The following is a 57,323-nucleotide window of genomic DNA, read 5'->3' as shown; positions in this document are numbered from 1 at the left end:
AAAGCCGCAGCGATGTCGAACAGGCGGACGTTAACGTGCATTACGCCAAAGTGACCGGCGAAGCGCCGGACAGCGCATTGATCGACAGCGTGATCGCCGCCGGTTATCAGGCCGAAGTCGCGCCGCGCGCCGATACCGAACTGCAGCTGAGCGGCCTGAGCTGCATGCACTGCGTCGGCAGCACCCGCAAGGCGCTGGAAGCGGTGCCGGGCGTGTTCGCCGCCGAGGTCGAGATCGACAGCGCGAAAGTGTACGGCGATGCCGATCCGCAGGCGCTGATCGCCGCAGTAGAACACGCCGGTTATCACGCCAGCGTGGCGGGCGCCGCCGCCCCAAAAACTGAGCCGTTGACTGACGCAACACCTTCGTTGCCGGACGTTCAGCCAGCGGCGCAACCTTCCCTTCCGGCAACCGACAGCGCGGACGACAGCGTACAGCTGCTGCTCAGCGGCATGACCTGCGCCAGCTGCGTCAATAAAGTGCAGCAGGCGCTGCAAAGCGTACCCGGCGTAGAGCACGCGCGCGTCAACCTGGCGGAACGCAGCGCGCTGGTGACCGGCGCCGCCGATGCGCAAGCGCTGGTGGCGGCGGTGGAAAAAGCCGGCTACGGCGCCGAGATGATTCAGGACGAGACCGAACGTCGCGAACGCCAGCAGCAGACCGCACGCGCCAACATGAAGCGCTTTAGCTGGCAGGCGGCGCTGGGGCTGGCGTTGGGTATCCCGCTGATGGCCTGGGGGCTGTTCGGCGGCAGCATGACGCTGACGCCGGAAACCCAGCGCCCCTGGCTGCTGGTCGGCGTCATCACCCTGGCGGTGATGGTGTTCGCCGGCGGACACTTCTACCGCAACGCCTGGCGCGCGCTGATGAACGGCAGCGCCACCATGGATACTCTGGTGGCGCTCGGCACCGGCGCCGCCTGGCTTTACTCGATCGCCGTCAACGTTTGGCCCGATTTCTTCCCGATGGCGGCGCGCCACCTCTATTACGAGGCCAGCGCGATGATCATCGGTTTGATCAACCTCGGCCATGCGCTGGAGCAGCGCGCTCGCCAGCGTTCTTCACAGGCGCTGGAGCGGCTGCTGGATCTGACGCCGCCCACCGCCCGGCTGGTGACCGACGACGGTGAGCGCGATATCCCGCTGGCGGAGGTGCAGCTCGGCATGACGCTGCGGCTGACTACCGGCGATCGCGTGCCGGTCGACGGTGAAATCGTACAGGGCGAAGTCTGGCTCGATGAAGCGATGCTGACCGGCGAAGCGGTGCCGCAGCAGAAAGGCGCCGGCGATACGGTACATGCCGGGACGGTGGTCGACGACGGCAGCGTGCTGTTCCGCGCCGCCGCCATCGGCAGCCAAACCACGCTGGCGCGCATCATCAAACTGGTGCGTCAGGCGCAGAGCAGCAAACCGGCGATTGGCCAACTGGCTGACCGCGTCTCGGCGGTGTTCGTGCCAGCGGTAGTGGCTATCGCCCTGTTCAGCGCGGCGATATGGTACTTCTTTGGCCCGCAGCCGCAGCTGGTCTATACGCTGGTGATCGCCACCACGGTGCTGATCATCGCCTGCCCGTGCGCATTGGGTCTGGCGACGCCGATGTCGATCATCTCCGGCGTCGGCCGCGCGGCGGAGTTCGGCGTGCTGGTGCGCGACGCCGACGCCCTGCAGCAGGCCAGCCAACTGGACACCCTGGTGTTCGACAAAACCGGCACCCTGACCGAAGGGAAACCGCAGGTGGTGGAGATCCTGACCTTCAATCAGGTCAGCGAACAGCAGGCGATCGGCTGGGCCGCCGCGCTGGAACAAGGCTCCAACCACCCGCTGGCGCGCGCCATCATGGAACGCGCCGCCGGGCAAACGCTGCCGCAGGTCGCGCAGTTCCGCACCCTGCGCGGCGCCGGCGTCAGCGGGGAGATCGACGGCGTGCAGGTGCTGCTGGGCAACGCCGCGCTGCTGGAACAGCATCAGGTCGCGACCGCCGAACTGGATGCGCCGATGCGCGCCCAGGCCGAACGCGGCGTAACGCCGGTGCTGCTGGCCGTGGACGGTAAACCGGCCGCGCTGTTCGCCATTCGCGATCCGCTGCGCGAGGACAGCGTCGCGGCGCTGCAGCGCCTGCACCAGCAGGGGTATCAGCTGGTGATGCTGACCGGCGACAACCCGGTAACCGCCAACGCCATCGCCAAAGAGGCCGGTATCGATCGGGTGATTGCCGGCGTGCTGCCGGACGGCAAAGCGGCGGCGATCAAACAGTTGCAGGCGCAGGGCCAGCGCGTGGCGATGGTCGGCGACGGCATCAACGACGCCCCGGCGCTGGCGCAGGCCGACGTGGGCATCGCGATGGGCGGCGGCAGCGACATCGCCATCGAGACCGCCGCCATCACCCTGATGCGCCACAGCCTGCACGGCGTAGCGGATGCGGTGGAGCTGTCGAAGGCCACGCTGCGCAACATGAAGCAGAACCTGTTCGGCGCCTTTATCTACAATACGCTGGGCATTCCGATCGCCGCCGGCGTGCTCTACCCGCTGACCGGCACGCTGCTCAGCCCGGTGGTGGCGGGCGCGGCGATGGCGCTGTCGTCCATTACCGTGGTCAGCAACGCCAACCGGTTGCTGCGTTTTAAACCGCAGAAGTGATCGCCGGGGCGCCGTCATGGCGCCCCGCTGTTTTCCGGGCTTTCCTGCGCGGCGGATAGCGTTTAGCATGAATAACGATTTCCCCTCGCCTTTCATGCTGAAACGCGCACCCGTTATTCAGGAGCCACGCCGTATGGGTCAACTGTTACGCCGCCTCGCCGCCTTTCTCGGCCTGATCTCGCCCAAGCGTTACGCTTATCCGGCGTTGGACATCACCCTGCCTGGCGATCGTCGGCTGCATCTGGTGGGCAGCATCCATATGGGCACCGTCGATATGTCGCCGTTGCCGCCCCGGCTGGCCGCCCGGCTGCAGCAGGCCGACGCGCTGATCGTCGAAGCCGATATCACCGACTCCGCCTCCCCTTTCGACCACGCCGAGCTGCAGCCGGAGCTGGAACAGCGCCTGTCCGCCGAAGAATATCAACGGTTGCTGGCGCTGTGCCATGAGCTGGGCGCCGACCCGCACGCCTTCGCTACCCTGCCCGGCTGGCAGGTGGCGCTGATGATGCAGGCGCGCCAGGCTCAGCGTTTGGGGCTGCGCGCGGAATATGGCGTGGACTATCAGCTGCTGCAGGCCGCCCGGGCGCAGGACAAACCGGTGATCGAGCTGGAAGGCGCGCAGCAGCAGCTGGCGATGCTGGAACAATTGCCGGAGGGCGGCATTGCGCTGCTGCGCGATACGCTGGAGCACTGGCATACCAACGCGCGGCTGCTGCAAACCATGGTGAGCTGGTGGCTGGACGCCAAACCGCGCGGTACGCTGGACACGCTGCCCGCCACCTTCAGCGCCGGGCTGTATGACGTGCTGATGCATCAGCGCAATCGCGACTGGCGGCATCAGCTGGAGGCGCTGCCTGCCGGTGACTATGTGGTGGCGGTTGGCGCATTGCACCTGTACGGCGAGGATAACCTGCCGGCGATGCTGCAGCCGCAGGGGTAAAAAAGAGGCCAATATCGCTATTGGCCAGTCAAAGAGGAATTTCTTGTATTCTAGTTATACGCATAGCAACCGTGTTAACGGTTACAGTAAACAGGGTAGCAACCCGGTGAATATCTTGGCAACCCGCTTTATGTAACAGCCGCTCAGGTTGCCGGGCAGGTTGGATTTTTGTATTTTTAAGGCTGGTTATCACCCTTTCCCCGCCGGGGACATTTTGGACAACACATCATGACGCCCGCAGTCGTTCTGCTTGAGAAACAAAAGGTCGCCTTCACCCTCCATCCTTATCACCACGACAGCGACGAAACCAACTTCGGCGACGAGGCGGTGAGAAAGCTGGGGCTGGATGCCGATCGGGTTTACAAAACCTTGCTGGTGGCGCTGAACGGCGACGCCAAACACCTGGCGGTGGCAGTCACCCCGGTCGCGACCCAGTTGGACCTGAAGAAGGTCGCCCGCGCGCTCGGCGCCAAAAAGGCCGAGATGGCCGATCCGCAGTTGGCGCAGCGCGTCACCGGTTATCTGGTGGGCGGCATCAGCCCGCTGGGGCAGAAAAAACGGCTGCCGACGGTGATCGACAGCCCGGCGCAAGCGTTCGCCACCATCTACGTTTCCGGCGGCAAACGCGGGCTGGACATCGAACTGGCCGCCGCCGATCTGTGCCGCCTGCTGGCCGGCAGCTTCGCCGACATCGCCAAACGCGACTGACGCCGCGCGCTCAGCGGCACACCACCGTGGCGTCACAGGCCGCCAGCGTCTCCACCAGGCGGTCCTCCAGCGCCTTCACCTGCGCGCCGGGCACCAGATAGTTATTGCTGATGATGGCGAATGCCAGCGGCCGCCCGGTCGCCGAATCGACATAGCCGCTGAGCGACGATACGCCGGTCATGGAACCGCTCTTGGCGTGGGCGCGCCCCGCCGCCGCGCTGTTCACCATGCGGCTTTGCAGCGTGCCGCCCACCAGCAACCCCGGCTCGCCCGCGACGGGCAAGGCGTGATACCAGTCGGCAAACCACGGCTGTTTTCTGGCCGCCAGCAGCAGCGTCGTCAGCTGTTGCGGCGTGATCTGGTTCATGCGCGACAGCCCGGAACCGTCCACCTGGCGATACGCGTCGGCCGCGACGCCCTGGCTTTGCACAAATCCGTTTATCGCCTGAAGGCCGGCGGCCCAATCCCCTTTACCCTGCGTCTTGCGGCCCATCGCCTTGGTCAATATCTCGCCGTAGCCGTTATTGGAGACTTTCAGGAAGGTGACGACCAGGCGGGAGAGCGGCGGCGAGGTTTTTTCCGCCAGCAGCTGTGCGCCGGCCGGCGTCACGCCCTCTTCAACCTTGCCGCGCAGGGTGATGCCGTGCGCGCGCAGAGCATGTTGCAATAAAGCGCCGACGACAAGGAACGGTTGATCGACGGTAATCAATCGCGAGCTGGCCTCCGCCTGCGCGGCGATGGTGCCGCTGACCACGATCCGGTTGCTGCCCGGCCGGCGCTCGTACGTCAGCGCGGTGTCACTGCCGGTGGTGGTGCGGTTGACCAGCGTCACCGCGTCATTGGCGGGATAGAAGCTCACCCGTCCCGGCGCGCCGGCGCGGGCGCCCGGCCGCACCGCCACCTGCACCACGTTGATATCGCCGCCGGGAGTAAAGGCGTAGTTCAGCGCCGAGATCGGCGCAGCGAAGGCGAAAGGTTCATCGTCCCAGCTCCAACCGGCGCCGAATGGCGTCTGATCGAAGGCGCCGGCATCCAGCAACAACCGCCCCTGTATATGACGGATGCCGCGCTTCGCCAGCGCTGCGGCGAAGGTGTCGAGATCGTCCGGATGCAGCGTCGGATCGCCGCTGCCCTGCAGATAGAGATCCCCTCGCAAGGTGTCGCCGCGCTGCTCGCCGGCGGTCAACAGCCGGGTTTCAAAGCGATAATCGGCCCCCAGCACGCCGAACGCCGCCAGAGAAGTGAACATCTTCATGTTGGAAGCCGGCGCCAAACGCTGATCCGCGTGCGCCTGATACAGTACCTTGCCACTCTCGGCATCGCGCACCATCACGCCGCTCGACGCCCCAACCAGCGCCTTGTCCTGGCCGATGGCCGCCAGCGCCTGGCTGAGGGTTTGTTCGTGACGTTGGCCGGATGACGAACACCCCGCCAGCGCCACGATGGCGGGCAGCAGCCAGCCTGCGGTTTTCAACATGTCATCTTCCTGTTTGCGTTATCAAAACCAAATTGTCGCTCAGGCTATCATTGGAAGGCGGCGGCGGCGACTTTTGCGTGCGTTTGGGGCGGGGTTTTCGGCGGGAAAACAGGCGGCCCGCCCATGGGGCAGGCCGCTGCGGTGGCGATTAGCGATAAACGATTTCGCCCTTCGGTTCGTAAGCCGCCGCATCCAGCGGCGAGTGTTTCTCGATGTATTGCTTCAGCACTTCGGCGTCGATAAAGCCGGTGTTGACGTAGCTCGGCAGCCCGTCCAGCTTCGGATAGCCGTCGCCGCCCAGCGCGTTGAAGTTCAGCGTCGCCATGCGGTAAATTTTATCCGCCTGCAGCGGCTGGCCATTGATCTTCACCTCGCTGACGCCCTTGCCGTCCGCCACCAGGCTGACGTTGGCGAACTGGGCGTAGGCGCCGGAATCCGGCTTCATGTTGGCCACCACCGCCAGATACTCCTCAACCTCGCTGCCTTTCATATCGACATGCACCAGGGTGTTGCCGAACGGCTGCACCTTGAGCACATTCTTGTAGGTGATATCGCCGCTTTCAATCGAATCGCGCACCCCGCCGCCGCTCATCACGGCGAAGTCGGCGTCGGCGCGCTCCCTCTGCGCGGCCAGCATCACCCGCGCCAGGTTGGTCTGCACGAAGCGCACCTTGCTGCGGTCGCCTTCAAGCTTGCCGTTGACGCTGCCGATCTTCACTTCCAGCTGCGCCTTGCCCTTATCCTGGAACGGCGTCAGCAGCTTCATCATGGCCGGATCTTCCGCAATCTGCCGGGTGTAGTACACCCGCTCGCTGGTGCCGTCCGCTTTCTCCACTTTCTTCTTCAGGTTCACCGGGATCAGCTGATAATGCACCAGCTTCAGCTCGCCGTTGCGGAATTCGAAATCGGCGCGCCCCACGTATTTGCCCCACTCGTGCGCCTGCACGATCCAGGTGCCGTTCTGGCGATCCGGCGAGCACGGCGTGCCCGGCACATAATCCGCCTGTTTGCGGTTGTCGCCGGCCATGCACACCGGATCCTGCGAGTGGCCGCCGACGATCATGTCGAGATATCCGGCCGGCAGGCTGCGCGCCATCTCTACGTCGCCCGGCGCGTTAGAGCCGTGTTCGCCGTTGTCATAGTGCCCCATGTGGGTGGCGGCGATAATCACGTCCGGCTTCTCGTCCTTACGCAGTTGCTCCACCACCTGCTTCGCCTCCTGCGCCGGCACGCGGAACTCCATGTCGGTGAAGTACTCCGGGTTGCCTATCTTGGCGGTATCGTCGGTCGTCAGGCCGATCACCGCGATCTTGATGCCCTGCTTGTCGAACAGGGCGTAAGGCTTGAACAGGCGCTGGCCGGTGCTTTTCTGGTAGATGTTGGCGGACAGCAGCGGGAAGGTCGCCCACTTCTCTTGCTGGCGCAGCACGCTCAGCGGGTTGTCGAATTCGTGGTTACCGATCGCCATCGCGTCGTAACCCACCAGGTTCATGCCGCGGAAGTCCGGCTCGGCGTCCTGCAGATCCGATTCCGGCACGCCGGTATTGATATCGCCGCCGGACAACAACAGCAGGCTGCCACCCTGCGCCGCCACTTCCTGACGAATGCCGTCCACCAGCGTTTTCTGCGCGCCCAGGCCATATTCGCCGTGATCGTTCTGCCAGAAGTGACCGTGATGATCGTTGGTGTGCAGAATGGTGATGGCGTAGGTCTTATCCTTTTCCCAGGCACTGGCGGCCCCCGACAGCAACGTCAGGGAAACGGCCAACGCGCATGCGGTGGTTTTCAGCGAAAAACGCATGGCGGATCTCCGTGTATTAAATGGCTTTTATGATGAGGCCGAAATTGTAGCGCGAATTAATGACAGCTGATTTCAATTTTTTGCGATGTGAGTCTGATTATTTCAGATATGGTAAAAATTGAACGTCCTGCCTAAGATGTCATCTCTGTGCTCAACAACTTACCAGGCTAATAATAATATGACCGACAGTAGCCAAAGCGCGATACCGCCCGCCAAAGGCAGTGCGGTGAAAGGCACCGCCTTCTCCATCCTTGGCGCCATCAGCGTGTCTCACCTGCTCAACGATATGATCCAGTCGCTGATCCTGGCGATTTACCCGATCCTGCAAGCCGATTTCCACCTCAGCTTCGTGCAGATCGGCATGATTACCCTGACCTATCAGCTAACGGCTTCGCTGCTGCAACCGCTGATCGGCTATTACACCGATAAACACCCGCAGCCTTACTCGCTGCCGATCGGCATGGGCTTTACCCTGTCCGGCCTGCTGCTGCTGTCGGTGGCGAGCACCTTCCCGCTGGTGCTGCTGGCGGCGGCGCTGGTGGGCACCGGCTCATCGGTCTTCCACCCGGAATCCTCGCGCGTGGCGCGCATGGCCTCCGGCGGGCGGCACGGCCTGGCGCAGTCGCTGTTCCAGGTCGGCGGCAACTTCGGCAGCTCGCTCGGCCCGCTGCTGGCGGCGCTGATCATCGCGCCTTACGGCAAGGGCAACGTCGCCTGGTTCTCACTGGCGGCACTGCTGGCGATCGTGGTGTTGCTGCAGGTCAGCAAGTGGTATCAACATCAGCATCGGGCAACTAAAGGGCAGCCGAAAAGCCCGTCGCTGCTGAAACCGCTGCCAAAACGTACCGTGGCCTACTCGCTGGGCATCCTGCTGGTGCTGATTTTCTCCAAATACTTCTATCTGGCCAGCATCAGCAGCTATTACACCTTTTATCTGATACATAAGTTCGGTGTTTCGGTGCAGAATGCCCAAATTCACCTGTTCGCCTTCCTGTTTGCGGTAGCAGCAGGCACCATTATCGGCGGGCCTCTTGGCGACAAGATAGGGCGTAAATACGTGATTTGGGGCTCTATTCTCGGCGCTGCACCATTTACCCTTGTTTTACCCTATGCATCCCTCTATTGGACCGGCATTTTGACGGTGATCATCGGGGTTATTCTCGCCTCGGCGTTCTCCGCCATTCTGGTCTACGCTCAGGAGCTGATCCCCGGTAAAGTGGGCATGGTTTCCGGCTTATTCTTCGGTTTTGCTTTCGGTATGGGCGGGTTAGGTGCGGCAGTTCTTGGTTATGTCGCCGATTTGACCAGTATCGAACTGGTCTACCAAATCTGTGCTTTCCTGCCACTGATCGGCATTATTACCGCGCTACTGCCCAATATGGAGCATAAAGCGCAATAACCCCGCTGTCTGCCCGGATGAAATTATTTATTCATCCGGGTTATCCTACGGATAAATCAATGTTATTTGGTTTATCTGCCACAAAACCCCCTCATTGCCATGCCTTAAGTGAAATCCTCTGCTTTTTTACAAAAAAGGCCAAATTAGCCAAGCAAGCCGCGAACAAATGCAATAAACTAAATGTATCTTTTCGTAACTTTGTTGCGTTTCTCCCGTGCCGCGATGCATAGCCAGAAGGAGTATGGATGCATAATTCAACACCGCTCATCACCACCATCGTCGGAGGGTTAGTACTCGCCTTCCTCCTCGGCATGCTGGCGAACCGCCTGCGCATCTCCCCTCTGGTGGGGTATCTGGCCGCAGGGGTGCTCGCCGGCCCGTTCACCCCCGGTTTCGTCGCCGACACCTCACTGGCGCCGGAACTGGCGGAAATCGGCGTTATCCTGTTGATGTTCGGTGTTGGCCTGCACTTCTCTTTGAAAGACCTCCTCGCAGTAAAATCTATCGCCATTCCCGGCGCCGTGGCGCAGATAGCCGTCGCTACCCTGCTCGGCATGGGGCTGTCCAAGCTGCTCGGCTGGGATCTGATCTCCGGTCTGGTGTTCGGCCTCTGCCTCTCCACCGCCAGCACCGTGGTGCTGCTGCGCGCCCTGGAGGAACGGCAACTGATCGACAGCCAGCGCGGGCAAATCGCCATCGGCTGGCTGATCGTCGAAGATTTGGCGATGGTGCTGACGCTGGTATTGTTGCCGGCCTTCGGCAATATGCTGGGCAATGACAACGCCAGCAGCAGCCAGCTGCTGATGGAGCTGGCGCTGACCATCGGTAAAGTCATCGCCTTCATCGCGCTGATGATCGTGGTCGGCCGCCGCCTGGTGCCGTGGATCCTGTCGAAAACCGCCAGCACCGGCTCGCGCGAGCTGTTCACCCTGGCGGTATTGGCGCTGGCGCTCGGCATCGCCTACGGCGCGGTGAAGCTGTTCGACGTCTCCTTTGCGCTGGGCGCCTTCTTCGCCGGCATGGTGCTGAACGAGTCCGAGCTGAGCCACCGCGCAGCGCACGACACCCTGCCGCTGCGCGACGCGTTCGCGGTGCTGTTCTTCGTCTCGGTCGGCATGCTGTTCGATCCGATGATCGTGATTAACGAACCGCTGGCGGTGCTGGCGACGCTGGCGATCATCGTGTTCGGCAAATCCGCCGCCGCGTTCCTGCTGGTGAAAATGTTCGGTCACTCCAAGCGCACCGCGCTGACCATTTCCGCCAGCCTGGCACAGATCGGCGAGTTCGCCTTTATTTTGGCGGGCCTCGGCATCGCGCTCGGCATGATGTCGGAGCACGGCCGCAATCTGGTGCTGGCCGGCGCCATTCTGTCCATCATGCTCAACCCGCTGTTGTTCACCCTGCTGGAACGCTATCTGGCCAAAACCGAAACCATCGAAGAGCAAATCCTCGAAGAGGCGGTGGAAGAAGAGAAACAGATCCCGGTGGATATGTGCAATCACGCGCTGGTGGTCGGTTACGGCCGCGTCGGCAGCCTGCTGGGCGGCAAACTGGCCGAGGCGGGCATTCCGCTGGTGGTGATCGAGAATTCCCGCCCGCGGGTGGAAGCGTTGCGCGAACAGGGTATCAAGACGGTGCTGGGCAACGCCGCCAATCCGGAAGTGATGGATCTGGCTAGGCTCGACTGCGCGCGCTGGCTGCTGCTGACCATCCCCAACGGCTACGAGGCCGGCGAGATCGTCGCCTCGGCGCGCGCCAAGCGGCCGAATATCGAGATCATCGCCCGCGCCCACTACGACGATGAAGTGGCCTACATCACCGATCGCGGCGCCAATCAGGTGGTCATGGGCGAACGCGAGATCGCCAACAGCATGCTGAACATCCTGCAGCTGGACACCCTGAGCGAAGAAGAAAAAATGGGCGGCTGCCCGATCTGAGGCACCGCGCATAAAAAAAGGTCCGGCATGCCGGACCTTTTCTTTTTCAGCGGGTTAACGCTCCCAGTAGGACTCTTCCAGGCTGTCTTCCCGCTCCGGCAGGCCGCGCGTGAGGCGTGGCGAATGCTGGTTCAACACCTGGTAGCTGACGCGGTTGGCGTATTTGCACACCTGCGCCAGGGAGGAGTAGGTCAGGTAACTGCGCACATGCTTGCTGGAGTTCGGCACGTTGTGGCGGTGATAGCCGTTGGCGGCGATATCGTGCAGCAACGCCGACAGCGCGCCGTCGCCGGCGCCGTTGGTGTTCATGATCTTCTCCGGCCCGCCCATATACGGCGCGATATGCGAATAAACGCGCAGCGGATTTTCACAGTGCTCGCGGCGCATGGCGCGGCTGAACTCGTAGCGGTTGAACTCGGCGATATGCCCCGGCAGCAGCGGGTGCTGGGTCTGGCGCTTATTGGCTTCTTCGGTGTAGCCCGCCATATACAGGCCATTCGGCCCGGCGGTGCACAGCACCAGATCCACCCACTCCAGCGCCATGTCCGAGGCGGTCAGCGGATCGCTCAGCCCGGTCAGCTCCAGCGCTTCGTCTTCGTTCATCGCCAGAATCGTCACATTTTCCTTCAGGAAGTCGCGCCACCACTGCGGGTTGTCGGCAATGACGTACTTGGTGCCCAGGGTCAGCACCACCGGCACATCGTGTTTTTTGGCGTACTCGATCGCCTGCAGGGTAGCGTCCTTTATCGGCTCCCCTTCCTTGCAGCGCACCAGGTAAGAACTCAGCACCAGCGCCGACGCGCCGGCGATCACCTCTTCAGGAATGCTTTCCGGGCGCAGCTGGTTCATCTGGCCGGGGTTGATGGCGAAGGTGCGCTCGCCGCTTTCGCCGATCAGCGTGAAACAGCGGCCGATGGCGCCATCAACGCCCTGCAAATAGTTAAGATCGGTGCGGCTGGAGGTATTGCACAGATAACGGTAGGCGTAGCTGCCGATTTTCACGTTGCTGCACATCACGCCGAGCAGCACCGAACGGTCGTCCGCCAGCACCGAATAGTTGTGCATGGTATTGCCGATGGTGCCGCCGGCGAACTGATGGGTGACCAGGTTGTTTTCATTCAGTTCCTGATACAGCGCCTCGGCGACGTCGTCTTCGATCACCAAAGAGTGGCCCAGGCTCAGGCCGTAACGCTGGACAAAAGCATCGTCCACTTTTGCCTCGATATCCACCAGCGTCTGGTCGATGCCGACAATATACGAGGTGCTGATTTCACTTTCGGGCTGGGCCTGCTGCAGAAGCGGATCGCGGGCGCTCACCGGAAAATAGTGTTTGGACTTGCGTTTACCAGGAAATTTCATGTGATTGGCGGTGGTGACGGTTTAACAAGCGGAGAATGTTAACACATCCCCGCCCGATCACGATGCACCTAATAGACAGATTATGGATGATTACAGACGCTGCGCCACCAGCTGCTGCATCATGTCGATATGCGCCGGCTCGTCGTTCAACGCCGAGATATATTCAAACTTCTCGCCGCCGGCCTTAAGGAAGATCTCGCGGTTCTGCTCTTTGATCTCTTCCAGCGTTTCCAGGCAGTCTGCCGAGAAGCCGGGGCAAATCAGTTGAATGTGCTTCACGCCCTGCGCCGGCAACCCCTTCAGGGTTTCATCGGTGTACGGCGTCAGCCACGGCTCGCGGCCGAAGCGCGATTGGTACGTCATCATCACCCGCTCCGGCGCCAGCGGCAGCGTGGCGCTCAGCGCGCGCAGCGTATCCTCGCAGCGCTGCGGGTAGTCGTCGCCGAGCCGCGCATAGCGCTTGGGGATGCCGTGGAACGACAACACCAGCCGGTCCGGCTGGCCGTGCTCGGCGAACGAGCGCTCCACGCTTTGCTGCAGCGCGGCGATATAGGCCGGGTGTTCGGCGTAGTCGCGAATGAAGGCCACCGACGGCAAGCGGCGATAACCTTTCAGCACCCGCGCCACGCCATCCCATACCGCCGCGCTGGTGGAACAGGAATATTGCGGATAGAGCGGTAGCACCACCAGGTTGGTCACGCCCTGCGCCAGCAGCTTGTCGATGGCTTCCGCCAGGCTTGGCGAACCGTAGCTCATGCCCAGCTCCACCGGCGTATTCGGCATGCGCGCCGCCAGCGCCCGCTGTTGGCGGCGGCTGTACACCAGCAGTGGCGAGCCCTCTTCCATCCACACCGACTGATAGAGTTTCGCCACGCGCGGTGAGCGGATCGGCAGGATCGCGCCGTTGAGGATCGGCCACCAAATCAGCGGCGCCGTGTCGACCACGCGATCGTCACTGAGGAATTCCTTCAGATAGCGTTTGACCGCCGACGAGGTCGGCGCATCTGGCGTGCCCAGGTTCACCAGCAATACGCCGTGTTTCTCTTGCTTCATCTCAGTTCCCCTCATTTCCTTTCCGGCCGGCATTCCGTTCTGGGTCGGGATGTCAGCAGCCATTAATGCCGGCTATTGTAACGGAAAAGTCCTGCATCGAAACCGATAACAGCAACAGGCTATGCCTGTGGGCTTCTTCCCTGCGCCAGCTGCCATACCGCCGCCACGTTGCGCGCCGTCACCTGCAGATTGCGATCGGCGTCCGTCAGCGCTTCTTCCAGCGTCACGATGCGATCGAGCACCGAAAACGCCGCATCGATGCCGTGCTGATGCACCACCGAATAATCCGGCGTCAGGCTGCCGGCGATGGCGATCACCGGCACGCCGTGGCGCTTGGCCACCCGCGCCACGCCGATCGGCGTTTTGCCGTGAATCGACTGGCTGTCCAGCCGCCCTTCGCCGGTGATCACCAGATCGGCATCGCGCACCGCCTCATCCAGACGCAGAGTTTCGGTGACGATCTCGATGCCCGGCCGCAAGCGCGCGCTGAGCATGCCGAGCAGTGCCGCCCCCATGCCGCCCGCCGCCCCCGCGCCCGGCTGGGTGAGCACGGCGCGGCCAGTTTCCCGTTCCAGCAGCTCGCCGTAGTGGTGCAGCGCCGCATCGAGCTGCGCCACCATCTCCGGCGTCGCCCCCTTCTGCGGCCCGAACACCGCCGAGGCGCCCTTTTCGCCGCACAGCGGGTTATCGACGTCGCAGGCGGCGGTCACGCTCACCCGTTGCCAGCGCGCGTCCAACCCGGCGAGATCGAGGTGCGCCAGCTGCGCCAGCGCCGCGCCGCCCACCGGCAGCGGGCGACGATCCTTATCCAGCAATTTAACGCCCAGCGCCTGCATCATCCCGGCGCCGCCGTCGTTGGTGGCGCTGCCGCCGATGCCGAGAATGATCGCCTTCACGCCGCGTTCCAGCGCCGCCAACATCAGTTCGCCGGTGCCGTAACTGGTGGTGATGCGCGGATCGCGCCGGCCGGGCGGCGCCAGATGCAGCCCGGAGGCGGCGGCCATTTCAATCACCGCGGTTTCGCCATCGCCCAGCAGGCCATAGAATCCCTGCACCGGCTCCCCCAGCGGCCCGGTGACCGTCACCTGGACGATCTCGCCGCCGGTGGCCGCCACCATCGACTCCACCGTGCCTTCACCGCCATCCGCCATCGGCAACTTCACGTAGTGCGCCTGCGGGTAGATTTGGCGGAATCCCCGCTCGATGGCGTCGGCGACGCCGAGCGCGCTCAGGCTCTCTTTGAAAGAATCCGGGGCAATAACCACTTTTTTCAGCGTTTTCATCACTGTTCCTTATCCCGCCAGGTTAAATACGCCAAACATCAGCGCCGAGATTGCCGCGATGGTGAACCCCACCAGCGTCTCATACGGCAGCAGCTTCAGCCGCTCGTGCACCGCCATATTGACGCTGCCGCCGGTGGCGTGGAAGAAGCTGCCGTGCGGCAGGTGATCCAGCACCGTGGCGCCCGCGTGGATCATCGCCGCGCCGGCTAGCCCGCTCACCCCCAGTTCCAGCAGCGTGGAGCTGAACACCCCGGAGGCGACGGCGGTGCCGGCGGTGGTCGACGCGGTCGCCATCGACATCAGCGCGCCGGACAGCGGCGCCAGCAGCCAGGCCGGCAGCCCGGTGTGCGTTAAGCCGTTAATCAGGACATCCTTCAGCGCCGAGTTGGCGATGATGCCCGCCAGCGTGCCGGTGCCGAGCAGCATGATCGCCACCGGCGCCATGCGCGACAGGCCGGAGACCATAAACTGATTGCACTGGCGAATGCGCCCCATCAACAGCGCGCCCGCCAAACCGCCGGCCGGCAACGCGATCAGCGGATCGACGGCGATCCCGGCGATCGGCCGCAGCGACAGCAGCAGGATCGCCACCAGCGGCGCGCTGATCGCCGCCGCGAAGCCCGGCCGCGCCCCTTCGGCATGCTGAGTCAGCTCTTCGGCCATCACCTTGCTGCCTTTATCGCTCAGGCGGCGCGCCAGCAGATAGGCCACCACCAGGCCGCACAGCCCCGGCACGATGCCGGCCATCATCACCGAGGTGAGCGGCACGTGGAAATTGTCCGCCGCCGCGATGGTGTTCGGGTTGGGCGACATCACGTTGCCGGCCTTGCCGCCACCGATCATCGCCAGCAGGATCGCCGCGCGTGAAATGCCGGCCTTCTGGGCGATCGACAGGGCGATCGGCGCGACGGTGATCACCGCCACGTCGATAAACACCCCCACCGCCGTCAGGATCAGTGTAGCCACCGCCAGCGCCAGCAGCGCGCGGGTTTCGCCCACCTTGCGCACGATGGTTTCGGCGATGGTGTGCGCCGCGCCGGATTCGATCAGCACCCCGGCCAGCACCCCCGCCGCCAGAATGCGCATCACGGCGTTGGTGATGCCCTGCGCCCCACCGATCATCAGCGTCACGGTCTGCACCAGATCGGCGCCGCCGCACAGCCCGCCCGCCAGCGCGCCGGCAATCATGCCGTAAGCCGGCGGCACCTTGCGTAGAATCAGGACGATGGCGACGGCTAACGCCACCAGCGCCCCCAGAGTGGATACGGTTGTCATTGTTGTTTTCTCCGTGGTTGATGTGCAGGCCAACATATCGCGCGCGCCCGGCGCAGACCTGAGGGAAAACAACAAAAAATCGCCGGGGGAACGGCGCGGAATTTGTGGGTTGGCACAATTCAGTCGTGCATCAGCATGCCGATATACAACCGCAGAGCATCGGTTAATTGATTGATTTTCATGCCGGTTATTGCCTCGATGCGCTGCAGGCGATAACGCAGGGTATTGACGTGAATATGCAGCTGCGCGGCGGTCTGCGTCTGATCACAATTCTGCGAAAAATAGTGGCGCAGCGTGCTGCGCAGCACGTTTTTTTCGTCCTGTTCGCCCAGCGTTCGCCAGGGACGCCCCAGCTCTTGCGCGCGCCAGTCCTCCCCGAGATCGCACAGCAGCGACGGCAGCGGATAGTCGTGGTAGAACAGCGTGGCGTGACGCAATTTCAGGCGCTGCGCCATCGCCTGGGTGGCGCGCGCGGTCAGGCTGGAGCGGTAGGCGCTTTGCGGATCGTCGTAGAAACCGCCGACGATCAGCCGCACCCGAAAGCGGTGCTTGAGCTGGTTTTGCAGACGCTGCGCCTGTTGGCGCTCCAGCTTCAAACTCCATTCGCCCTGAGCCATGCAGGCCGGGCGCAACAGAGTCATTTCATTGAAGCCGGTAATGGCGATCAACGCGTCGCGCTGGGTGGCCTCCAGCTCCGCCAACAGCTCGCGCAGCAGGTGCGGCTGCGCCTCTTGCAGTTCGACGATCCAGACGATGCGCGCCTGGCGCAGATCCAACCCCAGATACGCCGCCATCGCCTCCAGCGACGCGGTGTTCGGCTGCGGCTGCAGCAGCTGATTCGCCAGCTCTTCCCGGTAGCGTTTTTCCCACTGGTGCTGATCCAGCAGCGCCGCCTGCTCCACCATCATCTCCGCCGCCATCTTGACCAGCTCGGCGTAGGCGCGCACCTCGGCCGGCTCGCCGGAAATGCCGATCACCCCCACTCGCTGATTACGAAAGCTGAACGGCAGGTTGATGCCAGGCCGCACCCCTTTCAGATGCTCGGCGGTGGCGCGATCGATCTCCACCACCCGATTCTCCGCCAACGCCAGCACCGCGCCCTCATGGCGCTGAAACAGACGCTGCGGATTGCCGGAAGCGATGATCACGCCGTTGCTGTCCATCACGTTGACGGAATGGCTGATGATGCCCATCGCCCGCTGGACGATCTGGCGCGCGGTGGCTTCCGCCAGAAGAGTGGTTTGTCTGAGCATGCCCGGCTCCCTGCTGAGGGTGAAAACGCAGGCTTGTTATACGCCATTTGGCGCGGGCGATTAACGGGCACGGTTGCAACAAGCCGCCGCGATCACAATTTAACGGGAAAACGGCAAAAAAAAACGCCGGGCCACGGGCCCGGCGTCATGCACGATGCGCTTGCGATCAACCGAGGATGGTCGCCAGCTCTGCGCTCACTTCGGCCACCTTGCGGGTGCCGTCGATTTTGCGGTATTGGGTGTTGCCCGCTGCCGCTTCTTTGCTGTAGTAAGAGATCAGCGGCGCGGTCATCTGATGGTATTCCACCAGACGCTTGCGCACGGTCTCTTCCTGATCGTCCTTGCGCGTGGTCAGCTCTTCGCCGGTCACGTCGTCTTTGCCTTCCACCTGCGGCGGATTGAATTTCACGTGGTATACGCGGCCGGATGGCGCGTGCACGCGGCGGCCAACGATGCGGTCAACGATCAGCTCATCCGGCACGTCGAACTCCAGCACGAAGTCCACGTTGATGCCGGCTTCTTTCATCGCGTCAGCCTGCGGAATGGTGCGTGGGAAACCGTCCAGCAGGAAGCCCTTGCGGCAATCTTCCTGAGCGATGCGCTCTTTGACCAGCGCGATCACCAGCTCATCGGTCACCAGCTTGCCGGCGTCCATGATCTCTTTCGCCTGCTTGCCCAGTTCACTGCCGGCCTTCACGGCTGCGCGCAACATATCACCGGTGGAGATTTGCGGAATGCCGTATTTCTCCATGATGAATTGAGCCTGAGTACCTTTACCAGCGCCCGGAGCGCCCAGCAGAATGATACGCATTGCGTAAATCCCCTTGCTATGTAGTTTTTATAAAATTGCGAAAACGCTCAACGATACCATTTCAGGGGGGGCAGGCTCAAGGCGCGCGAAGGAAATCGATTGCGGAATGTGCAAAAAAACCGACGAACAAAAGGCGAGAAAAGGCGGGGAAAAACCGAAAATGCGCCCCTAACGGTGCCGTTAAGGGCGCATATCTTCAACTTTAGGCGGACAGCAACTTGTTCATGCGGCGGATGAACAGGTTCGGATCCTCCAGCGTGCCGCGTTCAGCCAGCAGCGCCTGATCCAATAACAGGTCGATCCACTCGGCGAAATGTTCGTTATCGCCCACGTCGGATGCGCGTTTGACCAGAGCATGTTCCGGATTAAGCTCGAAAATGTACTTCACTTCCGGCGCCTGCTGACCGGCGGCGGCGAACAGCTTGGCCATCTGGGTGCTCATTTCGTCGGCGTCGGTTACCACGATCGCCGGCGTATCGGTCAGGCGGTGCGTCAGGCGCACATCCTTCACGCGATCGCCCAGCAGGGTTTTCACGCGTTCGATGAACGGTTCCAGTTGCTTCTCGGCGGCCTTCTGCTCTTCGGTTTCATCCGCCAGTTTATCCAGCGCTTCATCCGCCTTGCTGACCGACTGGAACGGCTTGCCGTCGAACTCGGTCAGGTAGCTCATCATCCACTCGTCGATGCGATCGGACAGCAGCAGCACTTCGATGCCTTTCTTGCGGAACAGCTCCAGGTGCGGGCTGCTCTTGGCCGCGGCGTAGCTGTCGGCGGTGATGTAGTAAATCTTCTCCTGCCCTTCCGCCATGCGGCCGACGTAGTCTTCCAGCGATACGGTCTGCGCCGAGCTGTCACCGTGGGTAGAGGCGAAGCGCAGCAGTTTGGCGATCGCTTCCTGGTTACCGTTGTCTTCCGCCGGGCCCTCTTTCAGCACCAGACCGAACTGCTGCCAGAATTTCTGGTAGCCTTCGGCGTCGTCTTTGGCCAGCTTATCCAGCATCTGCAACACGCGCTTGGTCAGCGCGCCGCGCAGGTTTTGCGTCACACGGCTGTCTTGCAGGATCTCGCGCGACACGTTCAGCGGCAGATCGTTGGAGTCGATCAGGCCGCGCACGAAGCGCAGGTAGTTCGGCATGAACTGCTCGGCGTCGTCCATGATGAACACGCGCTGCACATACAGCTTCAGGCCATGCTTGTGATCGCGGTTCCACATGTCCCACGGCGCCTGCGCCGGGATGTACAGCAGGCTGGTGTATTCCTGCTTGCCCTCCACCCGGTTGTGGCTCCAGCTCAGCGGATCGGTGAAGTCGTGGGCGATGTGTTTGTAGAACTCTTTGTACTCTTCGTCGGTCACGTCAGCCTTGCTGCGAGTCCACAGGGCCTGCGCCTTGTTGATCTTCTCCCAGGTGACGGTATCGTCTTCTTCGTTCTTGCTTTCGATCTCCACCGGCAAAGCGATGTGATCGGAATATTTGCCGATCACCGAGCGCAGGCGCCAGGCGTCGAGGTACTCATCTTCGCCTTCGCGCAGATGCAGGGTGATTTCGGTGCCGCGGGTCTCTTTGGTGATGTCGGCGATGGTGTAGTCGCCTTCGCCGGCGGACTCCCAGAACACGCCCTCGTCATCGGCGGCGCCGGCGGCGCGGGTGCGCACGGTCACTTTGTCCGCCACGATGAACGCCGAGTAGAAACCGACGCCGAACTGACCGATCAGTTGGCTGTCTTTCGCCTGATCGGAACCGATGGATTCCAGGAACGCTTTAGTGCCTGACTTGGCGATGGTGCCGAGGTTTTCAATCACTTCTTCGCGGCGCATGCCGATGCCGTTGTCGGCGATGGTCAGGGTGCGCTGCTCTTTATCGAAGGACAAACGTACGCGCAGCTCGCCGTCGCCGGCATACAGCTCCGGCGCGGACAGAGCGCGGAAGCGCAGCTTGTCGGCGGCGTCAGAGGCGTTGGAAATCAGCTCACGCAGGAAAATTTCTTTGTTGGAGTACAGCGAATGGATCATCAAATGAAGCAGCTGTTTTACTTCAGACTGGAACCCGCGGGTTTCTTGACCTTTCATACTCATTGATTACCTCAAAAGACAATGGCTACCAAAATCGAACAATGAGGATCAGATGAGGGTCAGGGTGTTGTTTTTCAAGCGGACGGCGGGATTTTTTTGGCAAAAAACAATGGGGCCGGGCGGCCCCATCCGGGAAAACATCAGAACTTGATGGCGTGGCGCCCGGCCAGCGAATGCGACAGCGTGGTGCCATCGACCATCTCCAGCTCGCCGCCCACCGGCACGCCGTGGGCGATGCGGCTGGCGAGCACGCCATACTGGCCGCACATCTCGGCGATGTAGTTGGCGGTCGCCTCCCCTTCCACAGTCGGGTTGGTGGCGAGGATCACTTCGGTGATGCTTTCCTTTTCCAGCCGTTGCTCCAGGCGATCCAGACCGATATCGCCCGGCCCGATGCCGTCCAGCGGCGACAGATGCCCCATCAGCACAAAGTAGCGCCCGGCGAACTGGCCGGTCTGCTCGATGGCGTGGATATCCGCCGGGCTTTCCACCACGCAAATCTGGCCGTTTTGCTGGCGGCGCGGATTGGCGCAGATGGTGCAGACGTCCTGTTCGGTGAAGGTGCGGCAGTCGGCGCAGTGGCCAATCTCCGACATCGCGCGCGTCAACGCCTGCGCCAGGCGCATGCCGCCGCTGCGATCGCGCTGCAGCAGTTGAAACGCCATGCGCTGCGCCGATTTCGGGCCGACGCCCGGCAAACAGCGCAGCGCCTCCATCAGGGATTCAAGGAGCGGGCTGGTTTGCATCAGAACGGCATCTTGAAGCCAGGCGGCAACTGCATGCCGCTGGAGACGGAGGCCATTTTCTCTTTCTGAGTCTCTTCGATGCGGCGCGCGGCGTCGTTAAACGCCGCGGCGATCAGATCTTCCAGCATCTCTTTGTCGTCTTCCATCAGGCTAGGATCGATCTCCACGCGGCGGCAGTTGTGCGCGCCGTTGATGGTGACTTTCACCAGGCCCGCGCCGGATTCGCCGGTCACTTCCAATTTGGCGACTTCTTCCTGCATCTGCTGCATTTTTTCTTGCATTTGCTGGGCTTGCTTCATCAGGTTGCCCAGACCGCCTTTACCAAACATAGTCGTCTCTCGTCGCTAGGGCCGCGCACCTCGCGCGGCGTTTAAAGGGGGCGAATACTCTCTTCATCCAGATCCGCGTCGAAGAATCGGCGCAGCGTCTGAATGTTGGTATCCGCTTCGATGGACTGGCGCGCCTGCGCCAGTTTTTCTTCATAGATGGCTTGTCGCCACTCCAGCGGGGTGCGCCCCGCCGGATTATCGTCCTCCACCACGGTCAGCTCAATCGGGCCGCCGTACAGCTCACCGAGCGCGTCGGCCAGCGTCTTCTGCGCCGAAGGCGAATTCAGATGGCGCTGCGAAGACCGCAGATGGAGGTTAATTTTGCCCGGCTCCGGCTGCTGCTTGAAGGCGTTCAACGCCAGCTGCTGCACCAATTTCGGGATCTTCAGCTTATCGATTTCTGCCGCCCAGGCGTCGCGCTCCAGCGACTCCACCACCAGCTTGGCGGCCAGCTCCGGCGTTTTCTCATGTTCCAACGCCGTGCGCAGCGCTTTCGGCGTCGCCAGCGGTTCCGGCGCCGCTTCCGGCTCGGTTTGCGCGCGCCAGCGATAAGCTTCCGGTTTCGCCGGTTTTTCCGGCACCTTCTTCTCCGCCAGGCGCTGCTGGCTGCGCTCGGTCACCGAAGCCAAACGCCCCAGCGCCGAGTTTGCCGGCCGCGCTATTCCTGGCGCCGCCGGCTCATTCTTTTTTGGTGTGGATGCTCCCTGCTGCCGTTGCAGCTGGGACCGCGCTTTCAACAGCTGGGCGGTGGCATCCGGTAAAGGAGTCGATGATTGTCGCTGCGGCGCGGCCGGCTGCCCTAGCGGCGGCGGCGCGTCCTGAAACTGCGGCGGCTGTGGCGATGCGGCGGCCTGCGGCTGCGCCATCGGCGCCGGCGCGGTCTGCACCAACGCCACCGGCTCCGGGATCACCGCTTTCGGGTGAAACGCCAGCGCGCGCAGTAGGGTCATCTCAACCCCCATGCGGCGATCCGGCGCATAGGCCAGCTCTTTGCGGCCCACCAACAGCGTCTGGTAGTAAAGTTGCACATCGGCCGGCGGCAGGGTGCGCGCCAGCTCGCGCAGCCGTTGCTCCACGGCGGCGTATTGGTTGTCGAGCATCGAAGGCAACAGCTGCACCATCGCAATGCGATGCAGCAGCGCCAGCGTCTCCACCAGCAAGTTTTCCCAGTCCACACCGCGCGAAGCGGCCTGCGCGACCTGCGCCATCACCTTTTCGCCGTCGGCGCTGACCAGCGCTTCGAGGATCGCCAGCGGCTGCTCGTCATCGAGCGTGCCGAGCATCTGGCTGACGGTGGCGGCGGTCACCTGCCCCTGCCCCATGGCGATCGCCTGATCGGTCAGGCTCAGCGCGTCGCGCATGCTGCCATCGGCGGCGCGCGCCAGCAGCTGCAGCGCGCGGGCGTCGCTGGTGATCTGCTCCGCCGTCAGCACCGTTTCCAGCTGCTGACGGATCTGATCGACGTCCAGCGCTTTGAGGTGGAACTGCAGACAGCGCGAGAGAATGGTCACCGGCAGCTTTTGCGGATCGGTGGTGGCCAACAGGAATTTGACGTGCGGCGGCGGCTCTTCCAGCGTCTTCAGCAAGGCGTTGAAGCTGTGGCGCGAGAGCATGTGCACTTCATCGATCAGGTAGACCTTGAAGCGGCCGCGCGCCGGCGCGTACTGGACGTTGTCCAGCAGATCGCGGGTATCTTCCACCTTGGTTCGGGAAGCGGCGTCGATCTCGATCAGATCGACAAAGCGTCCCTGCTCGATCTCGCGGCAGTTGTCGCATTGGCCACATGGCGTGGCGGTGATGCCGGTTTCACAGTTCAGGCCTTTGGCCAGCAAGCGGGCGATGGTGGTTTTTCCCACGCCGCGCGTGCCCGAGAACAGATAGGCGTGATGGATCCGCCCCAGTGAGAGGCCGTTGGCCAGCGCGGTCAGGACATGTTCCTGGCCGACCACGTCTGCGAACGTTTGAGGGCGCCACTTACGGGCGAGAACCTGATAGCTCATTAATACCGGAGAAGTCGAGGAATCTGGAGGGTCATGCTAACACAGCCCCGCGGCGATCCGCGAGGCCGTTGTGCCCGAGGGGCGATGCCGCATCAATGACCGGCGAAATCCACCAGGCAGTAGCAATCGATGCCCAGCTTGTTCAGACGCGCTTCCCCGCCCAGATCCGGCAGGTTGATGATGAACGCGGCATCGTTCACTTCACCGCCCAGGCGGCGGATCAGTTTGGTGGTCGCTTCGATGGTGCCGCCAGTCGCCAGCAGATCGTCCACCACCAGCACTTTGTCACCCGCGGTGATGGCATCGGTGTGGATCTCCAGCTTGTCGGTGCCGTACTCCAGCTCATAGCTTTCGCTGAGCGTGGCGCGCGGCAGTTTGCCCGGTTTGCGCACCGGCACGAAACCGACGCCCAGCGCCAGCGCGACGGGCGCGCCGAACAGGAAACCACGCGCTTCGGTACCCACCACCTTGGTCACGCCCGCTTCGCGATAGCGCTCAACCAGCAGCTCGATGCTGGCGGCATAGGCCAACGGGTTTTCCAGCAGGCTGGTCACGTCGCGGAACAGGATGCCCGGCTTCGGATAATCCGGGATGGTTTTGATACTGTCTTTAATAAACTGAAGCTGCTGCGCAGTAGCGGTCATAATTGTTGCCTGATAAAACTGCCTGAAAACCGGCGCGCCGCTCACCCGCCGCCCCCGGGAGAAACACACCGGAGAAGAAATGGCAGGCGATCCGCGCACGAAAACGCCCAAATCTATGCAAACTGGCGGACAAATGCAACCAGCGGCGCACAATCAGCGCTGTTTTTGTTGCGGCAGGTCAATAACCGGCAGACGCAGCATAAAGGTCAGCAAAATGGCCAGCATCAGCAGCAACAGCCCGCGCACCCACCAGATTTTCACCAGCCACAGCGAACAGGCGAAGGTCAGCACGATCACCAGCACCGCCTTCCACTTCGCCCCCGGCGGCAGCGCGCGATGCTGCTGCCAGTGGCGCAGGTAAGGGCCGAACCAGGAACGGTGCAGCAGCCAGTGATGAAAGCGCGGCGAAGAGCGGGCGAAACACCAGGCGGCCAACAGCAGGAACGGCGTGGTCGGCAGCAGCGGCAGCACCACGCCCAACGTCGCCAGCACCACCGCCAGCCAGCCCAAAATGATCAATAACCCACGCGTCATGCGGCTCTTCGCTCCTCAACCGGTTGCGGCTTACTGTAGCATCGGCGCCGCGCCGGCGGAATATGCATGCGGCGCTTGTTTCACAGCAGCATCGCGGGCAAGCTTACGCCTGTTGAAATCAAGAGGGAGCTTATGTGAGCACTCAGCGTCTATTACAGGTGTTGGCACAGCAGATCGCGGCGCTGGCGGCCGAAGTGACCCCGCGCGGCGACGTTCCGATCCCGCAGGCGCGCTTCGACGCCGCCCTGTTCGCCAATCGCGGCACGCGGCTGCGCGACTACCTGGCCGAGGTGGAGAAGAATTTCGCCCAGCTGCAAAGCGCCGCCAACGACAACCGCACCAGCCAGGTGGCCTTTCTGGCCGAAAAACTGGTGGCTCAGATCGCCGCCCTGCAGCGCGAGCTGGCGACCCAGGCGCTGCGGCGCAAGAACCAGCCGAAAGAAGCCCCCGAGGCCGATCTGTACCACAAGCTGGCCGAACATCAGGACTACGAACGCCGGCTGATCGCCATGATTCAGGATCGGGAAAGCCTGCTCGGCCGCCAAACCACGCTGGCGGCGCAGCAAAAACTGCAGCACGAGCTGGCGGCGCTGGAGGGGCGGCTGATGCGCTGTCGTCAGGCGTTGGCGCGCATCGAGCGCAATATCGAGCGCAAAGAAAACGGTTTTTGAAGATTTATCACAATATTTTAATGATTATTCCCGGTTGCGCGCCGGGTTCACTATACTCTGCCGGTACGCGAGTTATTCATCCCATTAATTAATAAGCGCAGGTGCTATGTCTCTGGAAAACGCCTCACCCGAACTGCAGCTGGCGGTAGACTTGATTTACCTGCTGGAATGCAACGAGATCGATCCGGTCACCGCACTGGCGGCGCTGGATATCGTCAAACGAGATTATCAGGAAAAGCTGCAGCGCGCCGGCGTCACCTCGCCCTATCTGCCCGCCGGACAGTAACCAGGGACAGCGCCGCTGTCCCTTTCGTCCTTCAACGTTCATCAGCCCGCCGTCTGGCCGCCGTCGTCCGGCGACAGCGTTCTTTTCACTTCCTGCACTTCGTTGCCCTGCTGGTTATGCAGATACACCTCCAGCTGGTTGAAGGCGATGTCGATGCCGTTTTCCCGGCACAAGCGGTCGATTGAGCGATTCAGTTCGTCCACCGTGTAGCTGCGATCGCGCAGTTCGCGCACATAGAGCCGCAGTTCGTGATCCAGCGTGCTGGCGCCGAAGTTGAGGAAAAACACCTGCGGTTCGGGATCGGTCATCACCCGCGGGTTGTCGTGCGCCGCCTGCAGCAGCACCTTTTTCACCTTGTCGAGATCGGAGCCGTAGGCCACGCCGACCTTGATCAGCACGCGAGTGATGGTGTCGGATAGCGACCAGTTGATCAGCCGCTCGGTGACGAACGCCTTGTTCGGAATGATCACCTCTTTGCGATCGAAGTCGGTAATGGTGGTGGCGCGAATGCGGATCTTGCTGACCGAACCGGAGAAGGTGCCGATGGTGATGGTATCGCCGATGCGGATCGGGCGTTCGAACAGAATGATCAGGCCGGAGACGAAGTTGGCGAAGATCTCCTGCAACCCGAAGCCCAGCCCGACCGTCAGACCGGCGGCCAGCCATTGCAGTTTGTCCCAGGAGACGCCGAGCGATCCCAGCGCCACCACGGCGCCCACAGCGGTAATCAGGTAAGTGAGCACGGTGGTGATGGCATAGGACGCCCCCTGCCGCAGCTGCAGCCGCGACAGCACCACCACCTCCAGCAGACCAGGCAAGTTGCGGGTGAGCACGTAGGCGACGATCACTGCGGCGATCGCCACCATCATGTTGCCCAGCGTCACCGCCTGCGCCACGCTGCTGCCCGCCACGGTGCTGGTGTAATGCCACAGCGTGATGCTGTCCAGATAAGCGATGACCGTCACCAGATCCGACCAAATGGCATAGAAGGCGCTGGCGAAGATGGCGAACAGCACCAGGGTGGTCAGGCGCAGCGACTGCTGGTTGATCTGATCGAGCGCCAGCGGCGGCTCTTCCACCACCGGTTCACCGCCTTCGGCTCCTTCTTTCGCCACGTTTTGCCGCCGCGCCAACGCGCGCCGGTAGGCCAGACGCCGCGCCGCCACGCTCAGGCCACGCAGCGCGGTCAGGTACACGATATTCCACAGGAAAAACAGATACAGGCTGTCTATCCAGCGGCTGGCCAGTCGCAGCGTGGTATAGAAGTAACCGGCGAACATCAGCCCCAGCAGGATCAGCGGCGTGGCGGCTATGGCAGTAACCACCATCAGCCGCACGGCGTGCGAGCCCTTTTCGCGCCAGCTGTCGCGACACAGCGGGAACACCAGCACCGCGAGCAGCGCCAGCGTCAGCATCACCACGATCTGGCCGATAACGTCTTCCACCAGGCGCAGCGGCGCTTTTTCGCCCAATACCGACCAGAAGATCAGCGGCTGCAGCGCCAATCCCAGCCGCAGCGTCTGCCGGCGGTAATGCGCGCACAGATTGGCGCCGAAGTTGAAATGCCGCTCGGCAATGCCGCCCGGTTTCAGCATGCGATAGCTGAAGCCGAACACCAGCCACGACAGCGCCAGCTGCTGCGACAATGCCCAGATAAAGTCGCTGATGCCGAAATCGGCGCGATACATCCAGAAACCGACGCCGAGCAGCAGCGCGGCGCCGGGCAATACCTTCAGCAAGGTCAGCGCGATAGCCTTCGGCGTATGCAGTTGGCCGTCGCGCTTCAGTTGCCCCACATCGCTGGCCAGCTTTTGTAAATGGCCGTCGATCAGCCGGTAGCGCCAGCGCAATACCCCGATCGCCAACAGCATCGGGATCAGGAACACCAGCGCATTCAACCCGCCCTGCACCAGCTTGCCGCCGTCGAATTTGATATCTAGCCCGGCAAGCTGATCGCGCACCGCCTCTGGCATCGCCTTCAGCCACGCCAGATCGACCGGCTTGTTGCTGTTGACCCAGAAGATCTGCTGGGTCAGCGTATCCTGCAACGAACCGTAGACGCTGGTGAGCTGCTGCTGATTGATCTGCAGGTTGATCGACAGCGACAGCTGGTTGCTGAGCTGTTTGTTCAGCTGATCCAACAGCTCGCGGCGCATGTCGACGATCTCGTTCAACGCGTCGATCACTTCCGGGCCGGCCTTTTCCTTGCTTTCGGCCACCAGCTGGTTGATGTAATCCTCCCCCTTGAACAGATCGTCGCGTTGCTGATTGATATCGAACTGCTCCAGCCGCAAATCGGCGATGCGCGTGTCCATATCCGCCAACAGCGTGCCCTGCGGCAGGCTCTGCTGCTGCTGATACAGGATGCGCGACAGCACCAGGCTGCCCTTCAGCACCTGGATCTGCTCTTTCAGGTTACGCTCCGCCTGCAGCCCGCGATCGAGCCAGTTTTTGACCCGAATATTCTGCTGGAACAGGGTGTTGCTCTCTTCGGTGGCGGCAATCAGCCGCTGGCTCAGCTGGCGGTTGACGTCCAGCTGCTTGCTGACCAGCTGATCGTGCTGGATATCGGTGGCGTCTTCCGGGTTCTGCGCCTCTTTGGCGGTCTTTTCAGACAGCGTCAACCGCTTGCTGTTGACGATCTCCTGCAGCAACTGCACTGACTTATCCAGCGCGTCGATATGCGCCGTGGTGTAGTCGCGCTGCTTTTGCAGCAGATCCTGCAGCGTGGTATTGGCTTCCAGGCTCTTGCGCTGCAGCTCCAGCTGCGCATTGAGCAGCGCCTGCTCGGTGCTCAGCATCACCTGTTGACTGTTGCGCAGCGAATCTTGCCCCGGCGTCTGGCCGCTGAGCTGGCTGCGGATCTCCTGCAGGCGCTGCGAGGCGGCGTACATGGTGCTTTGTACCCGCTCGGGCTGGGTTTGCAGCGACACCAGTTGGCTGTTGTAGGTGGAGAGGCTCTCCTGCGCGCTTTGCAGCTCGTCGAGCGTTTGATACAGCCGGCTTTCCAACTGGCGCAGCGACAACGGCAACAGCGCAGCGCGCGCCGCCGCATTGTCCACCGGCTGCTTCAGCGCATCCAGTTCGGCAGTGACCTGATTGAGCTTCGCCGGCGCCTGCTGCACCTGCTGTTTAAGCTGCGCGGCGTCTTGCCGGTTGCGCTCGAGGGCGTCCAGCAGCTCCAGCGTGCGGGTTAAATCCTGTTGGGACAGCTTTTCGACCGGCGTCAGGGCTTTTTGCTTGCTCAGCGTTTCCAGCTGGCTTTGCACTTCGCTGCGCTGCGGCAGATCGCCGTTCAGCGCCGCCTGTGTCGGCAAGCTCAGCGCGCAAATCAGGAAAAGAAGTGTCGCGGCGGCGATGCGCCGCCGGCATGCGCCGACAAACGAGCGCGGCGCCAGAGAGGGCAGAGTCAACCAGCGATGCATGATTTAGCTTCGGAATCGGTTAAGAAGCCTGAAGATTATCACGACAGCCGGCAGGCAACGAACAACAAAAGCGTTGCCGGTGATGTCCCATTGTCGCGAAATCAGAAAGTCAGCACTTTCTCCGCCGCCAGCGTCCACTGCGCCAGCTCGACCAGCGTGCCGATCGCCACGCCGTCCGCCAGCGGCAAGCGGCTGACGCCGCGCGCGTCGGCGCAGGTCTTGCACAGCTTGACCGGCACCTGCTGCGCGGTGAGGATTTCCAGCATCTGCTGCAGGTGGTACCCCTCGTGCGGCTGCTGCCCGGCCAACCCGGCCACCACCGCATCGGACATCAGAAACAGCCGCAGATCGAGACTGCTCTGCTGCTCTTTCATGGCGATGGCCAACCGCAGCGCATTGAACAAGGATTCGTGGCCATAGGCGGCGCCATTGGCGATGAGAACGACTGATGACATGAAATCTCTCCTTATAAAGGCAGGGAGCCGGCGTTGGGCGGTGCTGCCGTCGGCATATCGGATCTGAGGCGCAAGGTGGGGCAAAACTGCAGCATCTCCAAAAACGCATCCACCAGCGCTTCGGCTTCGGCCCGCAAATCGAAACTTTCCGGCATAAACAGCCAGTTTTCCAGCAGGCCGGTGATATAACCGCGCAGGATGATCGCCGCGCGACGAGTGTGCAGATCGGCCGGCAATTGCCCGTGGTGAATGCAGTTGTACAGCACCGCTTCGATGCGTTCGTAACCGGCGAGGTACAGCACCTTGCGCGAATCCAGCAGCGGCATCATTTCACCGACAAACTCGCATTTGTGGAATATAATTTCCATCAACGCCCGCCTGCGGCCGTCTTCAACCGTAGACGTCAGAACGTAAATCAGAATTTCCCGGATAACCCGCAGTGGATTATCGGGAAACTTTGCCTGATACTCTGTTTCGAGCTGGTCAATTTTCGGCTCGGTAGATTCCCAAACTTCATTAAACAGGTCTACCTTATTCTTGAAGTGCCAGTAAATGGCTCCACGCGTAACCCCAGCAGCGGTGGCAATATCTGTCAGTGACGTTGCAGCAACGCCACGTTCAGAGAACTCTCTCACCGCAGCATCGAGGATTTGCTGTCGGGTTTCTTGCGCCTGCTGTTTGGTTTTTCGTGCCATGGCATTGTTATTTAGGGGGAGTGTGATTTACATACATTCGCGAATGTATGTACCATAGCACGCACATATAATTAACGCAGCAATGGGTTTTAAAGCTTGTGATCCATTGATCATTTTGAAATCGGACACTTGAGGTTTTTCTATGAACAAAAACAGAGGGTTAACGCCTCTGGCGGCCGTTCTGATGCTTTCAGGCAGCTTAGTGCTAACAGGATGTAACGATAAAGAAACCCAACAGCAAGGTGCCCAACAACAGGCACCTGAAGTGGGCGTAGTCACCTTGAAGGCCGAGCCTCTCAACATCACTACCGATCTTCCTGGCCGCACCGCTGCGTATCGTATCGCCGAAGTTCGCCCTCAGGTCAGCGGCATCATCCTGAAGCGTAACTTCGTTGAAGGCAGTGATATCAAGGCCGGGACGTCTCTGTACCAAATCGATCCCGCGACCTATCAGGCCAGCTACGACAGCGCGAAAGGCGATTTGGCCAAAGCGCAGGCCAGCGCTTCCATCGCGCGCGTGACGGTAAACCGCTACAAGCCATTGCTGGGTACCAGCTATATCAGTAAGCAGGACTACGACAACGCCGTCTCCACGCTGCAGCAAGCGGATGCCGCCGTGGTGGCCGCCAAGGCCGCCGTCGAAACCGCGCGCATTAATCTGGCGTACACCAAAGTGACCTCCCCGATCTCCGGCCGCATCGGCAAATCCGCCGTGACCGAAGGCGCGCTGGTCAGCAACGGCCAGGCGACCGCCCTGTCCACCGTGCAGCAGTTGGATCCGATGTATGTCGACGTCACCCAGTCGAGCACCGACTTCCTGCGCCTGAAGCAAGAACTGGCCAGCGGCGCGCTGAAGCAGGAAAACGGCAAGGCCAAGGTGAAACTGATGCTGGAAAACGGCACCGAATATGCGCAGGAAGGCACGCTGGAATTCTCTGACGTCACCGTCGATGAGACCACCGGCTCCATTACCATTCGCGCCCTGTTCCCTAACCCGAACGATACGCTGTTGCCTGGCATGTTCGTGCGCGCCCGTCTGGACGAAGGCGTACGCAGCGATGCGTTGCTGGTGCCTCAACAGGGCGTCACCCGCAACCCGCGCGGCGACGCGACGGCGTTGGTGGTAGGGGCAGACAACAAAGTTGAGCTGCGCACGTTGAAGGCGGACCAGGCGATTGGCGACAAATGGCTGGTTACCGATGGCCTGAAAGCCGGCGATCGCGTGATCGTCTCCGGCCTGATGAAAGTGCATCCGGGCGCGCAGGTAAAAGTGCAGGAAGTTGACACTCAGGCGCAAAAACAGCCGCAGTCTGAAGCGCAGAAGTCATAAAAAGGAGCCTGTAATACATGGCTAAGTTCTTTATAGACCGCCCAATTTTCGCCTGGGTAATCGCCATCATCGTCATGTTGGCGGGGGTGCTTGCAATAATGAAACTGCCCATCGCGCAGTATCCCACTATTGCACCGCCGGCGGTGAGTATTTCCGCCAACTACCCGGGCGCAGATGCCAAAACGGTGCAGGATACCGTCACACAGATTATCGAACAGAACATGAACGGTATCGATAACCTGATGTACATGTCCTCCACCAGTGATTCCTCTGGTAGCGTCACCATTACCCTGACGTTTGAATCCGGCACCGATCCTGACATCGCGCAGGTTCAGGTTCAGAACAAACTGTCGTTGGCCACCCCGCTGCTGCCGCAAGAAGTTCAGCAACAGGGCCTGAAAGTAGAAAAATCCAGCAGCAGCTTCCTGATGGTGGCCGGCTTCGTTTCCGACGATCCGAACATGACGCAGGACGATATTGCGGACTACGTGGCGTCCAACATCAAGGATCCGATCAGCCGTTCGTCCGGCGTGGGTGAAGTGCAGCTGTTCGGTGCCCAGTACGCGATGCGTATCTGGCTGGATCCGAACAAGCTGAACAACTACCAGCTGACGACCACGGACGTGACCTCCGCCATCACCGAGCAGAACAACCAGATCGCCGCTGGCCAGCTGGGCGGCCTGCCGCCGGTGCCGGGGCAGCAGTTGAACGCCTCGATCATCGCGCAGACCCGTCTGACTTCGCCGGAAGAGTTCGGCAAGATCCTGCTGAAGGTGAATACCGACGGTTCCCAGGTGCGCCTGCGCGACGTCGCTCACATCGAGCGCGGCGCGGAAAGCTATGCCGTTACCGCACGTTATAACGGCAAGCCTGCCGCCGGCCTGGGTATCAAACTGGCAACCGGCGCCAACGCCTTGAACACCGCCAAAGGTGTGAAAGACGAGCTGGCCAAGATGGCGCCATTCTTCCCGCAAGGGATGAAAGTGGTTTATCCGTACGACACCACCCCGTTCGTTAAAATCTCCATCAACGAAGTGGTGAAAACGCTGATCGAAGCCATCATCCTGGTGTTCCTGGTGATGTATCTGTTCCTGCAGAACTTCCGCGCGACGCTGATCCCAACCATCGCGGTGCCGGTAGTACTGTTGGGGACCTTTGCGATACTCGCGGCGTTCGGCTTCTCGATAAACACCCTGACGATGTTCGGCATGGTGTTGGCGATCGGCCTGCTGGTAGATGACGCCATCGTGGTGGTGGAAAACGTCGAGCGCGTCATGTCCGAAGAGGGGCTGCCGCCGAAAGAAGCCACCCGTAAATCGATGGGCCAGATCCAGGGCGCGCTGGTGGGCATCGCCATGGTGCTGTCAGCGGTATTCGTGCCGATGGCGTTCTTTGGCGGCTCAACCGGCGCCATCTATCGCCAGTTCTCGATCACCATCGTGTCCGCGATGGCGCTGTCGGTGCTGGTGGCCTTGATCCTGACGCCGGCGCTGTGCGCCACCATGCTCAAACCGATCCCGAAAGGCGATCACGGGGTTAAAACAGGCTTCTTCGGCTGGTTTAACCGCATGTTCGAGAAAAGCACGCATCACTATACCGACAGCGTGGGCAACATCCTGCGCAGCACCGGCCGCTATCTGATCATCTACCTGCTGATCGTGGTTGGCATGGGCCTGCTGTTCCTGCGCCTGCCTTCCTCGTTCCTGCCGGACGAAGATCAGGGCATCCTGTTGACCATGGTGCAGTTGCCTGCCGGCGCCACCGAGTCCCGCACCAACAAAGTGCTGGAAGAAGTCTCTGACTACTTCCTGAACAAGGAAAAGGACAACGTGGTTTCGGTGTTTACCGTCGCGGGCTTCGGCTTCAACGGTAACGGCCAGAACAACGGCCTGGCATTCGTCAGCCTGAAAGACTGGGGCGAGCGGCCGGGGGCCGGGAACAAGGTAGAAGCGATCGCCGGTCGCGCCATGGGCGCCTTCTCGCAGATTAAAGAAGGCCTGGTGTTCCCGTTCAACCTGCCGGCGATTATCGAACTCGGTACCGCAACCGGCTTCGACTTCGAGCTGATTGACCAGGGCGGCCTGGGGCACGAAAAACTGACCGAAGCGCGTAACCAGCTGTTGGGCATGGTTGCTCAGCATCCGGATGTGCTGGTGGGCGTGCGCCCGAACGGCCTGGAAGATACGCCGCAGTTCAAACTGATCGTCGATCAGGAGAAAGCCAAGGCGTTGGGCGTGAGCATCACCACCATTAACAGCACGCTGAGCACCGCGCTGGGTGGCTCGTACGTCAACGACTTCATCGACCGCGGTCGTGTGAAGAAGGTGTACGTACAGGCCGAAGCGCCGTTCCGCATGCTGCCGGAAGACATCAACAAGTGGTATGTGCGCGGTACTAGCGGCCAGATGGTGCCATTCTCCGCCTTCTCTTCGGCGAAATGGGAATACGGCTCACCGCGTCTGGAACGCTATAACGGCTTGCCGTCGATGGAAATTCTGGGCCAGGCCGCACCGGGCAAGAGTACCGGTGAAGCGATGAACCTGATGGAGCAACTGGCGTCCAAACTGCCAAGCGGCATCGGTTACGACTGGACCGGCATGTCCTATCAGGAACGTCTGTCGGGCAACCAGGCGCCGGCGCTGTACGCCATCTCGATTCTGGTGGTGTTCTTGTGTCTGGCGGCGCTGTATGAAAGCTGGTCCGTGCCGTTCTCGGTCATGCTGGTATTGCCGCTGGGGGTTATCGGTGCGTTGTTGGCCGCGACGATGCGCGGCATGAACAACGACGTGTACTTCCAGGTAGGGTTGCTGACCACCATTGGTCTATCGGCGAAGAACGCCATCCTGATCGTGGAATTCGCCAAAGACCTGATGGAAAAAGAAGGCAAAGGCCTGATCGAGGCGACATTGGAAGCAGTGCGTATGCGTCTGCGTCCAATCCTGATGACGTCCCTGGCCTTCATCCTCGGGGTTCTGCCGCTGGTTATCAGCAGCGGCGCAGGCTCCGGCGCACAGAACGCGGTAGGTACCGGCGTAATGGGCGGGATGATCACCGCGACCGTATTGGCGATCTTCTTCGTACCGGTGTTCTTCGTGGTGGTTCGCCGCCGCTTCAGCAAGAAGAACGAAGACCTGGAACACAGCCACCCGGTAGAGCACCACTGATCGCTCAGTGATGTGAGCTCCACCCGATAATCGAAAAGGCCGCGCATGCGGCCTTTTTCTTTTGCTTCAGTTGCTTAATGCAAACCGTTCTCATTAATTCGCTCGTGAGTGCAATTTACGCTTGATCATGATGCCAGGTCGGCGCATAATTATTGTTATAGTATAACATTACACGAGAGAGCCATTATGAAACCCGGCATCCATCCCGATTATCGCACCGTGGTGTTCCACGACGTCAGCGCCAATGCCTACTTCAAAGTGGGATCGACCATCAAAACCGATCGCACTATCGAACTGGACGGCGAAAGCTGGCCGTATGTCACCCTCGACGTCTCTTCCGCTTCGCATCCGTATTACACCGGTAAGCAGAAAGACTATTCCAAAGAAGGCAGCACGGCGCGCTTCCAGCAGCGCTTTGGCCGCTTTATCGGCAATAAGTAACAAGGAAACCCCATGCAGGTATTGAGTTCATTGCGTTCGGCGAAAAATCGCCATCCGGATTGCAAAGTCGTGCGTCGTCGTGGCCGCATCTATGTGATCTGTAAAAGCAATCCGCGATTCAAAGCGGTACAGGGACGTAAGAAAAAGCGTTAACTCCCAAGTGTCATCTGTCGCAAAGCCCCGTTGCTGCTCAACGGGGCTTTTTTTATGGCGAGAAAGTGCCTGCAAGCTGTCCCCCACCCGCGGGCGGGGGGGCAGAGATTACTTCATGCTGCTCAGCAACGTGTCGACATTGTGTTTGAACGCCTGCTCATAGGTGGCCGCCGGACCACCGGCGCGGGAGAGCGCTTCAGGGTACAGCTCGCCGCCCGCCTTGGCGCCGGTGGCGGCGGCAATCTGCTTCACCAGCCGCGGATCGGTCTGGTTTTCGATAAAGTAAGCGTTAACCTTCTCCTGTTTAATCTGCTTAATCAGGCTCGCCACGTCGCTGGCGCTGGCTTCCGCTTCGGTGGAAAATCCGACCGGGGCGAGGAAGGTGACGCCATACTCTTGTCCAAAGTAGCCAAAGGCATCATGGCTGGTCAGCACCTTGCGTTTCTGTGGTGGCACTGCGGCGAACTGGGTTTTGGCCCACAGATCCAGCTTTTGCAGCTGCTGAATGTAGTCGGCGCCACGCTGGCGAAAATAGTTGGCATCCTCAGGATCGGCGGCGATCAGGGCGTTCATAACGTTGGTGGCGTACTGCACGCCGTTTTTCATGCTGTTCCAGGCGTGAGGATCGGTAATCGGTTTGCCATCCTCTTCCATCTGGCGGGTGTTGATGCCCTGTGAAGCGGTGATCACCTGCCCTTTATAACCCGAAGCATTGACCAGGCGATCGATCCACCCTTCCAGCCCCAGGCCGCTGACGAATACCACATCAGCCTGAGCCAGCTTCTTGCCGTCCTGTGGTGAAGGCTCGAAACTGTGCGGATCGCCATCCGGCCCCACCAGCGTGCTGACCTTGACGTGATCGCCGCCCACCTGCTTGACGATATCTCCGAGAATGGAAAAGCTGGCGACGGCGTCGACGGTCTTCGCCATCGCCAATGGGCTGGCCAGCAGAGCAGCTACCGCCAGCGATATAGGTAAACGTTTCATATTTTCTCCTTGCAAATGGCACTTCTCAACGGCGCGCAAAGGCGTAAATGCCTCCGCGCGTTCCAAACAGGATCGAGACAAAAAAGAGGATGCTGGCGCTGAGCACGATCGCCGGGCCGGCGGGAAGCGAAGCGTGATAGGACCACACCAGCCCAATCAGACTGGAAAGCGCGCCGATGCCCATCGCCGTCGCCAGCGTCTGCGGCAGATTGCGCGCCCAGAAGCGCGCGCTGGCGGCGGGCAACATCATTAACCCAACCGACATCAGGGTGCCGAGGATCTGGAATCCCGCCACCAGATTGACCACCACCAGCGCCAAAAACAGGCCGTGGATCAGCGCCAACCGGCGCGGCGCGTTAACCCGCAGGAAAGTGACGTCGAAGGATTCGATAACCAGCGCGCGGTACAGCGCCGCCAGCGCCAGCAGCGAAACCGAGGCGATAGCACCGACCATCAGCATCGCCTGCGCATCCACCGCCAGGATCGAACCGAACAACACGTGCAGCAGATCCACGCTGGAACCACGCAACGAGACCAGCGTGACCCCCAGCGCCAGTGAGCCCAGATAGAATCCGGCGAAGCTGGCGTCCTCTTTCAGCGGCGTGCGGCGGCTCACCAGGCCGGACAGCATCGCTACCGCCAGCCCGGCGATAAAGCCACCCACGCCCATCGCCACCAGCGACATGCCGGACATCAGATAGCCGATCGCCGCGCCGGGCAACACCGCGTGGGACAATGCATCCCCTACCAGACTCATGCGGCGCAGCAGCAGAAACACGCCCAGCGGGGCGGCGCTGAGCGACAACGCCAGGCACGCCATGAGCGCGCGACGCATAAAACCGAAAGAGAGGAAAGGATCGATAAGCGCATGCCACAGCATCATGGCACCACCGCCCGCAGATCCGGCTGCCGTTCGGCGGCGTGATACCTCGGCACCTGCTCCAGCACCCGCTCGGCCGCGCCCCAGTGGCAAGCCTGCGGCGTCAGCAACAGCGCCTGCGGAAAATGCTCGGCAACCATCGACATATCGTGCAGCACGGCGATCACCGTTCTCCCCTGCCGGTGCAGCTGCGCAATCACCTGCAGCAAAATTTGCGTGGTGGCGCTGTCGATGCCGGTAAAAGGTTCATCCAGCAGGATCAGCGGCGCCTGTTGGACCAGCAGGCGCGCAAACAATACCCGCTGCAGCTGGCCGCCGGAGAGCTCGCCCACCGGGCTGTGCGCCAGCACACTCATGCCGACGCTCGCCAGCGCCTCATTAACCTGGCTCGCCGCATGCTGGTTCATACCGCCGAACATGCCGCTTTGCGGCCAACATCCCATCGCCACCAGATCGCTTACCGCGATCGGGAACTGCCGATCCAGCTCCGCCTGCTGCGGTAAGTAAGCTCTGCGCGGCGGCTTTCCGCCACTGAAATTCAGGCTGCCGCCCATCGGCGGCAACAAACCGGCGAGCGTTTTCAGCAATGTCGATTTTCCGGCCCCATTGACGCCCACCACCGCGGTTAACGAGCCTGCGGTAAACTGCCCGCTCAGCGGCGGGAAAAGCGGCGTGGCGCCATAGCCTAGCATCAGCTGACGCAGGATGATCATGGCAGCGATACCGCCCAAAAGATGCCGAGCCACAGCAGAGCCAGCAGCACAACGGCCCCCGCACAACGCGTGGCGGCGGAGGTGGTGAACAACGAATTCAGTGACGACGCGGCGCCATGTCGTGAAGTGGGAATCAATGTGATGACCAAAATGATGGGTAGAAGTTATAATATAACATCACAACAACTGCCGTAGCTCAAGCTATGGCGCGACAATAATGCAACGGAACGTAACAATCCCTCGCACAGCGGATCTCCCCCCGCCCCCTTACAAAACCCAGGGATATTTCCATTCGGTTGGAATGTTGGCGTAAGGTAAAGAACAGCGGTAAATCGAAAAATTTACCGACGAGGGCGGAAAAGGAGTAAGATAAGCAGATAACATTGTTGTTGGCCGAGATTAATGCTTGTTACCCTTGCCTGTAACCTGGACGTCAACGCACTTTCTGTTAAAAAATTAAAGAAAGTGGTTCATGACAATATTGCGGAGTTAGTGCCGGCGCTGACCAGCGGACTCAGCTTTTATTCTGAAAGCGCACGCTATGCCGAAGATTCATTAGAAATACTTGATATAGTGCAGCAAGGTGACAGCGATTATTCAATGAGTTATCGTTATAAGTGGGGCATTTTTAATGCCTGCCTGGATATCAACAGCGAAGATATCATCAACGACAGCGTCCGGTTTCGAGTGACGGCGCGGGGTTTAATCTTCGACATCATTGATAACTCACGCCCATCAACTGCGGATGAATTGTAAGTTTAAGTAATAACTACAGGCCAAACGCGAAAAAATGATTTATATTCATTTTACGGGAAGTTTATTTAACCACCGTTAAGCTGCCTCCGTTCATGATGTAAATCAGCTTACTCACATAGTGTTATCACACCGCAATTAAGACTTACGGAGGGGATGATATGGATGAGTATTCGCCTAAGCGACACGACATTGCTCAGCTCAAATTCTTGTGCGAAAATTTGTATGATGAAGGTATCGCTACCCTGGGAGACAGTCATCATGGGTGGGTCAACGATCCGACGTCCTCCGTCAACCTGCAGCTTAATGAGTTGATCGAACATATCGCTTCGTTTGTGATGAGTTATAAAATTAAATACATGGACGAATCTGACCTGTCGGAGTTAGTCGAAGAATATCTCGACGATACCTATACGCTGTTCAGCAGCTATGGTATCAATGATTCCGACCTGCGCCGCTGGCAAAAAACCAAGGCGAGATTATTCAGAATGTTCTCAGGAGAGGACATCTGTACGACAATGAAAACTTAGGGGATAATTATTCCCAAGCTATTTTACGGTTATTAAACTAAAGGCCACCATGACTAAAACCGACTATCTGATGCGTTTACGTAAATGCACCACGATTGATACTCTCGAACGTGTTATTGAGAAAAATAAGTACGAGCTTTCCGATGATGAACTGGAGCTGTTTTACTCAGCGGCAGATCATCGTCTGGCAGAGCTCACCATGAACAAACTGTATGACAAAATCCCCACCTCCGTTTGGAAATATGTCAGATAATCAGCCCCCAACGCGTTGAGCCGATGCTTTTATCGGCTTCAATGTTCAAGTTGAATACGTACTTTTCCTATTGACAGTAAAACTTCACTTGCGTTCCCTCTTCCGATAATAATATTGCGCGGAAACAATTTTCTTTTTTAATCGAGACAGGTTATCTCATCGCCCGCCTCACTGTGCCCGCTCCCCAGAACCGCTAATTCATTATCCAAAAGAATTGAAGGCGGGAAGAAAAGAAATGCGTGTCGCTCTGCCTGATGACAGAAATGGATAATAGATACGTGGAGGAGAGGTGGCAAAAGCGCGGATTGGCGAAGCCCAAATGGGTGGGGACCCTGCCAGCTACATCCCGGCACACACGTCACCTGCTGCGGCTGCTTCCTTCCGGACCTGACCGAGTTCACAAGTTAGTGTTGCGGGAGAACCAACAGGGCCCCCATTGACGGCTTCTGTACTCCGAAGCGGTGGGCATTATCGGCGATGCCCCACCAAATAGCAAGCCAACCGGGGCCAACCGCTGTTTTCTTGCCCACCTGCATTGTGGCACACTCTTCGCCTGGATTTTGATTCGCGCAGGAACAGCAATATGCAACCAGAAGACGCCTCTTTCAGCCAGCGGGTTTTCCATATCGTGGCCGCCATTCCTTACGGCAAAGTCACCACTTACGGTGAAGTCGCCCGGCTGGCCGGCTCGCCGCGCGCCGCGCGTCAGGTTGGCGGCGTGCTGCGGCGTTTGCCGGAAGGCAGCACGCTGCCCTGGCACCGGGTGATCAACCGCCACGGACAGATCTCGCAGCAGGGGGAGGATTTTCAACGGCAACGGCAGGCACTGCTAGCGGAGGGGATAATTTTCGGCCCGCACAGCACGGTCGATTTCGAACGCTACGGCTGGCGCTGGTAAAACAAAACAGCCTTTGGCCGAAGCGCAAAGGCTGTTGATTTCATCTTGCTGTACCGCAGTAAGTTTACTGCATGGCGGTTGGCGCAGCCTGCATCGGCACGCCCTGCACCGGAACCAGCAGCAGATCGGCGCGGGTGCCGTTGCGGTTAACCACTTCCTGGATGGTGTCGGTAATGAACATCAGGCGCCCGTTGACCGTCACCGCTGCGCTCAGAATGATGCGCGCATTCGGTTGGATGTCGGACGGGTTGTACGGCAGCGTAAAGCTGAATGGCGCCTGCTGTCCTTCAGTACGCACCGCGCGCTGTGCAATCACTTTGGACGGCGCATCTGCCAGCGAAGCGTCAGAGAGGGTGACCGTCAGTACGGCGTCCGGCGGCAGCGCAATGCGCTGACGTATATTAACCGAACCTGTCACCGCCGGGCCCTGAATCTGCGTTTGCGCAGCCGCCGGGTTACCGGCCGTCTGTGTAGGCACATCGGCACTCTTTTGCGCGCATCCTGCCAGCGTGATCGTCAGTGCCGCGGCACCGCCTACGATTTGCCAGAGTTTCATGGATCGGTCTCCTTTTTTATTATCAACATGTTGGTGGCTTTCACCACCTCACCTATTAAACCTAGCACAAAACACTGATAAATCCACTTTACCCCGCCTATTAATCACTTAAACAGCCCAAGGCGTCCATGATTAAGAGCATTCTCATCGGCCCCTTAACGCAAAATGTTGACGCCGCGCCGTGATATTCCGCACACTGCGCAAAATGATTATTAGAAAGGTAACAACTTTATGAGCCAGGCATTGCAAAACCTCCTCGATCTGCTGGATCTGGAGAAAATCGAAGAAGGGTTGTTCCGCGGTCAGAGTGAAGATCTGGGGCTGCGCCAGGTGTTCGGCGGGCAGGTGGTCGGCCAGGCGTTGTACGCCGCCAAACAGACGGTGCCGGACGAACGCAGCGTGCATTCGTTCCACAGTTACTTCCTGCGCCCGGGCGACAGCAGCAAGCCTATCGTTTACGACGTGGAAACCCTGCGCGACGGCAACAGCTTCAGCGCCCGTCGCGTCAGCGCCATCCAGCACGGCAAACCTATCTTCTATATGACCGCCTCCTTCCAGAGCCCGGAAGAAGGTTTCGAGCACCAGAACCAGATGCCGGACGTGCCGCCGCCGGAAGGGCTGCTGTCTGAGTCAGAGATCGCCCAGAAGCTGGCGCATATGCTGCCGGAAAAAGTGCGCGAAAAATTTATCGGCCAGAAGCCGATCGAAATGCGCCCGGTGAAATTCCATAACCCGCTGAAAGGCAGCGTGGAAGAACCGCATCGCTACGTGTGGTTCCGCGCCAACGGCAGCATGCCGGACGATCAGCGCATCCACCAATATCTGCTGGGCTACGCGTCGGACTTTAACTTCCTGCCGACGGCGCTGCAGCCGCACGGCGTCGGCTTCCTCGAGCCGGGCATGCAGGTGGCTACCATTGACCACTCAATGTGGTTCCACCGTCCGTTCCGCATGGATGACTGGCTGCTGTACGCGGTGGAGAGCTCCTCTGCCTCCGGCGCACGTGGCTTTGTACGCGGCCAGATTTATACCCGCGACGGCGTACTGGTCGCCACCACCGTGCAGGAAGGGGTGATTCGCCAACGCGACGCCTGATCCGAAGCATAAAGAAAGGGGCGATGTTTCCATCGCCCCTTTTGGCTTCATCATTATTTTAGTCTTTAGCGCACTGCCCTGCTTTGAGCCTTACTGGTTGTAGGCGCTCTCGCCGTGGCTGTTGACGTCCAGCCCCTCGCGTTCCTGCTCCTCCGGCACTCTCAATCCAACCATGGCGCCCGCGATCTTGAAGGCGATAAAGGCGGCGACGCTCGACCACACCAGCGTGATCAGCACGCTCACCAGTTGGATCCAGACCTGATGGCCCATCGTCACCCCTTCGGCGTAACCGGTGCCGCCCAGTGAAGAGGCGGTGAACACCCCGGTCAACAGGCAGCCGACGATGCCGCACACCCCGTGCACACCGAACACGTCGCAGGTGTCGTCCACTTTCAGCCATTTTTTCAGCGTCACGACGCCCCACAGGCCGGCGACGCCGCCCACCAGACCGATGATCAACGCCCCGCCCACGCCCACGGTGCCCGCCGCCGGCGTCACTGCTACCAGCCCGGCGATCATGCCGGAGCAGGCGCCCAGCAATGAAGGCTTGCCGCGCAGCACCCACTCGGCGAAGGTCCAGGAGAGAATGGCGCCCGCAGTGGCAACCACGGTGTTGAGGAATGCCAGAGCCGCAATGCCGTTGGCCGCGCTGGCGGAACCGGCATTGAAGCCGAACCAGCCGATATACAGGATGGACGCCCCGGTAAACACCATCGGCAGGTTGTGCGGTTTGAAGGCCTCTTTACCGAAGCCGGCGCGCTTGCCAATCAGGTAGGCGCCGATCAACCCGGCGCTGGCGGCGTTGATGTGCACCACGGTGCCACCGGCGAAGTCCAAGGCGCCGTCGGCGGCCAGGTAACCGCCGCCCCACACCATGTGCGCGATCGGCAGATAAGACAGCGTGAACCAGAGGATCGCGAAGATCAGCACCGCCGAGAAGCGAATGCGTTCGGCGAAGCCACCCACCACCAGCGCCACGGTGATACAGGCGAAGGAGGCCTGGAAGGCGACGTGGATCATTTGGCTGATGCTGCCGGTGACGCTGTCGATGCCGATGCCTTTCAGCATCGCCGTTTCGAACCCGCCGAACACCGCATTGCCCTCGCTGAACGCCAGGCTATAGCCATACAACACCCACAGCACGCAGACCAGCGCGAAGGTGACGGTGACCTGCGTCAGCATCGACAGCACGTTTTTGCCGCGCAGCAAGCCACCGTAAAACAGCGCGATGCCCGGCAGCGTCATGAACAGCACCAACGCGGTGCAGATCATCATAAAGGCGTTGTCGGCCTTATCAGCGACCGCCGGGGCGGCCAGGGCCAAAGAAGGAACCAGGGTTACCGAACTCAGGCCCAACATGGATAACAGTCTTTTCATTATCAATCCATCCCCATCACTTAACTGAGTTCGCGGTTACAGTGCCGATTCGTCGGTTTCGCCGGTGCGAATGCGGATCACACGTTGCAACTCGGCAACGAAAATTTTGCCGTCGCCGATTTTGCCTGTGTAGGCGGCTTTGCTAATCACATCAACCACTTCATCCAACTGATCGTCGGCGATGGCGATATCGATTTTGACCTTGGGCAGGAAATTGACGTTATATTCGGCGCCGCGATACAGCTCGGCGTGCCCCTTCTGGCGGCCAAAGCCCTTCACTTCGGTTACGGTCAACCCCTGAATACCCACGGAGGACAAGGCCTCGCGCACGTCCTCCAGCTTGAACGGTTTGATTACCACGGTCACCAGCTTCATATTGCCCCTCCACGAATTAAGCCCAAACTCACCCCTGGTACGCGTCATATGTAGCAAGGGCTGTGCCAAATTTTATTTTGCATGGCGATTCAGCGGATTAGCGGGCACGCGGGCGCCGCCGCGGCGCGGCGCAGTACCGATACCTTGAATGGGTTAAATAATGCGCACTGATTTGGTGCGTGTCGCGTCGAAAAAGTGCAGAAAGGGGGCGTAGCCTGGCGGAGTTGCCTGCTTGTGGTGCGTTGGGAAAAATAAGGGCCGCGATCGCGGCCCGTGGGATCAGGCGGGTTGGCTCTCCTCGCGCACCGCTTCCGCCAACTGCTCGCCCGCCAGCTGCAGCTGATACATCTGGTAGTAGCGCCCCTGCTGCGCCAGCAGCTGCTGATGGTTGCCCTGCTCCACCGCCTGGCCGCGATGCAGCACCAGAATGGAATCGGCATCGACGATGGTCGAGAGGCGGTGAGCGATCACCACCAGCGTGGTGTGCTCGCGGATCACGCGCAGCGCCCGCTGGATAGCCTGCTCGGTGCCCGAGTCGATATTGGCGGTCGCCTCGTCGAGGATCAGGATCTGCGGCGCCTGCACCAAGACCCGCGCCATCGCCAGCAGCTGTTTCTGCCCAACCGACAGGTTATTGCCCTGCTCCCCCAGTCGGGTGTGAATACCCTGCGGGAAGCCACGCACCAGATCCGCCAGCTGCACCGTTTCCAGCGCTCGCCAAACGGCGTCTTCCTCGATATTGCGCCCCAACGTGACGTTGGCCAGCACCGAATCGGCGATCACCACCGGATCCTGCTGCACCATCGCCACGCCCTGGCGCAGCGTGCGGTGCGACAAGCTGGAGATCGGGCGGCCATCGAGACGCACTTCTCCCTCGCTGACCGGGTAATAACCCATCAGCAGGTTGGCCAAGGTGCTCTTGCCGCTGCCGGTGTGCCCGACCAGCGCCACGAAGCCGCGCGACGGCACCGACAGAGAAATATGCTGCAGCACCTTTTTGTCCGCGCGGTAAGCGAAGCTCAGATCGGTGATGTCGATGCGGCCGCCGGCCAACGGACTATCGTCGGTACCGTAACTCTGCTGGCTGCGATCCATCAGTTCGAAAATGCGTTCGCCGGCCACCACCGCCTGCTGCAGGATCGACTGTTGTGACGTCAGCTCGATCAACGGTTCGTTCAAACGCCCCAGGTAGTTGATGAAGGCATAGAGTACGCCGACGCCAATCACGCCTTCACCGCTGAAGCCGAACAACATCAGCAAACCGCACAGCACCAGCGCCGAAAACAGGCTGAGCAGCGGCCGCAACAGGAAACCGTCGAGCCGCAGCGTCTGCATGCGCGCGAGATAGTGCGACTGGCTGGCGGCGCTCATGCGCTCGCCGAAGCGCACCTGCTGGCGGAATTGCTGGATCACGCCCATGCCGTTGATCACTTCGTTGAAGCCGTCGTTGATGTCCGCCAGATAACTGCGCACCCGGCGCACAATCGGCGTGCTGTAATATTGATAGATGCCCATCACCACGAACACCGCCGGGAAGATGCAGATAGCCACTAACGCCATGCGCCAGTCGAGGCTGAACATCGCCACCAGCATGGCGCCGATCAGCGCGGCGCTTTTCAGCACCGTGGAGACCACCATCACGTACAGGTCCTTGATCACTTCGGTGTCGTTGGTGACGCGCGAGATCAATTGCCCGACCGGTTGCGTGTCGAAGGCGCTGAGCGGCTGGCGTAGCGCGGCGTCCATCACGTCGGTGCGCAGCCGCTGCACCACGCCTACCGCCGCCTGATTGAACAGCAGCGCCTGGAAGTAATGCAGCGCCGCCGCCAGCAGCTCCAGCAGAATGTAGGCCGCCGCCAGCCCGCCGACGATCATCAGCGGCAGTTGCCCTTTGGCGACGTAATTATCGATAAAATAGCTCACCAGGATCGGCCCGGCGACTTCCGCCGCCGCCGCCACCCACAGCATCAGCACCGCCACCCCCAACGGTTTGCGGTACGGCGAACCGTAGGCCAGCAGGCGCTTCAGCGTCGGCCACAGCTTTTGCACTTTATTCATCGGCCAACGCCTCCTCGCCGTTTTCCGGCGCTTCGTCCAGCGCCGCTTCCAGCTGCTGATAGCGGTACATATCGCGATACCAGCCCGGCTGTGCCGCCAGCGCTGCCGGATCGCCGCGCTGCGCCACGCCGCCGTGCTGCATCACCAGGATTTCGCTGGCCTCGGTTAATGCCGACAGCCGGTGTGCGCTGATGATCACCGTGCGATCTTGCCCCCAGCTGCGCAGGTTGTGCAGGATCTGGTGTTCGGTACGGCCATCCACCGCCGATAGCGCATCGTCGAGGATCAGGATCTCCGCATCCAGCAGCAGCGCGCGCGCGATGGAGATGCGCTGTTTCTGCCCGCCCGACAGCATCACGCCGCGTTCGCCCACCTCGGTGTCATAGCCCTGCGGCAGCCGCAGAATGTCCTCATGGACGCTGGCCAGCCGCGCCGCCTGTTCAATCTGCGCCTGCGTCGCCCCCGGCTGGCCCAGCGCGATGTTGTTCGCCACGGTATCGGAGAACAGGAACGGCGTTTGGCTCACCACCGACAGCCGCGAACGCCAGTCGTCGAGTTTGACCTGCGGCAACGGCAGGCCGTGATAGCGGATCTGCCCTTGATCGACGTCGAACTGGCGCTGGATCAGCGACAGCAGCGTCGATTTGCCGGCCCCGGTCGGCCCGCACAGCCCCAGCATTTGCCCTGGTTTCAGCGTCAGCGCCACATCGTGCAGCGCCGGATGCGGGTTTTCCGGGTAGTGGAACGCGCGGATATCCACCTCCAGCACGCCGCGCCCGGCCGGCAACGCCTGCGGGCCATCCTGCACCGCCGGCGCCTCGTCGAGCAGGCTGCGGATGCGGCTGTAGGCCGCGCTGCCGCGCTCGACGATATTGAACATCCAGGCCAGCGCCAGCATTGGCCAGATCATCAGGCCGAGGTACATCACAAAGCTGGTCAGTTGCCCGAGCGTCAGCGAACCGTTCACTACCATCCAGCTGCCGCCGCCGATAGCCAACAGGTTAGAGGCGCCGATGGCGATATAAATGGTCGGATCGAAGCGCGCATCCACCCGCGCCACGTGCATGTTCTTGGCCCCGGTCTGCGCCGCGACGTCGGCGAAACGGTTGGATTGGTGATCTTCCAGCCCGAAGGCCTTGATCATGCGGATGCTGGTCATGCTTTCCTGCGCCTGATCGTTCAGGCTGGAAAACGCCGCCTGCGCCGATTTAAAGCGCTGGTGCAGCTGGTCGCCGTAATATTTGATGGCGATCGCCATCAGCGGCATCGGGATTAACGCCAACACCGTCAGCTGCCAGCTGATTTGGGTGCTCATCACCACCAGCACCACCACCCCCATCACCAGCGAATCCACCAACGTCAGCACGCCTTCACCGGCGGCGAACACCACGCGATCCACATCGTTGGTGGCGCGCGCCATCAGGTCGCCGGTGCGATGGCGCAGGTAGAACGCCGGGTTTTGTCGGCTGAGCTGGCGGTAAAAGTTTTCGCGCAGTTCGACCGCCAGCTGGTAGGAAGCGCCGAACAGCAGCACCCGCCACACATAGCGCAGCAGGTAAACGACTATCGCGGTGCCGATCATCAGCCCGAGCCAGGCCAACAGCACGCCGGTGGACATCTGTTTTTCGGTGACGCCATCCACGATGATGCCGACCAGCTTAGGCGGCAACAGTTGCAGGATGGCGATGACGATCAGCAGCACCACCGCCCCGAGGTAGCGGCGCCACTCCCGGCGGAAGTACCAGCCGATTTGTGCAAATAATCTCACGCAGTTTGATTCCAGGATTTTATGGGATTTGTCTCTTTTTCTGCTTCAGCAGAGCAGGATACCACCGTTGAGCCGCCCGTCCGGTTAACTTTTCACTCCGGCACCGGCAGCGCAGTGGTGTATTTGATTTTTTCCATGGCAAAGCTCGAGGTGACGTCAATAAGGCCCGGTACGCCGTTCACCAGGCGCTTATAAAAGCCGTCGTAGCTTTTCATGTCCGCCACTTCGACCTGCATAAGGTAGTCGTACTCCCCCGCCATCCGGTAGAACGCCAGCACCTCGGGCATCTGGCTGGTCAGCTGCACAAACGCCTGATACCACTCGCTGCTGTGCTGCTGGGTCTTGATCAACACGAACGCCGTCAGCCCCAGCCCGAGCTTTTCGTTATCCAGCAAGGCCACCCGGCCGCGGATATAGCCTTCGTCTTCCAGACGCTTCAGGCGCTTCCAGCATGGCGTAGAGGTCAAATTAACCGCATCGGCCAGCGCCTGCAGCGACTGGGTGCAATCTTGCTGCAGCATGCACAGCAGCTTACGGTCTGTTTTATCTAACATAGCGGCCACCCGGAGAAAAATTTTCTCCCATTAGGCGATTAAACAGGGAAAATGGCAATCCTTTTTTCCCGCCGACAGGCTATGCTACGCCATAAACCAGCCCCCTATTCTGAGGCCATATCATGACAAACTCTTGGGTAAAATATGCTATCGGTGAAATAGAAGCGGATTTTCAGCGCTCCGCCGATACGCACCTGATTCGCCTGAACCTGCCGGCGTTTCCCGGCATCTGCCTGTACCTGAAAGACGAGAGCACCCACCCGACCGGCAGCCTGAAACACCGCCTGGCGCGCTCGCTGTTCCTTTATGGCCTGTGCAACGGCTGGATCACCGAGAACACCACCATCATCGAGGCCTCGTCCGGCAGCACCGCGGTGTCCGAAGCCTACTTCGCCCGTCTGATCGGCCTGCCGTTCATCGCGGTAATGCCGTCCTGCACCGCGCGCCGCAAGGTGGAACAGATCGCCTTTTACGGCGGCCGCTGTCACTTCGTCGATCATGCCGCCCAAATCTACGCTGCCTCCGAACAGCTGGCGAAAGAGCTGAACGGCCACTATATGGATCAGTTCACCTACGCCGAGCGCGCCACCGACTGGCGCGGCAACAACAACATCGCCGACAGCATCTTCCGCCAGATGGCGCGCGAACCTTTCCCGGTGCCGAAACACATCGTGATGAGCGCCGGCACCGGCGGCACCTCTGCCACGCTGGGTCGCTACATCCGCTATCAGGGGCACGACACCCAATTGACGGTGGTCGATCCGGAAAACTCGGTGTTCTATGACTGCTTCCACCACGGCGATCGCACCCTGATCGGCAGCTGCGGCAGCCGTATCGAAGGCATCGGCCGCCCGCGCGCCGAGCCGTCGTTCATCCCGTCGGTGGTCGACAACATGCTGCGCGTGCCGGATGCCGCCAGCGTCGCCACCATTCACTGGCTGGAAGGCGTGCTGGGCCGCAAGGTTGGCGCCTCTACCGGCACCAACGTTTGGGGTGCGCTGCAGTTGGCGAAGCAGATGCGGGAAAACGGCGAGCAAGGGTCGATCGTCACCCTGCTGTGCGACAGCGGCGAGCGTTATCTGGATACCTATTACAACCCGGAATGGGTCAGCAACAACATCGGCGATCTGCAGCCGTATCTCGCGCAGCTGGCGGATTTGTAACGCCAGGCTTCGGGTAAAAAAAAGCCGGGTAGTCATACCCGGCTGGCTGTAAGGAGAACCTCATTCTTCGGGGGAATAGGTGAGGCAAGGTGAACGCAGCCAATGTTGTAAATAGTGAGCCACCGCCTGTTGTTGGCAATGGCCGATAACCGGTAGCTGCGGCAGCAGGGATTTCAGCTGCGGCAGGGCGTTGCCCATCACCACGCCGTGCCCCACCGCTCCCAGCATCTCTTTGTCGTTCATCGCGTCGCCGAACGCCATGCAGTCGGCCATCGTCAGCCCCAGATAACGGCTCAGCCGCTCCAGCGCCGTGCCTTTGTTGCAACCGAGCGGCAGCACCTCCAAACAGTCGTAGGCGGAAAAGCACAGGTCTGCCTCATCGCCCAATTGCGCCCGCAGCTGCACCTGCAACGCCAGCAACTCCTCATGTGGCGCGACAAAGCACACCTTGCTGTTGCCGAACGCCGGCAGACGGCGCACATCGGCCAGTTGAAAACGAAAACCGCTCAGGTGATGCGCCCGCAGCATCTCTTCCGGCACGGGAAACTCGGTCAGCCAACCTTCGTCGCGGAATACATGCATGCTGGCGCGGGTGCGCCAATGATGATGCAGCACCTCTTCGGCCACCGCCGCCGGCAGGTCGGTGGCGTGCAGCTGTTGGCCACGGTTGTCATATACCCGCGTGCCGTTGCCGGTGATCAGGTACCCCTGCAGCCCCAGTTGCGCCATGATCGGTTGCGCATCGAGGTAGTGGCGCCCGGTGGCGAACGTCACCACCATCTCCCGCTCCACCAGCTGGTTCAGCACCGCCAGCGTTTCCGGGCCAACCCGGTGATCCGGCATCAACAGCGTGCCGTCCATATCAAAAGCTGCCAGGCGATACATAAAGACCTCATGAATGTGAACGCGATTACAATCACTGCAGTATGGGATGGTATTTGCGGAAGTAATAGTGAAAAATTTGAGAAAACTGTTCCGGATTTCTGCCCATGCGCCTGGTTCACCGTCTCAGCCAATATCAACGCCTGTATCAACAGCTCGGCAGCGCGCCGGTCGCCGTGACCATCGGCGAGCTGGCGGCGATGTTCTACTGCAGCGAGCGGCACGCCCGCACGCTGGTGCAGCAGCTGCAGGATCAGGGCTGGCTGAGCTGGTATTCGCAGCCCGGCCGCGGTAAGCGCGCTCGCCTGCACTGCCTGAAAACCCCGGATGAACTGCGCGCGCAGCTGCTTCAACAGCTGCTGCAACAGGGCAATCATCAGGGAGCGCTGGAGATGGCGCAGCTCGATCCGCAGCACCTGCAGGATCTGCTCAGCCCGCACCTCGGCGGGCAATGGCAGGCCGGCAGCCCGACGCTGCGCATTCCCTATTACCGCACGCTGGAAGCGCTCGACCCGCTCACATTGACCGGCCGCGCCGAACAACATCTGGTGTCGACCCTGCACGCCGGACTGACGCGCCTGATGACCGGTAACCCGGAACCGCAGCCCGATCTGGCGCACCATTGGCAGATTAGCGATCGCGGCCTGCGCTGGCGCTTCTTTCTGCGCAGCCAGCTGCGCTGGCACAACGGCGAACCGTTGACCGGCCACCAACTGCTGCAAACGCTGGAAAAACTGCAGCGCCATCCGCGCAGCCAACCGAGCCTGGCCAACGTCGCGCGCATCAGCCTGCCGCATCCGTTGTGCATTCAGTTCGATCTACACCTGCCGGACTACTGGCTGGCCCACCGGCTGGCGGAGCTGCCTTGCCTGATGACTCACCCTGAGCTGCCGGCCATCGGCGCCGGCCCGTTCAAGCTGACACTGAATGAGCCGCAGCTGGTGCGGCTGGAACAGCACGCCGGTTATCATCTGCAGCATCCGTATCTGGATACCATCGAATACTGGATCACCCCCGATTTGCCTACCGCCGGCACCTACACCAGTTGCCAGCATCCGGTGCGCATCACCATAGGCCAGCAAGACGATTTGGCGCAGGCCCGGCCGGTGCAGCGCAGCATGAGCCTGGGCTGGTGTTATCTGGCGCTGAACCTGCGCCACGGCGTGCTGAACGAAGCCCAGGGGCAAAAGCTGCTGATGCTGATCCAGCAGTCCGGCCTGCTGAGCCATCTGCCGATCCCCAACAGCGTGATCACCCCCAGCCATGAAATGCTGCCCGGCTGGCGCATCCCCCACCAACAGGTCGAAGAGGATGTCGCCCTGCCCGCCCGGCTGACGCTGCTGTACCGGCCGCCGGTCGAGCTGGAAACGGTGACGGCCGCGCTACAGCGGTTGCTCGCGCAGCACGGCTGCGAGCTGGAGGTGCGTTACTATGCCGGCAAGCGCTGGCAAAGCGAGGAACAGATCGCCCAGGCCGATCTGCTGCTGGCGGACAACCTGATCGGCGAAGCGCCGGAGGCGACGCTGGAGAGCTGGCTGCGGCAGGATACGCTGTGGCGCGGCATCCTGACGGAAAGCCGCTGGCAGCAGCAACAGGATACGCTGCGGCAGATCCAGCAGCTGCAGGCGCAGCAACCGCGTTTCGCACGGCTGCAGGCCTATTATCAACGGCTGATGGCCGCCGCCATCATCACGCCGCTGTTCCACTACCAGTATCAGATCAGCGCGCCGCCGCGCATGCATGGCGTCACGCTGACCGCCCACGGCTGGTTCGATTTTTGCCAGGCGTGGCTGCCGCCGCCGGTGGACGATGCACCGGCCTGAGCCGAACCGCCCTGCGCCTGGCGGCCCTTTCTGCTACTATTGTCGCCGCAACGCAATTTTTATCCTGCCGCCCGAATGTGTATCGGGAGAGGCCAAAGCCCAAAAAGGTGATTTTATGAAGCGCGCGGTTGTCGTTTTCAGCGGTGGACAAGACTCCACGACCTGCTTAATCCAGGCATTGCAACAGTATGACGAAGTTCACTGCGTCACGTTCGATTACGGCCAGCGCCATCGCGCCGAGATTGAAGTGGCTCAAGAGCTGTCGGTAGCCCTCGGTGCCAAGGCGCACAAGGTGCTGGACGTAACGCTGCTCAATGAGCTGGCCGTCAGCAGCCTGACGCGCGACAATATTCCGGTTCCCGCCTACGATCCCAACCAGAAAAACGCGCTGCCGAGCACCTTCGTGCCGGGCCGCAACATCCTGTTCCTGACGCTGGCGGCGATCTACGCCTACCAGGTCGAAGCGGAAGCGGTGATCACCGGCGTGTGTGAAACCGATTTCTCCGGCTACCCGGATTGCCGCGACGAGTTCGTTAAAGCGCTGAACAAGGCGGTGACGCTGGGCATCGCCCGCGATATCCGCTTCGAAACGCCGCTGATGTGGCTGAACAAGGCCGAGACCTGGGCGCTGGCGGATTATTACCACCAGCTGGATCGCGTACGCCAGGATACGCTGACCTGCTACAACGGCATCAAGGGTGACGGCTGCGGCGAGTGCGCCGCCTGCAACCTGCGCGCCAATGGCCTGACGCAGTACCGGGCCAACCAGGCAGAAGTGATGGCGGCGTTGAAGCAGAAAGCCGGCCTGGCCTGAGGGCAGTGACGGCGGCAGCCTATGCCGCCCGTGAGCTTACTGCGGATTATCCTTCAGCGTGAGCGCCTCCAGGTGCTCGCGCAATTCTCCTTCGATCGGCAGCGCACGCTGCGTTTTCAGATCGACGCACACGAAAGTCAGCAGCGCGTCTGCCACCAGCGTCCCCGCCGGATCCTGCGTCACCTTTTGGCTCAGCACCCCGCTCTTGCCGTTGAGCTGCACCATCTGGCTGTCGATACGCAGCTTATCTCCCAATACCGCCGGGCTGCGGTAATTGATGTTGATGTTCACCACGATGAAAGCAATGTTGTTTTCCGTCATCCAGCGGAACCCGGCTTCGTTCTCCAACCACTCCCAACGCGCCTCTTCCAGAAACTCCAAATAGCGGGCGTTGTTAACGTGCTGGTAAACATCAAGGTGATAACCGCGAACTTTGATAAAGGTTTGCATAGGGAACGATCGCTCCTGCCTGGTGATTACAGAAAGAGGGAGCCGCGCTGGCTCCCTCGCCCGTTTGGTCAACGCGCCAAACTGGTAAGACCTGTAAAATGTAGCAGAGGAGTCACGGCCTCAGCGCCATTTTGCCACGCAGCCGCGACCGGGATCACATTTTCAGCCGGGTGCGGTTCTTCTCAAACAGCGCCGGCCCGATGCCCGGTACCTCCTGTAACTGCTCAACCTGGGTGAACGGCCCGTTCTGTTCGCGATAGCGCACGATGCCTTCCGCCTTCTTCAGGCCGACGCCGCTCAAGGCGGCGGCCAGTTGTTCGGCAGTGGCCTGATTGATGCTGACCGCCGCCTCTTCGGTTGCCTTGGTCATCACCGATTGTCCGCCATGGCTCGCCGGTGTTGAGAGCATCGGCGCCTCGTTTTTTTCCACCGCGGCGGCCGGGCCGGCCAGGCATAACAACAGCGCGGTCAGCGCGGCGTTAACGTGACGACGGTAACCGAAAAACGCTTTTTTCTCTGAATATTGCATGCTGTATCCTCCTTGTGTGTGACAGCACGGCTACCTTGCCGCGGCGGCGGATATTCAGCAATCGACAGATGTCAGATATGGAAAAGGCCGCGAAAGCGGCCTTTGTTTGTTGCACTGCGTTGCAGAAAAATGCGGCGATTACTGAGGCTGTTGCTCAGCGGCGCCCATTTTGATCTTGGCTTCTTTACGCAGGCTCGCCAGCAGCGAATCGAAGGAAACGCCGGTCGCGCCCTCTTCCATCTTGCCGACGAAGGTTTTCATTTCGTCTTCCGGCAGCGTGCCTGGCTTCACCGCATCGAGTGCGATCAGCACCACGTTGTCCTGGCGATCCTGCGACATGCCGTAAACCGGTTTGCCGTCCTGCGGGTGTGGCAGCGCGAACACACTCTCCACCAGCTGGCTGTCTTCCGGCGCGCGCGCCATCTTCTGCACGGCGCCAAAGCTCAGGCCGGCGGCCTTCATCGCTTCGTCGCCCTTGCCCTGCTTCAGCTCAACCAGCAGCTTCTCGCCCTGCAGCTTCGCTGCCTGCAGCGCCTTGTTGCGTTTCACCAGTTCCGCCACGCGGTCTTTTACCTGGTCGAACGGTTCGATGCCTTCCGGCTTGTGGCCGCTCACGCGCACCACGAAAGCGCGGTCGCCGTCTACGGTGATCACGTCGGAGTTGCTGCCCGGCGCGCCGTTCTCGCCGATCAGCGAGCCGTCGAAGATCGCCTGCACCACCGGTTTGAAGTTCAGCGCGGCAGGGATGTTGTCGCGGGTGAACCAGTCGCTTTGCGCCGCTTTCACGCCGGCCGCTTCCTCAGCCGAGGCCAAAGATTCGTTGTCGCTGGTCGCCGCTTCGCTCACCTTCTGCTGCAGCGCGTAATAGGCGTCTACCGCTTTCTCCTGCTGCACCTGCTTGGCGATGGCGTCATGCACTTCGCTCAGCGGTTTCAGTTTCTCAGGTTCGATGTCGTTCAAACGCACGATCAGGTAGCCGACGGAGGATTTCACTACGCCAGACAGCTGCCCTTTCTCGGTCAGGTTAGCCTGCTTCAGTTCGTCGGCGGTGGTTTCCGGCTCCAGCCAACCCAGCTCGCCGCCGGTGCGGCGTGAGATGATGTCGGTGGATTTTTCTTTCGCCAGGGTGGCGAAATCGGCGCCCTTCTTCAGCTCATCCAGCGCCGCGTTGGCTTCCGCCTCGGTTTTCAGCTGGATCACGCTGTAGTTTTTACGCTCCGGCTGGCCGTAGCTGCTCTTGTGCTGGTCGTAGTAAGCGTTGATGTCCTCTTCGCTCACTTTCACCTTGTCCTGCATGGACGCGGCGTCCAGCGGGATATAGCTCACCTTCACCTGCTCCGGGGCGATGAAGCTGTTCTTGTTCTGATCGTAATACGCCTTCAGTTCGTCGTCGCCGGCGCTCTGTTTCGCCTGCAGCGCTTTCAAATCGATGGTCGCCAGGCGCACGTCGCGCTCCTGCAGCACCAGCGCCGCCATGGCTTGCGATTCAGACGGCAGCACGAAACCGGACTCGCCGAAGGCCTGGATCACCTGCTGATTGACCAACTGCTGGCGCATCGACTGCGCGAAGTTGTCGGCGGTGTAGCCCATGCGGCCAATCAGATCGAGATATTTGGCGTTATCGAACTGGCCGTTGGTCTGGAAGTAAGGCGCCTTGCGGATGGCGTCCTTGATCTGATCGTCGCTGACCGCCAGGCCCAGCTTCTTGGCATACTGGTCGAGCAGCATGTTGTCGATCAACTGGGACAACACCTGACGGCGCATCTGCTGCATGTAGCCTTCGTTGCCGGCCAGCGCAGAGAACTGGTCACCCAGCTGCTGCTGCATGCGGCTGCGCTCACTTTGGAAAGCCTGTTCCAGCTGAGCGCGTTCGATCGTCTGACCATTTACTTTCGCAGCATAATCGCCGGAGCCGCCGATCAGGTAGTTACCCACCCCGGTCAGAACGAATGACAGGATGATCAGGGCCAGGATGATTTTGAGCACGACGTGATTGGCAGCCGCGCGTAAATTGTCCATCATAGTGTGACAACACTCCGCTGTGATGTGGATTAACAACCCTTGCGCAGGCGCGTTCCCTGCGACAAAAATAAAAAAAGCGCATCAGTCCGATGCGCCTTGTATCTTACCTTACCAGCACCGCTGCGTCAGGTGATTGTTTATTACAAAACCCTGTTACGCTAAACGGTTAGACGCTAAATCAGTTTACAGCGTCTTTCAGCGCTTTCCCTGCACGGAAGGCAGGTACTTTGGCTGCCGCGATCTTGATCTCTTTACCGGTTTGCGGGTTGCGGCCGGTACGGGCCGAACGTTCACGCACGGTAAAGGAACCGAAACCTACCAGAGCCACGTCATCCCCTGCTTTCAGGGAGTCGGTAACGGAAGCGATTACTGCGTCTAAAGCACGTCCCGCTGCCGCTTTGGAAATATCAGCACCTGCGGCAATCTTGTCGATCAGTTGTGACTTATTCACTCTATCATCCCCTCTAGAATTCTATCGTCGCACCGAAAAATCCCTACGGTTGCGACAGCGCAGCTGTTATATCAATCCCATCGAACCTTGGCAAGCCACCGACTGGGTGACAAAACGCGGGCCGACAGAGATCTAACTTAGCGGTACAAAAAAATACTGGCAAGTCCGAAATGGCTTGCCAGTATAAGTTTTATCAATGGTTTTTGCGATTCGTCACTATTTTGCCGCTACCGGCAGTGCGCCGAAGGCCGGGTTTTGCAACGCAATGTTCAAAACTTCATCGATTCGCTGCACCGGATGAATCTCCAGATCGGCGATAACATTGTCCGGGATCTCTTCCAGATCGCGCTTGTTCTCGTAAGGGATCAGCACGGTTTTGATGCCGCCGCGATGCGCCGCCAGCAGCTTCTCTTTCAGGCCGCCGATCGGCAACACCTGACCGCGCAGCGTGATCTCGCCGGTCATCGCCACATCGGCGCGTACCGGGTTGCCGGTCAGGCAGGAGACCAGCGCGGTGCACATCGCGATACCGGCGCTCGGGCCGTCTTTCGGCGTCGCCCCTTCCGGCACGTGCACGTGGATGTCGCGTTTCTCGTAGAAATCGGCGTTGATGCCCAATTTCTCCGCGCGCGCGCGCACCACGGTCAGCGCCGCCTGAATCGATTCCTGCATCACTTCACCCAGAGAACCGGTGTAGGCCAGCTTGCCTTTGCCCGGCACGCAGGCGGTTTCGATGGTCAGCAAATCGCCGCCCACTTCCGTCCACGCCAGCCCGGTGACTTCGCCCACGCGGTTTTCGGTATCCGCACGGCCGTAATCGACGCGCTGCACGCCCAAGTAATCCTTCAGGTTGTCGCCGTTGATCTCGATATGCTTGCGCTTCTTGTCCATCAGCAGCGTTTTCACCGCTTTACGGCACAGTTTGGAGATTTCACGCTCCAGGCTGCGCACCCCGGCTTCGCGGGTATAGAAGCGAATAATGCCGATGATGGCGCTGTCGTCGACCGTCAACTCGCCTTTTTTCAGCGCATTGCGCTCGAGCTGCTTCGGCAGCAGGTGCTGTTTGGCGATGTTGAGCTTCTCGTCCTCGGTATAACCCGACAGGCGGATTACTTCCATACGATCCAGCAGCGGCGCAGGAATGTTCATCGAGTTCGAGGTGGCGACAAACATCACGTCGGACAGATCGTAATCCACTTCCAGGTAGTGGTCGTTGAACGCCACGTTCTGTTCCGGATCCAGCACCTCCAGCAGAGCGGAGGCCGGATCGCCGCGCATGTCGGAAGACATCTTGTCGATCTCATCCAGCAGGAACAGCGGGTTCTTCACCCCAACCTTGGCCATCTTCTGGATCAGTTTGCCCGGCATCGATCCGATGTAGGTACGACGGTGACCGCGGATTTCCGCTTCGTCACGCACGCCGCCCAGCGCCATGCGCACGTACTGGCGACCGGTCGCCTTGGCGATCGACTGCCCCAGCGAGGTTTTACCCACGCCCGGCGGCCCCACCAGACAC

51 protein-coding genes, 1 other RNA gene and 1 other annotated feature (2 of these 53 cut by a window edge) are annotated in these 57,323 nt (G+C 60.8%); of the genes, 19 read left to right on the top strand and 33 right to left on the bottom strand.

From position 1 onward, the window contains the following. The 3 genes from copA to ybaK all read left to right on the top strand — a co-directional run. Positions 1 to 2,636, top strand: the 3' portion of a protein-coding gene (gene copA, locus AC2CGI_RS19090; RefSeq protein WP_076740498.1) for a copper-exporting P-type ATPase CopA. The gene continues 76 nt to the left of window position 1, outside the view; only the last 2,636 of its 2,712 coding nucleotides appear in the window; its start codon lies beyond the left edge, outside the window; its stop codon occupies positions 2,634 to 2,636. 133 nt (positions 2,637 to 2,769) lie between these two features. Continuing rightward, positions 2,770 to 3,576 (top strand): TraB/GumN family protein, encoded by an 807-nt coding sequence (locus AC2CGI_RS19085; RefSeq protein ID WP_015376874.1) that lies wholly within the window; start codon positions 2,770 to 2,772, stop codon positions 3,574 to 3,576. 228 nt (positions 3,577 to 3,804) lie between these two features. Next, a complete protein-coding gene (gene ybaK / locus AC2CGI_RS19080; RefSeq protein WP_004940240.1) occupies positions 3,805 to 4,284 on the top strand; it encodes a Cys-tRNA(Pro)/Cys-tRNA(Cys) deacylase YbaK in 480 nt (159 codons plus the stop codon). Between the two features lie 10 nt (positions 4,285 to 4,294). On the opposite strand, the gene dacB is transcribed toward ybaK, so the two are convergent. Together dacB and ushA are read right to left on the bottom strand one after the other, a co-directional pair. Further along, positions 4,295 to 5,761: a D-alanyl-D-alanine carboxypeptidase/D-alanyl-D-alanine endopeptidase gene (gene dacB, locus AC2CGI_RS19075; RefSeq protein WP_076740499.1), complete on the bottom strand. Its 1,467-nt coding sequence runs from the start codon at positions 5,759 to 5,761 to the stop codon at positions 4,295 to 4,297. A gap of 148 nt (positions 5,762 to 5,909) precedes the next feature. After that, positions 5,910 to 7,562, bottom strand: coding sequence for a bifunctional UDP-sugar hydrolase/5'-nucleotidase UshA (ushA, locus tag AC2CGI_RS19070; RefSeq protein WP_076740500.1), 1,653 nt, complete (start codon positions 7,560 to 7,562; stop codon positions 5,910 to 5,912). 178 nt (positions 7,563 to 7,740) lie between these two features. Here ushA and AC2CGI_RS19065 point away from each other — a divergent pair, with 178 nt between their 5' ends. Beyond that, positions 7,741 to 8,961, top strand: coding sequence for an MFS transporter (locus AC2CGI_RS19065; RefSeq protein WP_004940244.1), 1,221 nt, complete (start codon positions 7,741 to 7,743; stop codon positions 8,959 to 8,961). Positions 8,962 to 9,206: 245 nt separating this feature from the next. Next, positions 9,207 to 10,898: a YbaL family putative K(+) efflux transporter gene (ybaL, locus tag AC2CGI_RS19060; protein ID WP_004940247.1), complete on the top strand. Its 1,692-nt coding sequence runs from the start codon at positions 9,207 to 9,209 to the stop codon at positions 10,896 to 10,898. A gap of 54 nt (positions 10,899 to 10,952) precedes the next feature. Here ybaL and AC2CGI_RS19055 read toward each other — a convergent pair whose 3' ends face one another. The 12 genes from AC2CGI_RS19055 to AC2CGI_RS19000 all read right to left on the bottom strand — a co-directional run bounded on the left by AC2CGI_RS19055 (position 10,953) and on the right by AC2CGI_RS19000 (position 24,256). After that, a complete protein-coding gene (locus tag AC2CGI_RS19055; RefSeq protein ID WP_004940249.1) occupies positions 10,953 to 12,257 on the bottom strand; it encodes an inosine/guanosine kinase in 1,305 nt (434 codons plus the stop codon). Positions 12,258 to 12,347: 90 nt separating this feature from the next. After that, the gene (hemH, locus tag AC2CGI_RS19050; protein WP_004940253.1) at positions 12,348 to 13,310 is read right to left on the bottom strand and encodes a ferrochelatase; all 963 of its coding nucleotides are present in this window, start codon (positions 13,308 to 13,310) and stop codon (positions 12,348 to 12,350) included. Positions 13,311 to 13,429: 119 nt separating this feature from the next. After that, complete coding sequence (locus AC2CGI_RS19045) at positions 13,430 to 14,593, bottom strand: glycerate kinase (RefSeq protein ID WP_015376869.1); 1,164 nt, start codon at positions 14,591 to 14,593, stop codon at positions 13,430 to 13,432. Positions 14,594 to 14,602: 9 nt separating this feature from the next. Next, complete coding sequence (locus tag AC2CGI_RS19040) at positions 14,603 to 15,868, bottom strand: GntP family permease (RefSeq protein WP_015376868.1); 1,266 nt, start codon at positions 15,866 to 15,868, stop codon at positions 14,603 to 14,605. Positions 15,869 to 15,987: 119 nt separating this feature from the next. Further along, positions 15,988 to 17,121: a sugar diacid recognition domain-containing protein gene (locus tag AC2CGI_RS19035; RefSeq protein WP_015376867.1), complete on the bottom strand. Its 1,134-nt coding sequence runs from the start codon at positions 17,119 to 17,121 to the stop codon at positions 15,988 to 15,990. A 166-nt stretch (positions 17,122 to 17,287) separates the two neighbouring features. Further along, the gene (gene adk / locus AC2CGI_RS19030) at positions 17,288 to 17,932 is read right to left on the bottom strand and encodes an adenylate kinase (protein ID WP_004940261.1); all 645 of its coding nucleotides are present in this window, start codon (positions 17,930 to 17,932) and stop codon (positions 17,288 to 17,290) included. A 202-nt stretch (positions 17,933 to 18,134) separates the two neighbouring features. Further along, the gene (gene htpG / locus AC2CGI_RS19025) at positions 18,135 to 20,000 is read right to left on the bottom strand and encodes a molecular chaperone HtpG (RefSeq protein WP_021504664.1); all 1,866 of its coding nucleotides are present in this window, start codon (positions 19,998 to 20,000) and stop codon (positions 18,135 to 18,137) included. A gap of 143 nt (positions 20,001 to 20,143) precedes the next feature. After that, complete coding sequence (recR, locus tag AC2CGI_RS19020; RefSeq protein ID WP_004940263.1) at positions 20,144 to 20,749, bottom strand: recombination mediator RecR; 606 nt, start codon at positions 20,747 to 20,749, stop codon at positions 20,144 to 20,146. Next, positions 20,749 to 21,078, bottom strand: a complete 330-nt coding sequence (locus AC2CGI_RS19015) for a YbaB/EbfC family nucleoid-associated protein (RefSeq protein ID WP_004940264.1) — start codon at positions 21,076 to 21,078, stop codon at positions 20,749 to 20,751. The genes recR and AC2CGI_RS19015 overlap by 1 nt, the downstream gene beginning before the upstream one ends. 41 nt (positions 21,079 to 21,119) lie before the next feature. Beyond that, complete coding sequence (dnaX, locus tag AC2CGI_RS19010; RefSeq protein ID WP_015376865.1) at positions 21,120 to 23,078, bottom strand: DNA polymerase III subunit gamma/tau; 1,959 nt, start codon at positions 23,076 to 23,078, stop codon at positions 21,120 to 21,122. Next, positions 21,723 to 21,787 (bottom strand) — a sequence feature (DnaX frameshifting element). (Overlaps the previous gene by 65 nt.) Before the next feature lie 92 nt (positions 23,079 to 23,170). After that, complete coding sequence (apt, locus tag AC2CGI_RS19005; protein ID WP_015376864.1) at positions 23,171 to 23,722, bottom strand: adenine phosphoribosyltransferase; 552 nt, start codon at positions 23,720 to 23,722, stop codon at positions 23,171 to 23,173. A 153-nt stretch (positions 23,723 to 23,875) separates the two neighbouring features. Beyond that, a complete protein-coding gene (locus AC2CGI_RS19000; RefSeq protein ID WP_004940275.1) occupies positions 23,876 to 24,256 on the bottom strand; it encodes a DUF454 family protein in 381 nt (126 codons plus the stop codon). A gap of 134 nt (positions 24,257 to 24,390) precedes the next feature. Between AC2CGI_RS19000 and priC the strand changes: the two genes are divergently transcribed. Next, entirely contained in the window at positions 24,391 to 24,927 is a 537-nt protein-coding gene (gene priC / locus AC2CGI_RS18995) for a primosomal replication protein PriC (RefSeq protein ID WP_004940276.1), read from the top strand. Positions 24,928 to 25,033: 106 nt separating this feature from the next. Next, entirely contained in the window at positions 25,034 to 25,213 is a 180-nt protein-coding gene (rsmS, locus tag AC2CGI_RS18990; protein WP_004940278.1) for a pleiotropic regulatory protein RsmS, read from the top strand. A 41-nt stretch (positions 25,214 to 25,254) separates the two neighbouring features. Here the strand turns inward: rsmS and mscK are convergent, their stop codons facing one another. From mscK to acrR, 3 genes are all read right to left on the bottom strand, one after another. After that, entirely contained in the window at positions 25,255 to 28,638 is a 3,384-nt protein-coding gene (gene mscK / locus AC2CGI_RS18985) for a mechanosensitive channel MscK (RefSeq protein WP_076740501.1), read from the bottom strand. Positions 28,639 to 28,739: 101 nt separating this feature from the next. Further along, positions 28,740 to 29,093 carry a DsrE/DsrF/TusD sulfur relay family protein gene (locus AC2CGI_RS18980; protein ID WP_004940282.1) on the bottom strand — a complete coding sequence of 118 codons (354 nt, stop codon included), beginning with the start codon at positions 29,091 to 29,093 and terminating at the stop codon, positions 28,740 to 28,742. Positions 29,094 to 29,104: 11 nt separating this feature from the next. Beyond that, a complete protein-coding gene (gene acrR / locus AC2CGI_RS18975; RefSeq protein WP_049810854.1) occupies positions 29,105 to 29,788 on the bottom strand; it encodes a multidrug efflux transporter transcriptional repressor AcrR in 684 nt (227 codons plus the stop codon). A 142-nt stretch (positions 29,789 to 29,930) separates the two neighbouring features. On the opposite strand from acrR, the gene sdeX reads away from it, so the two are divergent. From sdeX to ykgO, 4 genes are all read left to right on the top strand, one after another. Next, positions 29,931 to 31,118 (top strand): multidrug efflux RND transporter periplasmic adaptor subunit SdeX, encoded by a 1,188-nt coding sequence (sdeX, locus tag AC2CGI_RS18970; RefSeq protein WP_015376861.1) that lies wholly within the window; start codon positions 29,931 to 29,933, stop codon positions 31,116 to 31,118. Between the two features lie 17 nt (positions 31,119 to 31,135). Continuing rightward, positions 31,136 to 34,282 carry a multidrug efflux RND transporter permease subunit SdeY gene (sdeY, locus tag AC2CGI_RS18965; protein WP_015376860.1) on the top strand — a complete coding sequence of 1,049 codons (3,147 nt, stop codon included), beginning with the start codon at positions 31,136 to 31,138 and terminating at the stop codon, positions 34,280 to 34,282. A 186-nt stretch (positions 34,283 to 34,468) separates the two neighbouring features. After that, positions 34,469 to 34,723 (top strand): type B 50S ribosomal protein L31, encoded by a 255-nt coding sequence (locus AC2CGI_RS18960; RefSeq protein WP_004940303.1) that lies wholly within the window; start codon positions 34,469 to 34,471, stop codon positions 34,721 to 34,723. 12 nt (positions 34,724 to 34,735) lie between these two features. Next, positions 34,736 to 34,876 (top strand): type B 50S ribosomal protein L36, encoded by a 141-nt coding sequence (ykgO, locus tag AC2CGI_RS18955; protein WP_004940304.1) that lies wholly within the window; start codon positions 34,736 to 34,738, stop codon positions 34,874 to 34,876. 108 nt (positions 34,877 to 34,984) lie between these two features. On the opposite strand, the gene AC2CGI_RS18950 is transcribed toward ykgO, so the two are convergent. Genes AC2CGI_RS18950 through AC2CGI_RS18940 form a run of 3 tightly spaced genes read right to left on the bottom strand, consistent with a single transcriptional unit; the run spans position 34,985 to position 37,456 of the window. Beyond that, positions 34,985 to 35,863 carry a metal ABC transporter substrate-binding protein gene (locus AC2CGI_RS18950; protein ID WP_021504668.1) on the bottom strand — a complete coding sequence of 293 codons (879 nt, stop codon included), beginning with the start codon at positions 35,861 to 35,863 and terminating at the stop codon, positions 34,985 to 34,987. Between the two features lie 25 nt (positions 35,864 to 35,888). Continuing rightward, positions 35,889 to 36,746, bottom strand: a complete 858-nt coding sequence (locus AC2CGI_RS18945) for a metal ABC transporter permease (protein WP_015376858.1) — start codon at positions 36,744 to 36,746, stop codon at positions 35,889 to 35,891. Next, the gene (locus AC2CGI_RS18940) at positions 36,743 to 37,456 is read right to left on the bottom strand and encodes a metal ABC transporter ATP-binding protein (protein ID WP_015376857.1); all 714 of its coding nucleotides are present in this window, start codon (positions 37,454 to 37,456) and stop codon (positions 36,743 to 36,745) included. Before AC2CGI_RS18940 ends, AC2CGI_RS18945 begins: the two co-directional genes overlap by 4 nt. A gap of 402 nt (positions 37,457 to 37,858) precedes the next feature. Here AC2CGI_RS18940 and AC2CGI_RS18935 point away from each other — a divergent pair, with 402 nt between their 5' ends. The 3 genes from AC2CGI_RS18935 (at position 37,859) to AC2CGI_RS18925 (ending at position 38,992) form a co-directional block, all read left to right on the top strand. After that, positions 37,859 to 38,212 (top strand): hypothetical protein, encoded by a 354-nt coding sequence (locus tag AC2CGI_RS18935; protein WP_004940311.1) that lies wholly within the window; start codon positions 37,859 to 37,861, stop codon positions 38,210 to 38,212. A gap of 158 nt (positions 38,213 to 38,370) precedes the next feature. Beyond that, on the top strand, positions 38,371 to 38,739 hold the full coding sequence (gene tomB / locus AC2CGI_RS18930) for an Hha toxicity modulator TomB (RefSeq protein WP_004940312.1): 369 nt from the start codon (positions 38,371 to 38,373) through the stop codon (positions 38,737 to 38,739). Positions 38,740 to 38,788: 49 nt separating this feature from the next. After that, a complete protein-coding gene (locus AC2CGI_RS18925) occupies positions 38,789 to 38,992 on the top strand; it encodes an HHA domain-containing protein (protein WP_004940313.1) in 204 nt (67 codons plus the stop codon). Positions 38,993 to 39,322: 330 nt separating this feature from the next. On the opposite strand, the gene ffs is transcribed toward AC2CGI_RS18925, so the two are convergent. Next, positions 39,323 to 39,419, bottom strand: an RNA gene (gene ffs / locus AC2CGI_RS18920) — signal recognition particle sRNA small type. A gap of 156 nt (positions 39,420 to 39,575) precedes the next feature. Between ffs and AC2CGI_RS18915 the strand changes: the two genes are divergently transcribed. Next, a complete protein-coding gene (locus tag AC2CGI_RS18915; protein WP_015376856.1) occupies positions 39,576 to 39,890 on the top strand; it encodes an MGMT family protein in 315 nt (104 codons plus the stop codon). A gap of 64 nt (positions 39,891 to 39,954) precedes the next feature. On the opposite strand, the gene AC2CGI_RS18910 is transcribed toward AC2CGI_RS18915, so the two are convergent. Further along, positions 39,955 to 40,446: a YbaY family lipoprotein gene (locus AC2CGI_RS18910; RefSeq protein WP_015376855.1), complete on the bottom strand. Its 492-nt coding sequence runs from the start codon at positions 40,444 to 40,446 to the stop codon at positions 39,955 to 39,957. Between the two features lie 231 nt (positions 40,447 to 40,677). Here AC2CGI_RS18910 and tesB point away from each other — a divergent pair, with 231 nt between their 5' ends. Further along, positions 40,678 to 41,541, top strand: coding sequence for an acyl-CoA thioesterase II (gene tesB, locus AC2CGI_RS18905; protein ID WP_015376854.1), 864 nt, complete (start codon positions 40,678 to 40,680; stop codon positions 41,539 to 41,541). 90 nt (positions 41,542 to 41,631) lie between these two features. On the opposite strand, the gene amtB is transcribed toward tesB, so the two are convergent. From amtB to AC2CGI_RS18880, 5 genes are all read right to left on the bottom strand, one after another. Then, entirely contained in the window at positions 41,632 to 42,918 is a 1,287-nt protein-coding gene (amtB, locus tag AC2CGI_RS18900) for an ammonium transporter AmtB (protein ID WP_004940322.1), read from the bottom strand. 36 nt (positions 42,919 to 42,954) lie between these two features. Beyond that, a complete protein-coding gene (gene glnK, locus AC2CGI_RS18895) occupies positions 42,955 to 43,293 on the bottom strand; it encodes a P-II family nitrogen regulator (protein ID WP_004940327.1) in 339 nt (112 codons plus the stop codon). A gap of 279 nt (positions 43,294 to 43,572) precedes the next feature. Continuing rightward, the gene (gene smdB / locus AC2CGI_RS18890; RefSeq protein ID WP_015376853.1) at positions 43,573 to 45,351 is read right to left on the bottom strand and encodes a multidrug efflux ABC transporter permease/ATP-binding subunit SmdB; all 1,779 of its coding nucleotides are present in this window, start codon (positions 45,349 to 45,351) and stop codon (positions 43,573 to 43,575) included. Further along, entirely contained in the window at positions 45,344 to 47,119 is a 1,776-nt protein-coding gene (gene smdA / locus AC2CGI_RS18885; protein ID WP_015376852.1) for a multidrug efflux ABC transporter permease/ATP-binding subunit SmdA, read from the bottom strand. The genes smdB and smdA overlap by 8 nt, the downstream gene beginning before the upstream one ends. 92 nt (positions 47,120 to 47,211) lie before the next feature. Then, complete coding sequence (locus tag AC2CGI_RS18880) at positions 47,212 to 47,673, bottom strand: Lrp/AsnC family transcriptional regulator (RefSeq protein ID WP_004940330.1); 462 nt, start codon at positions 47,671 to 47,673, stop codon at positions 47,212 to 47,214. Between the two features lie 122 nt (positions 47,674 to 47,795). Between AC2CGI_RS18880 and AC2CGI_RS18875 the strand changes: the two genes are divergently transcribed. Continuing rightward, on the top strand, positions 47,796 to 48,836 hold the full coding sequence (locus AC2CGI_RS18875) for a PLP-dependent cysteine synthase family protein (RefSeq protein WP_015376851.1): 1,041 nt from the start codon (positions 47,796 to 47,798) through the stop codon (positions 48,834 to 48,836). Positions 48,837 to 48,896: 60 nt separating this feature from the next. Here AC2CGI_RS18875 and cof read toward each other — a convergent pair whose 3' ends face one another. Next, on the bottom strand, positions 48,897 to 49,721 hold the full coding sequence (gene cof / locus AC2CGI_RS18870; RefSeq protein ID WP_021504670.1) for an HMP-PP phosphatase: 825 nt from the start codon (positions 49,719 to 49,721) through the stop codon (positions 48,897 to 48,899). 104 nt (positions 49,722 to 49,825) lie between these two features. On the opposite strand from cof, the gene AC2CGI_RS18865 reads away from it, so the two are divergent. Further along, complete coding sequence (locus tag AC2CGI_RS18865; protein ID WP_021504671.1) at positions 49,826 to 51,541, top strand: SgrR family transcriptional regulator; 1,716 nt, start codon at positions 49,826 to 49,828, stop codon at positions 51,539 to 51,541. 115 nt (positions 51,542 to 51,656) lie between these two features. After that, complete coding sequence (gene queC, locus AC2CGI_RS18860) at positions 51,657 to 52,355, top strand: 7-cyano-7-deazaguanine synthase QueC (RefSeq protein WP_004940343.1); 699 nt, start codon at positions 51,657 to 51,659, stop codon at positions 52,353 to 52,355. Between the two features lie 36 nt (positions 52,356 to 52,391). Here the strand turns inward: queC and AC2CGI_RS18855 are convergent, their stop codons facing one another. From AC2CGI_RS18855 to lon, 5 genes are all read right to left on the bottom strand, one after another. After that, entirely contained in the window at positions 52,392 to 52,805 is a 414-nt protein-coding gene (locus tag AC2CGI_RS18855; RefSeq protein WP_076740502.1) for an acyl-CoA thioesterase, read from the bottom strand. A gap of 154 nt (positions 52,806 to 52,959) precedes the next feature. Beyond that, positions 52,960 to 53,334: a ComEA family DNA-binding protein gene (locus tag AC2CGI_RS18850; protein WP_004940345.1), complete on the bottom strand. Its 375-nt coding sequence runs from the start codon at positions 53,332 to 53,334 to the stop codon at positions 52,960 to 52,962. Positions 53,335 to 53,472: 138 nt separating this feature from the next. Next, entirely contained in the window at positions 53,473 to 55,356 is a 1,884-nt protein-coding gene (gene ppiD, locus AC2CGI_RS18845) for a peptidylprolyl isomerase (RefSeq protein WP_004940347.1), read from the bottom strand. A 178-nt stretch (positions 55,357 to 55,534) separates the two neighbouring features. Continuing rightward, entirely contained in the window at positions 55,535 to 55,807 is a 273-nt protein-coding gene (hupB, locus tag AC2CGI_RS18840) for a nucleoid-associated protein HU-beta (protein WP_004940351.1), read from the bottom strand. 216 nt (positions 55,808 to 56,023) lie between these two features. Beyond that, positions 56,024 to 57,323 carry the 3' portion of an endopeptidase La gene (gene lon, locus AC2CGI_RS18835; RefSeq protein WP_076740503.1) on the bottom strand. The gene runs 1,055 nt beyond the window's last position, so 1,300 of the gene's 2,355 nt are visible here — the last part of the coding sequence; the start codon falls outside the window, past its right edge; it ends in the stop codon at positions 56,024 to 56,026.

This window comes from Serratia sp. LSHTC3, from assembly GCF_057197125.1.
Note: the sequence above shows the minus strand (reverse complement) of the source record. Positions and strands in the feature narration are given on the sequence as shown.

Coding starts and splice junctions, on each gene's coding strand:
- AC2CGI_RS19085 (WP_015376874.1), top strand. CDS start 2,770: ATGGGTCAACTGTTACGCCGCCTCGCCGCCTTTCTCGGCCTGATCTCG.
- ybaK (WP_004940240.1), top strand. CDS start 3,805: ATGACGCCCGCAGTCGTTCTGCTTGAGAAACAAAAGGTCGCCTTCACC.
- dacB (WP_076740499.1), bottom strand. CDS start 5,761: ATGTTGAAAACCGCAGGCTGGCTGCTGCCCGCCATCGTGGCGCTGGCG.
- ushA (WP_076740500.1), bottom strand. CDS start 7,562: ATGCGTTTTTCGCTGAAAACCACCGCATGCGCGTTGGCCGTTTCCCTG.
- AC2CGI_RS19065 (WP_004940244.1), top strand. CDS start 7,741: ATGACCGACAGTAGCCAAAGCGCGATACCGCCCGCCAAAGGCAGTGCG.
- ybaL (WP_004940247.1), top strand. CDS start 9,207: ATGCATAATTCAACACCGCTCATCACCACCATCGTCGGAGGGTTAGTA.
- AC2CGI_RS19055 (WP_004940249.1), bottom strand. CDS start 12,257: ATGAAATTTCCTGGTAAACGCAAGTCCAAACACTATTTTCCGGTGAGC.
- hemH (WP_004940253.1), bottom strand. CDS start 13,310: ATGAAGCAAGAGAAACACGGCGTATTGCTGGTGAACCTGGGCACGCCA.
- AC2CGI_RS19045 (WP_015376869.1), bottom strand. CDS start 14,593: ATGAAAACGCTGAAAAAAGTGGTTATTGCCCCGGATTCTTTCAAAGAG.
- AC2CGI_RS19040 (WP_015376868.1), bottom strand. CDS start 15,868: ATGACAACCGTATCCACTCTGGGGGCGCTGGTGGCGTTAGCCGTCGCC.
- AC2CGI_RS19035 (WP_015376867.1), bottom strand. CDS start 17,121: ATGCTCAGACAAACCACTCTTCTGGCGGAAGCCACCGCGCGCCAGATC.
- adk (WP_004940261.1), bottom strand. CDS start 17,932: ATGCGTATCATTCTGCTGGGCGCTCCGGGCGCTGGTAAAGGTACTCAG.
- htpG (WP_021504664.1), bottom strand. CDS start 20,000: ATGAAAGGTCAAGAAACCCGCGGGTTCCAGTCTGAAGTAAAACAGCTG.
- recR (WP_004940263.1), bottom strand. CDS start 20,749: ATGCAAACCAGCCCGCTCCTTGAATCCCTGATGGAGGCGCTGCGCTGT.
- AC2CGI_RS19015 (WP_004940264.1), bottom strand. CDS start 21,078: ATGTTTGGTAAAGGCGGTCTGGGCAACCTGATGAAGCAAGCCCAGCAA.
- dnaX (WP_015376865.1), bottom strand. CDS start 23,078: ATGAGCTATCAGGTTCTCGCCCGTAAGTGGCGCCCTCAAACGTTCGCA.
- apt (WP_015376864.1), bottom strand. CDS start 23,722: ATGACCGCTACTGCGCAGCAGCTTCAGTTTATTAAAGACAGTATCAAA.
- AC2CGI_RS19000 (WP_004940275.1), bottom strand. CDS start 24,256: ATGACGCGTGGGTTATTGATCATTTTGGGCTGGCTGGCGGTGGTGCTG.
- rsmS (WP_004940278.1), top strand. CDS start 25,034: ATGTCTCTGGAAAACGCCTCACCCGAACTGCAGCTGGCGGTAGACTTG.
- mscK (WP_076740501.1), bottom strand. CDS start 28,638: ATGCATCGCTGGTTGACTCTGCCCTCTCTGGCGCCGCGCTCGTTTGTC.
- AC2CGI_RS18980 (WP_004940282.1), bottom strand. CDS start 29,093: ATGTCATCAGTCGTTCTCATCGCCAATGGCGCCGCCTATGGCCACGAA.
- acrR (WP_049810854.1), bottom strand. CDS start 29,788: ATGGCACGAAAAACCAAACAGCAGGCGCAAGAAACCCGACAGCAAATC.
- sdeX (WP_015376861.1), top strand. CDS start 29,931: ATGAACAAAAACAGAGGGTTAACGCCTCTGGCGGCCGTTCTGATGCTT.
- sdeY (WP_015376860.1), top strand. CDS start 31,136: ATGGCTAAGTTCTTTATAGACCGCCCAATTTTCGCCTGGGTAATCGCC.
- AC2CGI_RS18960 (WP_004940303.1), top strand. CDS start 34,469: ATGAAACCCGGCATCCATCCCGATTATCGCACCGTGGTGTTCCACGAC.
- ykgO (WP_004940304.1), top strand. CDS start 34,736: ATGCAGGTATTGAGTTCATTGCGTTCGGCGAAAAATCGCCATCCGGAT.
- AC2CGI_RS18950 (WP_021504668.1), bottom strand. CDS start 35,863: ATGAAACGTTTACCTATATCGCTGGCGGTAGCTGCTCTGCTGGCCAGC.
- AC2CGI_RS18945 (WP_015376858.1), bottom strand. CDS start 36,746: ATGATGCTGTGGCATGCGCTTATCGATCCTTTCCTCTCTTTCGGTTTT.
- AC2CGI_RS18940 (WP_015376857.1), bottom strand. CDS start 37,456: ATGATCATCCTGCGTCAGCTGATGCTAGGCTATGGCGCCACGCCGCTT.
- AC2CGI_RS18935 (WP_004940311.1), top strand. CDS start 37,859: ATGCTTGTTACCCTTGCCTGTAACCTGGACGTCAACGCACTTTCTGTT.
- tomB (WP_004940312.1), top strand. CDS start 38,371: ATGGATGAGTATTCGCCTAAGCGACACGACATTGCTCAGCTCAAATTC.
- AC2CGI_RS18925 (WP_004940313.1), top strand. CDS start 38,789: ATGACTAAAACCGACTATCTGATGCGTTTACGTAAATGCACCACGATT.
- AC2CGI_RS18915 (WP_015376856.1), top strand. CDS start 39,576: ATGCAACCAGAAGACGCCTCTTTCAGCCAGCGGGTTTTCCATATCGTG.
- AC2CGI_RS18910 (WP_015376855.1), bottom strand. CDS start 40,446: ATGAAACTCTGGCAAATCGTAGGCGGTGCCGCGGCACTGACGATCACG.
- tesB (WP_015376854.1), top strand. CDS start 40,678: ATGAGCCAGGCATTGCAAAACCTCCTCGATCTGCTGGATCTGGAGAAA.
- amtB (WP_004940322.1), bottom strand. CDS start 42,918: ATGAAAAGACTGTTATCCATGTTGGGCCTGAGTTCGGTAACCCTGGTT.
- glnK (WP_004940327.1), bottom strand. CDS start 43,293: ATGAAGCTGGTGACCGTGGTAATCAAACCGTTCAAGCTGGAGGACGTG.
- smdB (WP_015376853.1), bottom strand. CDS start 45,351: ATGAATAAAGTGCAAAAGCTGTGGCCGACGCTGAAGCGCCTGCTGGCC.
- AC2CGI_RS18880 (WP_004940330.1), bottom strand. CDS start 47,673: ATGTTAGATAAAACAGACCGTAAGCTGCTGTGCATGCTGCAGCAAGAT.
- AC2CGI_RS18875 (WP_015376851.1), top strand. CDS start 47,796: ATGACAAACTCTTGGGTAAAATATGCTATCGGTGAAATAGAAGCGGAT.
- cof (WP_021504670.1), bottom strand. CDS start 49,721: ATGTATCGCCTGGCAGCTTTTGATATGGACGGCACGCTGTTGATGCCG.
- AC2CGI_RS18865 (WP_021504671.1), top strand. CDS start 49,826: ATGCGCCTGGTTCACCGTCTCAGCCAATATCAACGCCTGTATCAACAG.
- queC (WP_004940343.1), top strand. CDS start 51,657: ATGAAGCGCGCGGTTGTCGTTTTCAGCGGTGGACAAGACTCCACGACC.
- AC2CGI_RS18855 (WP_076740502.1), bottom strand. CDS start 52,805: ATGCAAACCTTTATCAAAGTTCGCGGTTATCACCTTGATGTTTACCAG.
- AC2CGI_RS18850 (WP_004940345.1), bottom strand. CDS start 53,334: ATGCAATATTCAGAGAAAAAAGCGTTTTTCGGTTACCGTCGTCACGTT.
- ppiD (WP_004940347.1), bottom strand. CDS start 55,356: ATGATGGACAATTTACGCGCGGCTGCCAATCACGTCGTGCTCAAAATC.